Consider the following 55,612-nt stretch of genomic DNA (forward strand, 5'->3'; position numbering starts at 1 on the left):
GGGAAGGAAGAACAGGATCATCGGAACGGTCAGTTTCGGTGGCAGGGCGGCGGCCTTTTTTTCAGCCTCGTTCATGCGCTCGTCGCGGCCTTCCTGTGCGAGAACGCGTAGCGCCTGCGAAATCGGCGTGCCGTAACGGTCAGCCTGGATAAGGGCCTGTGTGACCGACTGCACAATACCGATCTGCGTGCGCGTGCCGAGGTTCTCGAGTGCCTGGCGGCGGTCGGGCAGGAAGGAGAGCTCAGCTGTCGTCAACACCATTTCTTCGGCAAGCGGCGGCGACTGCTCGCCGAGTTCTTCCGACACGCGTCGCATCGCTGCCTCAATCGAGATGCCGGATTCGACGCAAATCAGCATCAGGTCGAGTGCGTCCGGCCAGGCGCGCTTGATCGAGTGCTGGCGCTTCGACATCCGGTTCGAGATGAAGATGTTCGGTGCGTAGAAGCCGAGATAGCCCGTGCCGACCATCGCCAGCAGGCGGATGGGAAGCGGCTTGGCGGCAAGGTTTCCGAGACCGAAAATCCAAAAAAAGGCGACCGCGAGAAAGGCAAACGGCAGAAGGAAGCGAGCGACGAGAAATGTGTTCAAGGCGTTTTCGGAGCGATAGCCGGCTGCCCGCAGTTTGTTCATCGTGTTTTGGTCGACCAGCGCTTGGCGAAGATTGAAGCGTTCGACGATCTGGCGGATAGAGCGATTGTTCTGGTTGCGAATTGACGCCTTGCTTCCCGACTCCGTATTCATGCGGGCACGCTCGCGGGCACGAATCTGGTCACGCTCCGTCGAGACGGCGCGCATCCGCTTGTTGAGGTCTCCGCGCTCGAAGAAGGGAACGGCGATCGTATAGAAGGTTGCGAAGACGGCGATCGCGACGAGAAGCGCTACCAGCATGGCCGGATCGGTCAATCTCGCTGCAAGATCCGATGACATGGCGCGTCCCTTCCCGTTAGATGTCGAAGTTGACCATGTTGCGCATGACGAAGATACCGATCGACATCCAGACCGCCGAAGCGCCCATGATGAAATGCCCGCGCGGATCAGTGAACAGGATCATCATGTATTGCGGTGACGTGAGGTAAACGAGCGTAGCGACGATGAAGGGCAAGGCGCCGATGATGACGGCGGAAGCCTTGGCTTCCATCGAAAGCGCCTGCACCTTGGCCTTCATCTTCTTGCGGTCGCGCAGAACCTTCGAAAGGTTGCCGATCGCTTCGGAAAGATTGCCGCCGGCCTGCGACTGAATGGCGATGACGATCGCGAAGAAGCTGACTTCCTGCAATGGCATGTGGTTGGTCATGCGGGCGCAGGCGTCGGGAACACTGAGGCCGACCTGCTGCGATTCCACGACCCGGCGAAATTCGGTTTTCACCGGGTCGCGGCCTTCGTTTGCGATGAGGCGGATCGCATCGTTCAGCGGCAGGCCGGACTTGATCGAACGCACGATGACGTCGAGCGCGTTCGGAAATTCGTTGAGGAATTTGTTCTGGCGGCGCTTGATCAGGAATCCCAGTATCCAGCGCGGCAGGCCGAGTCCAGCAACGACTGGAAGCGCAAGAACGACCAGCATCGGCGCGCCGGCGAGCAATGCGATAAGCATCAGGAACAGCCCGAAGGCGGCGCTGAACATGTAGAATTTGGCGGGCGTGATGGCAAAGCCCGCTTGGGTCAGCCGCGATTTCAACGACAGTTTCCGTTTTGTGTTTTCCTGCTGGCGTTTTTCGAGGTCCTTGAGATTGTCCTGCACCGACTTGCGGCGTTTCGACATTTCCTGCACACGGTCCCGTGCGGCCTTGACGTTTACGCGGTCGGTCTCGTTTGAGGCGACGCGGCTGACGCGATTGGCAGCCTTCTTCTCGGCCTCCATACGGCTGAAGAGCAGGCCATAGCACACCGCGCCCGCTGCGACCGCAACCAGCGCGATGATGGCAAGCACTATCGGATCGAGGCCGAACATCATACTTCCTTCGACTTTTCTTCCATCTGATCCAATGCGGCGGCAAGGCGCTTTTCTTCGTTGTAGTAGCGCGCGCGATCCCAGAAATGCGGTTTGCCGATACCGGTCGACAGGTGGCGACCGATCAGCCGGCCGCCTGCGTCCTCGCCGTCGATCTCGTAGCGCATCAGGTCCTGGGTGATGATCACGTCGCCTTCCATGCCGATCACCTCGGTGATCGCCGTAATACGCCGCGAGCCGTCGCGCAGGCGCGCTGCCTGAATTATGACGTCGATCGAACCGGCGATGATTTCGCGAACAGTCTTTGCCGGCAGACTGTAGCCACCCATCGCGATCATGGATTCGATACGGCTCAGACATTCGCGGGGCGAGTTCGAGTGGATCGTTCCCATTGAGCCGTCGTGACCGGTGTTCATCGCCTGAAGAAGGTCGAAAACCTCCGGTCCACGCACTTCGCCGACGATAATGCGTTCCGGACGCATACGAAGGCAGTTCTTGACGAGATCGCGCATGGTGATCTCGCCTTCTCCTTCGATGTTCGGCGGACGGGTTTCCAGCCGCACCACATGCGGCTGCTGCAGCTGCAGTTCCGCCGTGTCCTCACAGGTGATAACGCGCTCGTCCCTGTCGATATAGTTCGTCAGGCAGTTCAGAAGCGTCGTCTTGCCGGAACCGGTGCCACCGGAGATCACGACGTTGCAGCGGACGCGGCCTATGATCTGCAAAAGCGTTGCGCCCTCCGACGTGATCGCGCCAAAGCGGACGAGTTGATCGAGCGTCAGCTTGTCCTTCTTGAACTTACGGATGGTAAGCGCCGGGCCATCGATCGCCAGCGGCGGAGCGATGACGTTGACACGCGAGCCGTCCGGCAGGCGAGCGTCGCAGATCGGGCTCGATTCGTCGACGCGGCGGCCGACCTGGCTGACGATACGCTGGCAGATAGAAAGGAGCTGGCCGTTGTCGCGGAAGCGGATCTCAGACTCGATCGTCTTGCCGCCGACTTCGATGAAGGTCTGGCCGGCGCCGTTGACCATGATGTCGGCGATGTCGTCGCGCGCGAGCAGCGGCTCCAGTGGGCCATAGCCGAGAACATCGTTGCAGATGTCTTCGAGCAGCTCCTCCTGCTCGGAAATCGACATCGCGAAGTTCTTGATTGTGATGATATCGTTGACGATATCGCGGATTTCCTCGCGGGCGCTTTCCCCATCCAGCTTGGCAAGCTGGGAGAGATCAATCGTATCGATCAGCGCCGAGAAGACCTGTGCCTTGGTGTCGTAATATTCGTCGGTGCGGGCTGGCCGCCGGCGCTGCGGTGTCTGCATGGGCGGCGGCGTCACCTGATACCGGCCAGGCTCTCTTGCCGGCTCGACCAGCACGGCGGGCGCGGAAGCGGGAGCCGCAGCGGCTGACGGCGGTGGCGGTGCGCTTACGCCGCCGCCCTTTCCTTGGCCTTCATTTCCGCGTTTTCCGAACATTCCACAAAATCCAATCTACTCGTTTTCGTCTTTACCTGGCGCGCTTCAGCAGTCCCATCAGGCCGCCGCGCTTTGCCTTCTTGATGGCGATACGGCCGGTGACGATGTGTGCCAGCTGGGAGAAGGTCTCCGCGGTGGGTGATTTCGGGTCCATCTCGGAGATCATGCGGCCGCTGTTGGCGGCATTGCCGAACAGACCGACGTCGAAAGGAATGATCGCGATCGGCTCGATCTCAAGCGGTTCGCAGAAATCGGATGGGGCGATTTCCGGCCGTTTCGGCATGCCGACCTGATTTAGGATCAGGTGCGGCATCTTGTCGTTCGGGCGCAGCTTGCGCAGGGCATCGAGCATGTTCTTTGCGTTGCGCAGGTTCGCAAGATCGGGAACGGCGCAGATGACAACCTCATCTGCCGAAGCCAGGACCGACCGCGTCCATTCCGACCAGGCATGCGGAACGTCGAGCACCGTCACCGGCGCACTGCGCTGCAGGACTTCAAGGACCGGCTGAAACGCCTGGCCATCGAAATCATAGGCGCGATCAAGAATCGACGGTGCTGCAAGCAGCGACAGATGTTCCGAACATTTCGTCAGCAAACGATCGAGGAAAACCTCGTCCAGCCGATCGGGAGCAAAGACCGCCTCGGCGATCCCCTGCGTCGGGTCCTGGTCGAAATCGATGTTGGCCGTGCCGTAAGGCAGGTCGAGATCGGCGAGGATCGTCTCGGTCGAGAAGAGATTGGAAATTCCGAAAGCGCAGTTGTGCGCGATCGTCGAGGCACCCGTGCCTCCCTTGGAGCCGATGAAGGCGATGCTGCGGCCAAGCGGCTCGGCATCCGGATCGACGAAGATCGATGCCATGGCCATCATGATGTCCGGCATCGCGACCGGCTGAACCATGTATTCGGAAATGCCGTTGCGGATCAGCTCGCGGTAAAGCGCGATGTCGTTGTAATAGCCGATGATGACGACTTTGGTGCTCGGATCGCAAACGGCCGCTAGCGGCGCGAGCTCCGAAAGCAGGCTTGCTGCATTGGCCTTGGTTTCGAGGATGATCAGATTGGGGGTCGGGGCACTGGCGAACATGTTCGCAGCCGCCGCGATGCCGCCGCTGGTGATCCGCAGGCTGACCTTCGACATCCGCCGGTCGTTGCCGCAACGCTCCATCACCCGCTGAAGCGCCTCGCTTTCGCAGAAGGCATGCACGGAAATACGCGGCAGTGGTCGCATGTTCTCCAACTCGCCCATACGAACGGCGTCTTCCGCGTGCTGAAGCTCCGTCGCGTTCTTGATCTCGTATTCGATGGGGCTCATCGTCTGGATCCGCTCCTCATTAGAAGGTGCCCGAATTGTTGTGCTCAAGGACGGTCCTATATTCGCGGTATTCGGTGATGGCATCATTGCGGCGCGCGGCATCGATAGGCGTCATGCCGCGCGGCGCGATGAAGTCTTCCGGATTGGCGATCTGTGCGGCCAGATTGTTCTGGGTGGCGCAGCCGAAATTGTAATAATTCTGGTTGTCGAAACCGCCGCCGATATCCTTAGGCCATTGTCCGCACTGCGTGGTCATGGCTGTCGTGCCGACGAAACTGAGGCGGATCGGCGCTGCATCGCCAGGCGCTGCTGAGTAGCTTGCATTGACGATCTTCGAGCTCGGTATCCGTCTTTTCGAGAGCTCGGCCCGTACCTGGTTCCGCACCTGGCTTGCCGCGGCCGCGTTAGGCGAGCCTTGGGGCGTCATGACATAAACCGGGCCGGAAGCCCGGGATATATAATTGGCAGCGAAGCCGCGGATCATGTCACGCTGGGCAATCGTCAAGCGCCGATCGGTCGAAGCGACCGGGATATCGACCGTCTGCTCGGCCTCCGCCACCACGATCGGATGGCGCTGCCGGTAATCGTCGGGAATGCCGCCGGTGGTCAGATTGTCGCGGGGAGCCGCGCAGCCGGATAGCGTCACGCCCGCAAGGGCCGCTGCGCCAAGCATGACGGATCGCATCGTGGCCTTCCTACTTTGAGCCATCGCCTGATCACCATATCGTTTCATCGTTTTCGATCCTGCGCCGCTCATTTGTAGATAAACCCAATGGAACCGTGGAATTGCGCGTCGGCCACCGGAACTTCGCGGCGGCCGTAAACCTTGTTGACACGGTTCATGAAGAATGCCTGGCCATCATGCTCCGGACTGAAATTGTCGTCCGGCCGGTTGAGCTCGTTGCGGGCGACGGGGCGTACCAGATAGGGGGTCGCGATGATCACGAGCTCGGTTTCGTCGCGCTGCACCGTTTTTTGGCGGAACAGCGTCCCCAGCAGCGGGATCTTGTTCGCGCCCGGTGTGCCGTTCGATGTCTGCGAGACGTTGTCCCTGATCAGGCCGGCAAGCGCGATCGAGCCGCCGGACGGAAGCTCGACGGATGTCTCGGCCGAACGGCGCTGATAGGTCGGTTGCGACCCGGAGACGGACGGCGCGGGCTCGGACACATTCGTCACGATTTCTAGGCTGATGCGTCCCGAGGAGAGAACCACCGGCTTGAAGGCCAGATTGATGCCGTAGTTATAAGGAACCACGGTCACGTTCCCGTCGTTGTCGGTGGTCGAATAGAGAACCTGACCGCCGGAATTAAAGGTTGCGGCCTGACCGGAAATCGCCGTCAGCGTAGGTTCGGCCAGGGTTCTGACGACCTTTGCCTGCTCGAGCGCGCTCAGATATGTCGATATGTCATATTTGCCGATCGAGCTCTTGAAGAGAGCTGCAAGTCCGCCGCCGAGGGTTGCAGTGGAGCCACTCGATGAAGGTGAACCGAGCTGCGCTACTGTCATTCCCGAGGAATTCGATACGAGATTGTCGAAGCCGATCTGCTTCAGGATTTCGCGGCGGACCTCGGCGATCGTCACCTTGAGCGTGACTTGGTCCTCGCCCTCAATCTGCAGCAGGTTGACGACCTGCGATTCCTGGCGGGCCTCGGCGAAAAGCGCGACATCGCCCCCCGATGCGCTGCTGGAGGCCGTTTCGGTTCGCGTCGTCGCTTCGCCACCAGTCAGGAACGCCTGGGCAAGGTCGGCGGCTTGCTTGGCGTCCTGTGGCGTGCGGACCGTGCCGGTCAGCACGATATTGTCCGACACGATCTCGACCTTGATGTTGGAGTCGACGATGAAACGCCTCAGGTTCGTCTCGAGGCCGGAGACATCGCGCTCGATTTCGATATCGAGGCTCACGACTTCCTGGCCATCGCTCCCGAAAATGAAGATGTTCGTTTGGCCGACCTTCTTACCGAAGAGATAGATGCGGCGCGAGGTACGCGTGACGGCATCGGCCATCGACGGATCGGAGACGAGGATGTCATGCGCTTCCTCGGGTAGATCGACGACCACCGCCTTGTTGAGGCCGAGCCTAACGCGGCGGTGGGCGCCGGGACCGGTCCGCGAGATCTGGATGACGCCTTCCGATTCCGCATGCGCAATGCCTGCGCCAACCAGTGGCGCGAAGGCAGGCGGCGTGAGCCCCGAAATAGCCGTCGTCAGCGTGAGGAAGCCCGCAAGGAAAGACCTGGTGCGCCGCATTGTGTTGACCATTAATTTCCCCTTACTCGGCCTTTGGCGCACTGCTGTCTGTGACGATCGAACCGGACTTGATGACCTGAACGAGCGCGCTTCCGTTGTCTCCGTTCAGGAGATAATCGGCAGCGCTCGTATCCTGCTCCTGCGCGTCGGCGACGGAACGCAGGGCAAGCGACAGCTTGTCGGCCATCTGCTGCGCGACAGTCAGAACTTTCGTTTGATCGGGCGTCAGTTCCAGGGTCGCCGTGGTGCCCACGACAGCCTTGGAACCATCGTCTTTTTCTTGAATCTGCTGATCGATGGCAAGAACGCGGACATTGCTTAGCACGGCCTCGGTCAGGAACTTTTCGCTTCCCTGCGCCCTGCGGACCATGATGACGTCGACACGGTCATTCGGCAGGATGAAGCCGCCGGCGCCGGTTGCAACTGAGATTTCCGTGGCGACAGCGCGCTTGCCGGCGGGCAGAAGCGCCGAGAGGATGCGGCTGTTGGAATCGGCGATTTTTTCGGGACGGATCGGCTCACCTTCGAAGATCGGCAGGCGGATCACCGCGCCCTCCATATCCTTGATCGCATCCGGCTTGTCGCCTTCGGTGATGAAGCCCTGAACAACGGCGCCACGCGGCCAGGGCATCCAGTGAACCGCCTTGTCGTCAATGCGGGCGCCGACCGGCAGATTGCCGCTGGAGACCAGCACGTTGACCGTGGGTTCCTTCTCGACGACCGACTGGACCTGCGTGACGACACCGCCGCGCCCGGCAAGCTTCATCGCCAGCAGACCGGCGAGGCCAGCGGCAACGACGGCCACTGAAAGTATCATCAAACGGGCGGGCTTCATTCAGGTGTCCTCGGGAGACGGTTTGTTCACCCCGAAGAATGCTCAGGAATTGGTGTAATTATAGTTAACGGAACACTTACATTTTAAGTTAATGGAGGTTTAAACCGCCGTTATTTCAGTGTTTCCAGCGCAGCGATCAGAATCGGCGAAGAGGGGAACGCCATGAAGCCGCCAATGGCGATGGCGATGCCGTAAGGAACCTTCTTTGCGAGCAGCAGCGAATTCGGAACAGGTAAGCCGATAGCAAGGATCGTATTGGATTGAGTGCGCAAGAGAAGAATGAGGAAGGTAAGCAACCCACCCAACAGGCCGACAGCGACGACGAAAAGCAGAAGCGATTGATTGAAGCCGAACCATATCGATGCCGCGCTCAAGAGCTTTGCATCGCCCCCGCCCATCACGTTAAGGGCGAAAAGCGCGAAACAAACTAGAAATACGATCATCCCTACAAGGAGGTGCATCCCAATGGCCAGAAGTGGCATGCCGGATAAAGAGGCGATGATCAGAAAGGCAACGATCAAAATCAGCGAAACGCGGTTCGGGATCGTCATAGTCAACAGATCCGAGCACGCCGCGATGGCGAGGCATAGAGGAAAGACCACGAAGATTGCCGCTGTAGCCATGGGATTACTCGCCGGATAAAGCAAAGAGGCTCACATTGAACTGAATGTGAGCCTTTATTGTCTGCAGGTTCTCCAGTTCGTCCGAATGGAGAAGCGATATTTACGGGGCCTTATACCCGTTGGACACGGTCTGAGCGGCGTTCATCTTGGTCGACAGACCCGAGAACGTGGTATTGAGCGTGTTGCCGAGGCTGGTCGCACCGGCGATGAGCGCTACGGAAATCAGCGCTGCGATCAGGCCGTATTCGATTGCGGTTGCGCCGGATTCGTCCTTCAGAAAACGGCTAAAAAGCTTGGTCATGGTTTCCTAACTCCAGTTGAGGTTCAGCACGTCCGCCAACTGTGCCGTTGATCGGATACCACAACCTAGCGAGGCGCCATTTCAATCGGCTTAAGGAAGAGGGTTACCAGATCGTAAATGCTAAAGTACAAACTGGCATGGTAAGCATTGCGTTACTCTGATATATTCAAATTTATCTATGTTACGAATCTTATAAAACACCAATCTTCGGGATGCGCCAAAACGTTACATAGGCTGCGTCATTACAGATCATCGCACTCAGGAAATTCTTCTCACATGACCCAATTCGGACAAATACGTGCCGTCACCGGGCAGTTCCAACGATTCTTAAAGCTTCATTCACCATTTTTTTCCATTCTGTTTTGAGATTTCTACCGGACTGTGATCCGGATTCCAGTAAAGAGAGCCCTATGCCACCGAGCGGCAAGACTATCCCTTTTACCGCAGCCGCCATCCTCGTGCTTTGCGGGCTTCAGGCTCCCACGCGCGCCGAGGAAGACGTGCTGCGCGTCTATATGGATCATGCGCGTGTTTTGAAGCTCGACCGGCCGGCCAGCAAGGTGATCATAGGCAATTCCAAGGTTGCCGACGCGACCGTTGCCGATCCGAAGACGATCGTGCTGACCGGCCGCAGTTTCGGGACGACCAATCTCGTGCTGCTCGATGCCGATGGCAATGCGATACTCGACGAGACAGTTCTCGTTTCCATCGACGAGGGCAATACAGTTCGCGTCTACCGCCAGACCGACCGTTCCGTGCTTTCCTGCTCGCCGAACTGCGAACAGCACACGCAGCAGAACAACGCGGCAGATGCGGGCGGCTGAGGAACCTCCATCCGTTAAATTGTTGACCCGCCCTGAAACGGAAAATCAACGAAAGCGCTCTACGATCGGCGCATGAACGTTCATTCGGATGGCGCCGTCGCGACCAGTGATCACCAGGCAGACAGAACCCGCGCGCCGTCGGCTAAGCGGAGCGGTTGGCGGGCTTTTGCGCGTTCGCGCGACGGATCGGCAGCGATAGAATTCGCGCTGCTCGCCATCCCCTATTTCATGGTGATCTTCGCAATCCTGGAGACCTTCATCGCCTTTGCCGCGGAAGAGCTGGTGTCTAACGCCGTCGACACCATGAGCCGCAAGATGCGGACCGGACAGATTACCTCTACCGTCGGTGAAGCGGCATTCCGGCAGGAGTTTTGCGACGAGGTCTCGATCCTGATCCAGTGCTCCGCAGCCGAGATCGCCACGCCGGACAAGCTCAGGCTCGATGTCCGCACGTTCAGCAAATTTTCCGAAATCCCCGCCGCTGTTCCAATGAATGCGACGGGCCTCGATACATCGGCGATGCAATATTCGCCCGGCGGCTCCGGCTCGATCAATATGGTTCGCGCCTATTACCACTGGCAGGTCATCACCGATCTTATCCGCCCCTATATCACCCCATACCGCACCACCGACGGAGCGAGGCTGAACGACTACCTCATCGTCGCCACCGCCGCCTTCCAGAACGAGCCATACTGATGACGGCGAACGGAACCCTGATGCGGCTGAAAGACAAGCTCGTCCGGTTCGGGCGTGACCGCAGCGGCGTCGGCGCAATCGAGTTCGCCATTCTCTTTCCCGTCCTGGTGATGCTCTATATCGGCGCCTTCGAGATCACCATCGGGCTGAGCGTCAGCAAACGCACCAGCCGCGCGGCCGGCTCGATCGCCGATCTGATCACGCAGCAGAAGGACGTGACCAAGAGTTCGCTGACCGAGATCAGTTCTGTTGCCGGCGCGATTTTCACTCCCTTCGATACGACCGGCATGCAGATCAAAGTGACCGGCATCAACATCGATGCCGCGGCCAACGCCAAGGTTTTCTGGTCCTGGGCGAACAACACCACGACAGCGCCCTACGCGGCCAATACCGCCGTCACCGACGTCCCGGCCGACATGAAAAAGGCAGACAGCTTTCTCGTGCGGGCCGACCTCAGCATTCCCTACAAGCTGTTCGCATTCGGCCCCGATTTTCTTCCAGGCGACATGCAGGAACTCACCATCCGCCGCACTTACTACTACCGCCAGCGGCAGGGCGATAATGTCGCCTGCGGCGATTGCTGATCGGGATCCCTTCCGCACTTTGAAATTTGCCAAGCCTGCGGCAGCATTATATGCCTGAGGGGGATTGCGGCTCTGGCCGCCAGCTTGATGGGTAAAGATGGCACGTGCATTTCTCTTCGTTCTCGATTCCTTCGGCGTCGGCGGCGGGCCGGATGCGGCTCAATATGGCGACGAAGGATCGGATACGCTTGGCCATATAGCGGAGTTTTGTGCGGCTGGCGCTGGCGACAGGGCGGGCTTGCGCTCCGGCCCGCTTTCGCTTCCCAATATGTCGGCGCTCGGCCTGATGCAGATCGCCAAGACCGCAACCGGACGCTTTCCGGCAGGCATGCCGGTTCCGGATAAAGTCTACGGCATCCATGGCTGCGCCAGCGAAATCTCCCGCGGCAAGGATACCCCGTCTGGCCATTGGGAAATTGCCGGAACGCCCGTGACCTTCGATTGGGGTTATTTCCCCACGGAAGGCGAAGCCTTTCCGCCGCAATTTATCGAGGCGCTTTGCAGCGCTGCAGAGGTTCCAGGCATCCTCGGCAATTGCCATGCCTCAGGCACGGAAATCATCGCCCGCCTCGGCGAGGAGCATATCCGCACCGGTAAGCCGATATGCTATACCTCGTCCGACTCCGTTTTCCAGGTCGCAGCGAACGAGACGCATTTCGGCCTCGACCGACTGCTCGGCTTCTGCCGCATCGCCCGGGCGCTGCTCGACAGCCATAATATAGGCCGGGTCATCGCCCGGCCTTTCGTCGGCGAGACCTCATCGACATTCGAGCGCACCGGCAATCGCCGCGATTTCTCTGTGCCGCCTCCGGAGCCAACGCTGCTCGATCGTATCGTCAAGGCGGAGCGCAACGTCCACGCCATCGGCAAGATCGGCGACATCTTCGCGCACCAGGGCATTTCAAGGGTCATCAAGGCGAATGGCAATGATGCACTGATGGACGCGTCGCTCGCCGCTATGGAAGAGGCGAAGGACGGCGACCTCGTCTTCACGAATTTCGTCGATTTCGACATGGTCTATGGCCACCGGCGCGATGTGCCTGGCTATGCCGCGGCGCTCGAAGCCTTCGATGCGCGGCTGCCGGACGTGCACCGCAAGCTTGTGCCCGGCGATCTCGTCATCCTGACGGCCGACCACGGCTGCGACCCGACCTGGCGCGGCACGGACCATACGCGCGAGCGCGTGCCGATCATCGCTTACGGTCCGGGGCTGAAGTCGCGCAATATCGGCGTCCGCAGCACATATGCCGATATCGGCGCGACGGTTGCCCGGCATCTTGGCATCGCCGCCGGACCGCACGGGAGAAGTTTTCTGTGACATCCCATTTGAAGAAGGTCGAGCTGCACTGCCATCTGGAGGGCGCGGCGCCCCCAGCGCTGACGGAAGCCCAAGCCCGCAAATACGATACCGATATCAGCGCCTATCTCCGTGACGGGGCATATGTCTGGCATGATTTTGCGAGCTTTCTCGAATGCTACGATAATATCTCCAAGGTCTACAGGACTGATGAGGATTACGCACTGCTCACCGAGACCTATCTGCAGGAGCTTGCAGAGATCGGCACGGTCTATAGCGAACTCACCGTTTCGCCGGATCACGGCGGGCGTATCGGGCTTGGCGCAGATGCCTATATCGCGGGCATCTGCGAAGGCATTCGCCAAGCGAAGGCAAAAAGCGGCATCGAAGCGCGGCTGATCGTAACCGGCGAGCGGCATTTTGGACCTGAGAGCGTGATCGCCGCTGCCGAATACGCGGCTAAAGCCAACAACCCGCTAATCACCGGCTTCAACCTCGCCGGCGAGGAGCGAATGGGGCGTGTGGCGGATTATGCCCACGCCTTCGATATCGCCCGCGACGCGGGTCTTGGCCTCACCATCCACGCCGGCGAGGTCTGCGGCGCCTTCAGCGTCTCCGATGCGCTCGACGTCGTGCGTCCGTCGCGCATCGGGCATGGCGTTCGCGCGATCGAGGATGCGGATCTCGTCAGGCGGCTTGCCGATCTCGGCACTGTTCTGGAGGTTTGTCCCGGCTCAAACATCGCGTTGAGCGTCTTTCCCGATTTCGCGTCCCATCCCTTGCGCACGCTCAAGGAAGCCGGCGTGCGCGTGACGATCAGTTCCGACGACCCGCCCTTTTTCCATACCTCGCTGAAGCGCGAGTATGAGCTGGCCGCCAATGCATTCGGCTTCAGCGACAGCGAAATCAACGAACTGACGCGGACCGGCATCGAAGCGGCTTTCGTCGACGAAGCAACCCGCATGGCGCTGCTCGCCCGGCTTTGAGCGGCCCGGGCTTGGGGATCAAGCCATGAAAATCGCCTCCACTCTTGCAGTTGGGGCGCTTTCCATGAAAGAAACGTCCGATAAGAACAAAAGGAAGGCTCGGCCATGGAAGGCGTCATCGTCATCGATCACCCGCTTGTGCAGCACAAACTCACCATCATGCGGCGCAAGGAGACATCGACGGGCAGTTTCCGCCGGCTGCTCCGCGAGATCTCGACCCTGCTCTGCTACGAGGTGACGCGCGATCTCGAACTGACAATGGAAACCATCGAAACGCCGCTGCAGACCATGGAATCGCCGATCCTGGAAGGCAAGAAGCTCGTCTTCGCCTCGATCCTGCGCGCCGGCAACGGACTGCTCGAAGGCATGCTCGATCTCGTGCCTTCGGCTCGCGTTTCCCATATCGGCGTCTATCGCGACCACGAAACGCTGCAGCCTGTGGAATATTACTTCAAGGCGCCGGAGGACGTGGCGGAGCGTCTCATCATCGTCGTCGATCCGATGCTTGCGACCGGCAATTCCTCGATTGCCGCGATCGAAAAACTGAAAGAACGCGGCGCGCGCAATATCCGCTTCCTCTGCCTGCTCGCCGCTCCAGAAGGCCTCAGGAATTTCCGCGCGGCACATCCCGATGTGACTGTCTTCACGGCAGCGGTCGACAGCCATCTGAACGAGAAGGGCTACATCATGCCCGGTCTCGGCGATGCCGGCGACCGTATGTACGGCACGAAGTAGTTCAGCTTTCCTTTACCAAATCTAAAGACAGCGAAGGCCCAGAGCACTAATCTGGGCCTTTTTAACTTCGCCATTAGAGACTTATCAGCAATTGCGGCGTAGCAGTCTTGAAGACTCAAGCCCGCATGAGGCGGGGTTTATACAGGCGGGATTTCTGTTTCATGCTCATGCGTATCGTCATTTTCGCGAGCATTATCGCCGCACTCGCCACTCAGGTGCCCTCATTCTTCGGCGGCAGCCAGCCAGTTGCCGACACGGTTTCTGCCAGCGCTGTTTCAACCCCGGCGCCTCAGCCTGGGGCGCGCCCCCCGGTTTCCGGCAACGGCCGCATGCACCTTCAGGCCGACGCGCGGGGGCACTACACGGGCGACTTCAAGATCAACGGCAAGCCCGTACAGGGTCTGATCGATACCGGTGCCACTTATGTGGCACTGAACGAAAGCCTTGCGCGCCGTCTCGGCTACGGGGGCAATCAGCTCGATTTCCGCCATGCGGTGAACACCGCCAACGGCCAGGCCAAGGCCGCGCATGTCACGCTCGATCGCGTGGAGATCGGTGGCATCCGCGTGCAAGATGTGGAAGCCTTCGTGCTTAAGGATGATGCGCTTTCGACGACCCTGGTCGGCATGAGCTTCCTGAAGAAACTCGAGTCCTACTCCGTTGCCGACGGCTCACTGAATCTGAAGCAATAATCAAATGCGGCCGGAAATCACCGGCGGCAGAGAAGGCTCGTTGCCGGAGATGCGGTAGCTTGCCATGATCGAGGCTGCCGCCTTTTGCGCCGCCGCCTCATCTGCGGCACCAACGATCGCGATCGTATCACCCTTTTCGACGCGGGTGCCGAGCGGCAGCAGGGCGGAGAAGCCGACGCGATGATCGATTTTGTCTGCCGGGTGACGCCGCCCGCCGCCGAGATCGATAACGGTCATGCCGACATCGCGCGCATCGCAGGCCGAGAGCCATCCGCTCTCTCCTGCGAGAACCGGCCTTTCGACGGGCGCTTTCACCAGATAGTTTGCGGGCTTTTCGACAAGATCCGCCGGGCCGCCCAGCATATGCACCATGCGGCCAAAGACTTCGGCCGCCTTGCCGGACGCTAGTGCCGCACGTGCTTTCGCTTCGCCATCGTTCAGAGACGCCGAAACGCCCGAACGCACCAGCATCTCGGCTGCAAAGGCCAGGACGACGGCCTCAAGCCGGGTTCCAGCTTTCTTCCCCGCCAGGAAATCCAGGCAGTTCCATATCTCCACGACGTTGCCCGCCGCGTCCGCCAGCGGCTGGTTCATGTCGGTGATCAAGGCCGATGTCTTGACCCCTGCCCCGTTTGCCACGTTGACTAGGGACTGCGCCAGAAGCTTTGCCTGCTCGTGATCGGCCATAAAGGCGCCGTTGCCGGTTTTCACATCAAGCACCAAGGTCTGAAGTCCAGCCGCGAGCTTCTTGGAAAGAATGGAGGCCGTGATCAGCGGAATGGAATCGACGGTCGCTGTGACATCGCGCACGGCGTAGAGCGTGCCGTCGGCGGGCGCCAACGAACCCGTCTGCCCGATGATGGCGCAGCCCACTTCCTTAACGACTTTGCGGAAACGAGCAGCATCCGGCGTAATTCCATAGCCGGGAATGGATTCCAGCTTGTCGAGCGTGCCGCCGGTGTGGCCGAGGCCGCGGCCGGAGATCATCGGCACCGCTAGGCCGCAAGCAGCCGCAATCGGCGCCAGCATCAGCGAAACGTTGTCACCGACCCCGCCGGTCGAATGCTTGTCGGCAATTGGGCGATCGATCCCGAGCCATGTGAGCATATCGCCTGAGCGCGCCATGGCGAGCGTCAACGCGACGGTCTCGTCACGCGACATGCCCTTGAACCAGACGGCCATCGCAAAGGCACCGATCTGCCCCTCTGATAACTCGCCGGTGGCAAGGGCCGCAACGAAGGACTGGATCTCATCCGCGGAAAGGACGCCACCATTCCGCTTCTGCCGAATGATCTCCTGCGGGATCATGCTCAATAGCTCGAGGCCTTGGCGGGCGCTGACTGGGCGCCGCTGAGGACAGCGAGGATGTCATCGAGCAGGCCGGAGGCCCCGAAACGGAAGGTGGACGGCATCGGCCAATCCGGCGTCATGATCGTTTCCGTAAGGCTGAGATAAAGGGCGGCATCCGCGACGGAGCCGATGCCACCGGCCGGCTTGAAGCCCACCTTGCGGCCGCTGTGGCGGATCGCGCGGATCATGATATCTGCAGCTTCGAGCGTCGCGTTGACGGCGACCTTGCCGGTGGATGTCTTGATGAAGTCCGCGCCCGCATCGATTGCAAGTTCAGATGCGCGGCGAATGAGGCCGGGATCCTTGATCTCGCCGGTCTCCAGGATGACTTTCAGCAGCACACCACCGGTGCATTCCGCGCGCACCGCCGTCACCATGTCGGTCACGGCCTTCTCGTTGCCATTGAGGAATCTGCGGTAGGGAATGACCAGATCTACCTCGTCCGCACCATCTGCAATAGCTTCGCGCGTTTCGGCGGCGACATCGGCCACTTCCATGTCGCCAGACGGGAAATTGACGACAGTCGCGATGCGGACGGGATGACCCTTGCCGAGAACCGTGCGGGCATGTGCCACGAAACGTGGCCAGATGCAGATCGCGGCACTATTCCCGTAGGGCGTCTGTGCGCGGGCGCAGAGCGTATCGATCTGCTCTTCGGTGCAATCGTCCTTGAGATTGGTAAGGTCAAGGAGCGACAGCGCGACGGCTGCCGTTTCCTTCTGCGAGTGACTACTCATTATCGCTTCCTCCACCCGCAATCATTTCCTTTAAGATTGCGGCGAGACGCGCGCCGCCGACGGGCGCCATGTCTTTTGTTTCTTCGTGGCTGAGTTCGGAGCCGGTCATGCCAGCCCCATAATTGGTGATAACCGAGGCTGCGGCAACCCTCAAACCCAGCATTCGGGCGATGATGACTTCCGGTACGGTCGACATGCCGACGGCATCCGCACCGAGAATCCGCGCCATACGGATTTCCGCAGGCGTTTCGAAGCTTGGTCCCGAAAACCACATATAGACGCCGTGAGAGAGCTTGATGGCGAGCTTCTCGGCCGCCTTGCGCATGGACATGGAAAGATCGCGATCATAGGCGCTCGTCATGCCGACGAAGCGGCGGTCGCTTTCTTCGCCAATCAGCGGATTCATGCCGGAATAATTGATGTGGTCGGTGATCTGCATCACCGAACCCGGCGGCATTTCCTCGAGTAGCGAGCCTGCGGAATTGGTCAGGAACAGTGACTGCACGCCAAGGCCCTTCAACACCTCAAGCGGCAATCGCATGGCGCTGGCGTCGCCTTTTTCGTAATAATGGACGCGGCCCGACAGCATGATGACCGGCACGCCGCCGAGATGGCCGGCAACGACCTCGCCGGCATGCCCGGAGACGGCGCTGACAGGAAAGCCCGGCAGGTCCCGATAGGGAATTCGCACCGCATCCGTCAGTTCGCTTACCAGCGAGCCTAGGCCGGAACCGAGCACAATGCCGTGACGCGGCGCGAGCCCACCGAGTTTGCCGACGAGCAGATCGATGGCGGCGTTCATCCGAGTTCAGTCTCGAAGCTGAAGGGAAGAAGCTCCTCCATCGTCATGGTCTTCTTCACGCCCACCTCATCGCAAAGATAGATCTTCGTATCCTTCGACGCGAATTCGGAGATCTTCTGCCGGCAGCCGCCGCAGGGCGGGCAGAGCGGCAGCTTCTCGGCGATGACCGCCATTTCAACAATCTTCTTCGCTCCGCCCATGATCATGGCGCTGATGGCCGTCGGCTCGGCGCACCAACCCTGCGGGAAGGAGAGGTTTTCGATATTGGCGCCGGTATAAACCTTGCCGTCTTCGGCGCGGATTGCCGCACCGACCGGGAATTTGGAATAGGGCGCATGGGCAAAGGCCATGGCGCCGCGAGCGGCTTCGAAAAGGTCATGCGACATGTTTCAACGCTCCTTCGTATAGGGGACGCCACCAGCCTTCGGCGGCGTTGCGACGCCAATGAATCCAGCAAGCAAGATACAGGTGAGAATATAAGGCAGCGCCTGGAATATCTGCACCGGCACTGCGCCGATCAGCGGGACCTGCTTGCCCTGCATGAAGTTCGCCAGCGCATCGAGGAAGCCGAAGAGCAGGCAGGCGAACATCACCGGCACCGGTTTCCATTTTGCGAAGACCAGGGCGGCAAGGGCGATATAACCCTTGCCTGCCGACATATCCTTGATGAAAGCGGCCGATTGCGCGATCGCCAGATAGGTGCCCGAGAAGCCGCAAAGAATGCCCGCACACATGACGGCTCGATAGCGCAGCCAACTGACCGAGATACCGGCGGTATCGACCGCACCGGGATTTTCGCCGACGGCACGAAGGCGCAGGCCGAAGCGCGTCCGAAAGAGGATCCACCAGGAGAGCGGGACTGCCAGGAATGCGAGATAGGTCAGGATGTTGTTGCCAGAGATCACGTTGGAATAAAGCGGACCGATGATCGGAACCTCCCGCATCACGTCTGCGCCCGGAAGCGCGATCGGCGAAAACCGGCTTGCCGGGGAAAGCTGCGGCGTGCGGCCGCCCTGGCCAAACCAGGCCTGCCCAAGCACAATCGTGATACCGGCGATGAAGAAGTTGATGGCAACGCCCGAGATGATCTGGTTGCCCCGATTGGTGATGGATGCAAAGCCATGCACCAAACTCAGCGCGACGGAGCAGAGGATGCCCGCGACGAGGCCGAGCCAGGCGGAGTCGGTGATGTATGCAACGCAGGCGGCGGCAAAGGCCGCGCCCAGCATCTTGCCTTCAAGGCCGATGTCGAAAACGCCGGCACGTTCGGAAAAGAGGCCTGCAAGGGCGGTAAAGATCAGCGGGATCGAGAGCCGGATCGTTGAACTCAGAACGTTGATGAGGATGTCATAGTAATCCATCGTCCGCTCCCCTCACTTAACCTTGAACTGTTGGTAGATTCGGACGAGCGCCGGGCGGAACATATATTCAAGCGCGCCTGCGAAGAGAATGACCAAGCCTTGAATCACAAGGATCATTTCGCGGGTGATGTTCGGCATCTCGAAGGAGACCCAGTCGCCACCCTGATAGAGGATGCCGAAGAGGATCGCCGAGAAGATGATGCCGACGGGATGATTGCGTCCCATCAGCGAGACGGCAATACCGACGAAACCAGCCCCGCCGACAAACTCGACCTGGAGGCGGGCGGATGAGCCCATGACCGGGTTCAGCGCCATCATGCCGGCCAGCGCGCCGGAAAGCAGCATGGCAATCATCACCGTGCGGGCATACGGAATGCCTGCATAGGAGGCGGCAGTGGGACTGACACCGAGCGTGCGCATCTCAAATCCAAGTTTCGTGCGCCAGATGAGCAGCCAGACGAAGTAGGCGGCGACTAGGGCGATGAGGAAAGAGACATTGAACGGCGCGGCCCCAAGCTTCGCACCGAAGAGGTTCATCACCCACCCGAGCTTCGGCAATTGGCCGCCTTCGAGGAACGTGCGCGTTTCCGGCGCCATCTTGCCGGGGACGATCAGCACGTGAACCAGCAGGTAAACCATCAGCGCCGCGCCGATGTAGTTGAACATGATGGTCGTAATGACGATGTGGCTGCCGCGTTTTGCCTGGAGGAAGGCCGGAATGGATGCCCAGGCGGCACCGAACAGGCCTGCACCGACGACCGCAACCGGCATGGTGACATACCAGGGCACGAAGCGGTCAAGGGCCAGCGCCGCCAATGCGCAACCGAGGCCACCGAGATAGGCCTGCCCCTCCGAGCCGATATTGAAGAGACCGGCATGAATGGCAACTGCCACAGACAGGCCAGTGAAAATGAAGCTTGTGGCGTAATACAGCGTGAAGCCGATGCCTTCGCCACTGCCGAGTGCCCCCTCGATCAGCAACGAGAGGGCGCCAAGCGGACTTTCGCCGATCAGCCAGACGACGAAGCCGGAGATCAGGAAGGCAACGATCAGGTTCAAGACCGGGATGAGGCCGTAGGTGATCCAATGTGGAAGAGGAACGGAAGCAGTGCTCATTAAGGCCTCACGCGGCAATGCCGGCCATCATCAGGCCGAGGGTCTGTTCACCGGCATCGGGCGTCTTCTCGCCGACGACATGGCCGGCAAACATGACAAGGATACGGTCTGAAAGGGCGCGGATTTCGTCGAGTTCGACGGAGACGAGCAGGATCGCCTTGCCCGCGTCGCGCATCTCGATGATGCGGCGGTGGATGAATTCGATGGCGCCGATATCGACGCCGCGCGTCGGCTGGCCAATAATGAGTGCGGCAGGATCGCGCTCGATTTCGCGGGAAACCACGATCTTCTGCTGGTTGCCGCCCGAGAAATTGGCGGTCTTCAGCCGCGGGTTCGGCGGGCGGATGTCGTATTTCTCGATCTTGTCCATGGCATCCTTGCGGATCGCATCAAGGTCGAGCAGCGGACCTCTGCTATAGGCAGGATTGCGGTGATAACCGAGAACCGAGTTCTCGTATTCCTCGAACTTCAGCACGAGGCCCATATGGTGGCGGTCCTCGGGAATATGGGCAAGGCCCAGTTCGCGCAGCCGTGCCGCGTCGGCCTTGTCGATCGTCTGGCCATCAAGGAAAATCTCGCCGGAATGCGGCTTGCGGATGCCCGCGATCGCCTCCAGCAGCTCCGATTGGCCGTTGCCTGCAACGCCTGCGATACCGACAATTTCGCCGGCCCGGACATCGAAGGAGACATTGTCGACCATTGTCACGCCGCGATTGTCCTTGACCGTCAGGTTGCGGACCGACAGCAGCACATTGCCGGGTGTCGCCTCGCCTTTCTGAACGCGCAAAAGAACACGGCGGCCGACCATGAGTTCGGCGAGTTCTTCGACCGTCGTTTCCGCGGTCTTGCGGGTCGCGACCATTTCGCCGCGGCGCATCACCGAAACGGTGTCGGTGATGGCCATGATTTCGCGAAGCTTGTGCGTGATAAGGATGACCGTCTTGCCCTGATCACGTAGCACCTTGAGGATGCGGAACAGGTGGTCGGCTTCAGCTGGCGTCAGGACGCCGGTCGGCTCGTCGAGGATCAGGATTTCGGCGCCGCGATACATGGCTTTCAGGATTTCGACGCGCTGCTGCAGGCCGACCGGTAGCTGCTCGATCAGCGCATCCGGATTGACCTCCAGGCCGTATTCCTTCTCCAGCCGTCTCAATTCGGCGCGAGCAGACGCAACACCCTTCGCCAACAGCGCCCCGCCTTCGGCGCCGAGCATGACGTTTTCCAGGACCGTGAAATTATCGACCAGCATGAAGTGCTGGTGGACCATGCCGATGCCGGTTGCAATCGCCGCCTGACTGTCGCGGATGGTCACCGGCTGACCGTTGACCCGGATTTCGCCGGCGTCGGCGTGATAAAAACCGTAGATGATCGACATCAATGTCGACTTACCAGCACCGTTTTCCCCAATAATGCCGTGGATCGTGCCCTTGGCGACGGTAAGGTTGATGTCCTTGTTTGCGTGAACGGCACCGAATTTCTTATCGATGCCCACAAGTTCGATAGCGGGCGTGTCTGTCACAGCAGGCTCCAAATACGAAAAGGGCGTATGGCGGAAAAAACTGGCCGCCATACGCCCATCTCAGTCGCGGATCACTTCGGGCAAGAGTTGTCCGTCGTGTAATCGTGAACCTTGATGGTTCCTGCGATGATGTCAGCCCGTGCCTTATCGACGGCGGCCTGCATTTCCGGCGTGATCAGCGGCTTGTTGTTGTCGTCGATCGCAGCGCCAACGCCGTCTTCCTTGACGCCGAGAGCCTGCACGCCGCCGGTGAACTTGTCGTTCTTCGTATCGGTGTAGGCGTTGTAGACGGCGAGATCGACGCGCTTGACCATCGAGGTCAGCACGGAGCCCGGATGCAGATGGTTTTGGTTGGAATCGACCCCGATCGAAAGCTTCTTGTTGTCGGCAGCCGTCTGGAGAACGCCGAGGCCGGTCGCACCTGCCGCCGCATAAATGACGTCAGCGCCCTGGTCGATCTGGTTCTTGGTGAGCTCGCCGCCGCGAACCGGGTCGTTCCAGGCAGCACCGGTCGTGCCGGTCATGTTCTGAAAGACTTCAATGTCAGCCTTGACGGAGCGGGCGCCCTGCTCATAGCCGCATTCGAACTTACGGATCAGCGGAATATCCATGCCGCCGACGAAACCGACCTTACCGGTCTTGGAAGCCATGCCGGCGAGAACGCCGACGAGGAACGAACCTTCTTCTTCCTTGTAGACGACCGAGCGGACATTCGGCTTATCGACGACGGAATCTACGATGATGAACTTGGTTTCCGGGAATTCAGCAGCGACCTTTTCAATTGCCGAGGTCCATGCGAAGGACACGGCGACCACTGGGTTGAAACCGCGGCTTGCGAAGTTGCGGATCGCCTGCTCGCCCTGTGTGTCGCCGGTCGGTTCGAAGTCGCGATAGGCAATGCCGGTTTCCGCCTTGAACTTCTCAGCGCCATTATAGGCTGCTTCGTTGAAGGACTTGTCGAACTTTCCGCCAGTGCCGTAAACGAGAGCCGGCTTGACGTCGGCAGCGAGCGCCGTCGTGGACATCGCGGCCACGGCCAGGAGAGAAAGAAGGGTTTTTTTCATAGTGCAGCCCTATTGTTGCTATTTGTTTGGGTCCTCCCGCAAGCCTTTGGCAGGCATGTCTGCGGAACCACCGGCCTCCCCCCGGAGGCCTGGCTGGGCGCATCCTTGCATGGCTCAAGGAAAAATTCACGAGAAATTTTTCGGCTGGTAAAAAATCCGCATCGATGCTGAAAATCAGCCCATATGGGCTGATTTTTGCGCAAAATGAGCTGCTAAAATGCGATTTTAGCGACCAATCGGGCAGTTCACTCCGGTTCCGCGGAGACCGCAATAACCATCCGGATTCTTCGCCAGATACTGCTGGTGGTAATTCTCGGCATAGTAGAATTCACCTACCGGAGCGATCTCCGTGGTGATCTTCGACATGCGGCCGGCAGATTTGAGCCGCCTGGAATGTGTCGCGTACGCGCTCTGTCGTCGCAAGCTGTTCAGGGGCCGTCGTATAAACGGCCGAGCGATAGGTCGTTCCGACGTCGTTGCCCTGGCGCATGCCCTGCGTCGGATCATGCTCTTCAAAGAAGGTTTTCAGCAGGCTTTCCAGCACGACAGGGCCCGATGCAGGCCTCAAAGCTGATACGTCAGGCCGCGCGTTTTGTTACGCGGTAAATCGGCCCGCCACCGGCGGTTTTTTGTAGCCGATCATCCAAAGCAGCAGCGCGATCACAAGAAAGACGGCAAAAGCGGGCTGGAGCATCAGCCATTGGAATACGAAGGCATAGAAGCGCGGGTGCACATAGTAGGAAACGGACGACTGCAGTGCCGAAAGCGACGAAGGGCTCAAATCCTGCCAGGCACCGCCCATGGGTGTCACCACGACAGCCGATGCCGCAACGGACTGAATTGAATCGATCGTCCCTGCAATCACGGCCACAACGAGCGCGACAAGGCTAGCCACACGCACCAAGAAACGCATCAATCCCTCCGACGCGCTACCGCCGGATTTTCCGGTCAGCCGCGCCATTCTCCACCTTAGCCAATAAATAATTATCTCACGATCAAAGCGCAATGGACAGCGCGGGCGGAGTTTTATCGGAAGAAGTCAAAAAACTGTTAGATTTAGGTTGATCCCCGAAAATTCATCGGTATATATCGCGCCGTTCCGACGATTTGCTCCTCTCCGGGTGCGAACGCAAATGGACAGGTGGCCGAGTGGTTTAAGGCGCACGCCTGGAACGCGTGTGTACGTGAAAGCGTACCGAGGGTTCGAATCCCTCTCTGTCCGCCATTTCTCAATAAAAATCAGGCACTTCTTGTCATGCTGAAAGCACGTCAAAGCAATTGAAGATTAGCTAATTAAACTTCTCTTCTTCCCAGCCGAAGACGCTTCTGCCGCCCCAATCGGGTGCGTTGCGGAATTCGCCGGCGACGATCTCCTTGAGGTCCGGGCCTGTAACATATCGCTCGAGTTGACGGGACTGGTCGTCGAGGCGTTTCAGCGCCTGCAGTTCCTCCTCACGGCCGAGCCTGCCCTTCTGTACGGCTGACTTCATCACCTTGATCGTCTCGTCGTAGACCTTCAGCGGGACGGGAAATGGATGCCGGTCCTTGCCGCCGTGGGCGAGCGAGAAGCGCGCGGGATCGGAAAAGCGGCAGGGCGCACCATGAACCACTTCGGCGACCATTGCCAGCGCCTGCACCGTTCGGGCTCCGACGCCGGGGACGAGCAGAAGCTGCTCAAAATCTTCCGGTCCGCGGTCGGCGGCGGCTGCAAGATTGCCATGCAGGCGCGTCATGTTGACGTCCTTTTCACGAACGTCGTGATGGGCGGGCATGATGAGATGGGGTAGCAGCGGCTGGTCCGGCTGCGGCGCAGGTTTCGCGAGATCGAACGCCAAGGCTGCCGCTTCGCGCAGAATGCGATCCGGACCGAGCGTCGCCAGAAGATCAAGCTGCCCCGTGCGCGAACGCTCGGCACGCCTGTCGGCCAAATTGATGATATTGCCCTGGCTGCGGCCTTCGATCGCCGCATGCGGCGAATTGATGAAGCTATCGAGACCTTCCGACAGCCAGTGATAACGCCGCGCCTGCCGCTTGTCGCCATTCATGCCTTGCTGCACAACAACCCATTTGCCGTCGTCGGTGACGATGAAGCCATGGAGGTAGAGAGCGAAGCCATCCTGGACGGCGGCGCTATCAACCTTCGCGACTAGCCTGCTCGCAGTCGCAAGCGAACCACCGTCGAAGCCGACACGCTCACCGATCGCAACGAGTTCGTCCGGTGTCTTGCGGGAATGGGCGCCACGGCCGCCGCAGACATGCAGGCCGAGTTCGCCCGAAAGTGGCGTCAGCCCGCGCTTGAGGGCGCCGAGGACGCTGGTTGTTATTCCGGAGGAGTGCCAATCCATGCCCATGACGGCGCCGAAGGACTGGAACCAGAAGGGATGCGCAAGGCGGCGAAGCAGTTCATCCCGGCCGTAATGTTGCACGACGGCTTCGGTGATGACTGCACCGAGCTTCGTCATCCGCTCGCCGAGCCACCGCGGAACTCTGCCGCCATGCAAGGGAAGATCGGCGCTGCCTGCTCGTTGTGCCATGCCGCAACTATAGCGCGGCCAGTGACGCGAAGGAATGTTTTCCTTGAGACGACTCGCAAAAAAACGCCGGTTGCGATGCAACCGGCGCCCTTGGGAGGAAAGCCTGGGGCTTAGGCAGCCGCCGAAGCGAAGCCGGAGGTCGAAACTTCCGAGATCGTCTTCAGAACCTGCGAAGCAATCTGATAAGGGCAGCCCTGCGAGTTCGGGCGGCGATCTTCCAGATAGCCCTTGTAGTCGTTCTTGACGAAGGAGTGTGGAACGCGGATCGACGCGCCGCGGTCGGCAACGCCATAGCTGAACTTGTTCCACGGAGCCGTTTCGTGCTTGCCGGTCAGGCGCAGGTGGTTGTCTGGGCCGTAGACGTCGATGTGGTCCTGCAGGTTCTTGTCGAACTGAGCCATGAGTGCTTCGAAATAGGCCTTGCCGCCGACTTCGCGCATGAACTTGGTCGAGAAGTTGCAGTGCATGCCCGAGCCGTTCCAGTCCGTGTCGCCGAGCGGCTTGCAGTGGAATTCGATGTCGATGCCGTACTTTTCGCAGAGGCGGAGAAGCAGGTAGCGAGCCATCCAGATCTGGTCGGCGGCGCGCTTGGAGCCCTTGCCGAAGATCTGGAATTCCCACTGGCCCTTCGCCACTTCGGCATTGATGCCTTCGTGGTTGATGCCGGCGGCCAAGCAGAGGTCGAGATGCTCTTCCACGATTTCGCGGGCAACCGAGCCGACGTTCTTGTAGCCGACGCCGGTGTAATACGGACCCTGCGGAGCCGGGTAGCCCTGCTCCGGGAAGCCGAGCGGACGGCCGTCTTCGTAGAAGAAGTATTCCTGCTCGAAGCCGAACCAGGCGTCTTCATCATCAAGGATGGTTGCGCGGCTGTTCGACGGATGCGGCGTGACACCATCGGGCATCATGACTTCGCACATAACGAGAACGCCGTTCGTGCGGGCCGGGTCCGGATAGAGGGCAACCGGCTTCAACACGCAATCGGAGCTGCGGCCTTCGGCCTGCATCGTGGAGGAACCATCGAAGCCCCAGAGCGGAAGCTGCTCGAGCGTCGGAAATTCAGCAAATTCCTTGACCTGCGTTTTGCCACGCAGGTTCGGTGTCGGTGTGTAACCGTCGAGCCAGATGTACTCGAGTTTATACTTTGTCATTGGCCAGTCTCTCAAACGTAAGGGTGTGAGCAAATCCCGAAAGCGACCGCTAAGCGCGTGCTTGATCACCACCGGATGTCAGATGCCAAGCACGTGCCGTGCCAGTTTGGAGAGGGCACACGGACTGTGACGAAACGTGTAGCGGGAATCAGCTGGGAGCAATCGTCGATTTTCAACGAAAGCGAGGGTTTAGGGGCATGGAACCGATCGGCGCACAGGACGTTTTTTTGGTCGACCCCTAACGCCTCAAAAAGGTGCAGGCAGTGCTAGTATTTTACGCGTCTTATCAAGTGCTTATGAATATCACATTTATTGGCGCTTTTTTAGGCTGTTTGCGCAAATGATGGGCACTCTGTTACTATGAAATGCCGGGCAACCGGTATGCGAAGATAATGGAAGGCAATTCGATGCCAGCAAATGTTCATCGCGAATCCGCGAAGATCTATCAGTTCCCGGTAAAATTCCGCAGGCTGGGCGAACGCTTTAGTGCCCGCCACCCGCTCGACATCGATCCCGATGTCTGCGACGCCGCCTTCGATTCCTGGTATCACGAAGACGCCATCCGCGAAGCTGAAGAAAAGCAGAAACCGCAAGCCTGAATATCTGACCGACGCGGCGGGGGAACCAGCGGCCGCGACGTCAGTTTGTCTTTCATGGCAAGGAAAGGCACGATCCGTATCGGCATATCCGGCTGGACCTATGCGCCGTGGCGCGGAGTATTCTATCCTGAGGACCTGCCGCAGAAGTGCGAACTGCATTTTGCCGCGCGCAATTTTACCTCGATTGAAATTAACGGCACATTTTACGGATTGCAGAAGCCTGACGCGTTCGCGCACTGGCGGGAGATGACGCCGGACGGCTTTGTATTCGCCGTCAAAGGTTCACGCTACATCACCCATTTGAAGCGGCTTCACGATGTCGAGACGCCGCTTGCGAATTTCATGGCGTCCGGGCTTCCGCGGCTGGGGCCAAAGCTCGTCCCCATTCTATGGCAGTTTCCGCCGACCATGAAATTCGACGATGAGCGTTTCGCGCGATTTATGGCAATGCTGCCGAAAGACACGGATGAAGCGACGAAGCTTGCAAGGTCGCACGATGACCGGTTGAACGGCCGTGACTGGCTGGAAAGTGATGTGCAGCAGCCCCTTCGTCACGCTCTTGAAATTCGCCACGACAGTTTCTGCACAAGGGAATTCATCGAGTTGCTGCGCGAACATCAGGTTGGCCTCGTCTGCGCCGACTCGGTCCAGTGGCCGCTTCTGATGGATGTCACCGCAGACTTCGTCTATTGCCGCCTTCACGGATCCGAGGAGCTTTATGTCAGCGGATACGACGATGCGGCGCTCGATGTCTGGGCCAAACGTATCGCGGCATGGGCGCGTGGACACGAGCCGGAAGATGCCAATCGCATGCTGCCGCCGCTCAAGGGGTCAGCCAAAGGGCGCGACGTTTTTGTCTATTTCGACAACGACGCGAAGGTGCAGGCGCCTGCGGATGCACGTTCGCTTGCCGAGAAGCTTGGTGTTACCTTCTTACTTGAAGACGCTGCCACATCATCAACGCCGCAAAAAAAGAGCCGGTGGAGTGGGGAGGATGCGAGAGCGAACCGGCCCTCCCCCTGACCTCAATCAGACAAGTACCGTCTGCTCGGTGCGATCTTCCGCGCCGAAGAATTTGAGGTAACGCTCGACTTCTGCCGGGTCTCCGGTTGCCTTCTGAGGATTGTCGGAGAGCTTGACCGCCGGGCGGCCGTTGGCCTCGCTGACCTTGCAGACGATTGAGATCGGATTGAGGCCGGAAATTTCGGTCGGCGCGCAGCCTGCGAAATCGTTGGTCAGGTTGGTCCCCCAGCCGAAGCTCATGCGCACGCGGCCCTCGAAATGCTTGTAGGTGTCGATGATCGCATCGACGTCGAGACCATCCGAGAAGATCAGCAGTTTCTGGCGTGGATCGCGGCCCATTTTCTTCCACCAATCGATGATCTTCTCGCCGCCCTCGATCGGCGGTGCACTGTCGGGGCGGAAGCCGGTCCAGTCGGCGACCCACTCGGGCGCGTCACGCAAAAAGGCTGCAGTGCCGAACGCATCCGGCAGGACGATCAGCAGGTTACCACCATAGAGCCTGTTCCAATCGCGCAGGATCTTGTAAGGCGCGTTGCGCAGCTCCTCGTCGGTGTCGGCAAGCGCTGCGGCCACCATCGGAAGCTCATGAGCGTTCGTGCCGACCGCTTCCAGATCGGAATCCATAGCGAGCAATACATTGCTTGTGCCCGTGAAAGCGGGGCCGATGCCCTCCTTCAACGCCTCGACACACCAGCGTTGCCACAGGAAGCTGTGGCGACGGCGCGTGCCGAAATCGGAGATACGCAGGCCCGGCAATTCACGCAGCCGCTCCACCTTCGCCCACATCTTGGCCTTGGCGCGTGCATAAAGCACATCGAGCGTGAAGGGACCGAGCGCCTTCATCGCCGAGCGCGAGCGCAGCTCGTTGATAATCGCCAGCGCCGGAATTTCCCACATCGTCGTCTCTTTCCACGAACCGTGGAAATCGAGCACATACTGGCCGTTCTTCTTCGACAACTCGTATTCCGGCAGCTGGAAATGAGAGAGCCAAGCAAGGAACTCCGGCTCAAAGATCTGCGCACGGCCATAGAAGCTGTTACCTGCGAGCCAGATTATCTCCTTCTTGGAGAGCCGCAGCGTGCGGGCATGATCGAGCTGGGCGCGCAGTTCCCCCTCATCGATCTCCTCGGCAAGACGGACGCGCTTGGTGCGGTTGATGAGCGTGAAAGTGGCGCTGACATCCGGATAAAGCTTCCAGATCATTTGCAGCATCAGAAGCTTGTAGAAGTCCGTATCGATGAGGCTGCGGACGATGGGATCAAGCTTCCAGGCGTGATTGTAAACGCGCCTTGCAATATCTGTCTTGGCCATGCTCCACCCCGTCCCAATCCGGTCGGGTGCCGCAAAAGGCCGGCACACGACGACCGGCTCGTGCGCCTTCTTATCGAAAAATCAGCTGATAATGTCCAGTACAAATAAAAACCCCGCCGCAGCAAGGCGGCAGGGCCTCTTTCGATGATCCCCTTGGGACTCAAGCCTATTGCGCAGGCTGAGGCGGCGCAGGTGTGGCAGGCGTCGCGGGTTCAGCGTTCGGTGTCGGCGGCTGCGTGTTGGGCGTTTGCGTGGGAACGGCACTGCCATTCTGCATGGATGGCGGCGCAGCGGGTGCCGGCGGCTGGGACTGCAGTTCCTGACCGGGCTGCTGTGGCGCTACTTCATCGGCTTGACGGCTGCCCCAGATTTCGACTGGAATCCAAACGATGAAGGCAAGAATGAGCGCAACGACCAGGACCATCAGGATGCGGGCGCCAGTGCGGCCCTGCTTTGCCTTCACCGCGGGGACCTGCTCTTCGGCATGCCGCTTGCTATCGGAGTTTTCCCAGCGCTTATCCATCTGATGAGCCATCTTCGTCTCCCTTCCGATGTCTCGCGGATCGTATGCCGACCCGCCCCAGGACCGTCGTTAGGAGCAACGAATATGCTGCGTCATGGTTCCGCCGGGCCTCAGTAGCCAGCCTTCCGGTCCACCACGAACTCCAGCGGCTCGCCGCGCTCGTAGCGGGCGATCTGCGCCTCGACATACCGGAAGAGCGCATTCTCTTCCGAGATTGCGGCATCATGCGGGGTGATGAAAACGTTCTCCAAACCCCAGAGGGGATCGTCCGCCGGAAGCGGCTCGACCTCGAATACATCAAGGGAAGCACCGCCGAGCACACCGCCTTCAATCGCCGCAACAATATCGTGCTGCACCTGGCTCTTGCCGCGGCCGGCATTGATGAAAACCGGCTTTCCGAGCGCACCATCCGGACGGAGCTTTGCAAACAGCATCGCATTGTAGAAGCCTGTCGTTTCCGGTGTCAGCGGGAGCAGTCCGACGAGGAAATCGGTCTTCGACAGGAAGGTATCGAGTTCGCTTGCATCGAAGGTTTCGATCCCATCAAGCCGTTTGCGGCTGCGCGACCAGCCGATGACGTTGAAGCCCACGACCTTCAGCTTGCGGAGAGCATCCTGCCCCAGCACGCCAAGCCCCATGACACCAACGGTGATTTCCGCGGCTTCCGGCGGTGCCATCGGGCTCCAGACGCGACCGCGCTGGTGCCGATCATGTTCGCGCTGCTGGCGCAGGTGCATCAGGCACTGCAGCAGCACCCATTCGCTCATGCGCACCGTCAGGCTGCTGTCAACAAAGCGGGCGATCGGCACGTCGGGCAAACCCGAAAGGTTCATGAAACTATCGACGCCGGCACCGCCTGAGAAGATGACCTTCAAGTTCGGTGCGCGTTCGAAAAGATCGGCATCAGGCTTCCACAGCAACGCATAGTCGATCGCGCTCAAGTCGCGGCTCTTGGTCGCAGGATCGGCAAGATTGATGCTGCCGCGATCCGGAAAGGCGGTTTTCAGAATGCGGGCGATGCCTTCGGGATTGAACTTCAGATCGACGAGAACGGGAGGTCTTGCGGACATGATCTTCTTTACTGCTGCACGGCAGGCGTCGGCACTGCCTCGATATTGAAAGCGGCGGCCATTAGCGCCTTGGTGTAGTCGTGTTTCGGCGCGCGGAAGATTTCTGCCGACGACCCCTGCTCAACCACCTTGCCGAAACGCATGACAATGACATCGTTGGCGAGCGCTTTGACGACCTTCAGGTCGTGGCTGATGAAGAGGTAGGCTAGATCGTGCTTCTTCTGCAGGTCGCGCAAAAGATCGACGACCTGTGCCTGGACGCTCATGTCGAGCGCCGATGTCGGCTCATCGAGCATGACGAAGCGCGGCTTCAGCACCATGGCGCGGGCAATCGCGATGCGCTGACGCTGGCCGCCGGAGAATTCGTGCGGGTAGCGCCAGCGGGTCAGCGGGTCGAGGCCGACCTCTTCCAACGCCCAGCACACGCGCTGGTCGCGGTCCTCATGCGACAGCGAGCGCTCATGGACTTTCAGCCCTTCTGCGATGATATCGCCGACCGACATGCGCGGGCTGAGAGAGCCGTAAGGATCCTGGAACACGACCTGAAGCTGGTTGCGCAGCGGCCGCATTTCGGTGAACGAATAGTCCGCTATGTCCCTCCCGACGAAACTGATGCGTCCCTTGGAGGAAATCAGGCGGGTGAGCGCTAGGCCAAGTGTCGTCTTGCCGGAGCCGGATTCACCGACGACACCGAGCGTCTGGCCAGCGCGCAGCGAAAGGTCGATGCCGTCGACGGCCTTCACGTGGTCAACGACTCTGCGCATCAAGCCAGCCTTGATGGGGAACCAGACACGGATATCGGAGCCCTCCATCACCACCGGCTTGGATGGATCGGCGAGAGGCGGATCGCCACGCGGCTCTGCGGCAAGAAGATGACGCGTATAGTCGTGCTTCGGATTGCTGAACACCTCTTCGACGGCTCCCGTCTCGACAATCTTGCCCTTCGTCATGACGCAGACGCGATCGGCGAACTTCCGGACGATGCCGAGATCATGGGTGATGAAGAGCAGCGACATGCCATGCTCGCCTTTCAGCTTGCGCAGCAGGTCCAGTATCTGCGCCTGGACCGTGACATCGAGCGCCGTCGTCGGCTCGTCGGCAATCAGCAGCTCGGGCCGGTTGGCAAGCGCCATCGCGATCATAACGCGCTGGCGCTGGCCGCCGGACAGCTCGTGCGGATAGGCTTTCAGCCGCTTTTCCGGCTCGCGGATGCCAACCTGGTTCAGGAGTTCCAGCACCCGCATGCGGGCCGCTTGGCCGGTCACGCCCTGATGCAGATCGAGGATTTCGGCAATCTGCTTTTCGATGGTGTGGAGCGGGTTGAGCGAGGTCATCGGCTCCTGGAAGATCATCGTGATATCGTTGCCGCGCACCTCGCGAAGCGCCTTCTCCGATGCCTTGAGCAAATCCTTGCCCTTGAAGAAGATTTCGCCGCTCGGGTGGCTTGCTGCAGGATACGGCAGCAACCGCAGGATGGAGTTTGCGGAAACAGACTTTCCCGACCCGGATTCGCCGACCAGCGCAACGACCTCGCCCTTTTTTATCTCGAAGGAGATGCGATCGACAGCCAGTGACGTTTCGCCGCTTTGGTGGAAGGCGACGGAAAGATCGCGGACAGAGAGAAGAGGTTCAGGCATCTGGCTCATGCGAAGGTCTTTCTCGGGTCAAACGCGTCGCGCACGGCCTCGCCAATGAAGATCAGCAGGGAAAGCATGATCGACATAGTGAAGAAGGCCGCCAGCCCTAACCATGGCGCCTGAAGATTGGCCTTGCCTTGGGCGATCATCTCACCGAGCGACGGCGAGCCGGGCGGCATGCCGAAACCCAGGAAGTCGAGCGAGGTCAGCGTCGTGATCGAGCCGGACAGGATGAAGGGCAGGAACGTCAGCGTCGCCACCATTGCGTTCGGGAGCATATGGCGCCACATGATCGTGCGATTGTTGACGCCGAGCGCTCGGGCGGCGCGGACATATTCGAAGTTGCGGGCGCGCAGGAACTCCGCGCGTACCACGCCGACGAATCCGACCCAGGAGAAGAGCAGCATGATGCCGAGCAACACGAAAAAGCCCGGCGGCAGGACCGCGGCGATGATCAGCAGAATATAAAGCACCGGCATCGATGACCAGATTTCGATCAAGCGCTGCAGAAGCAGATCGGTCCAGCCGCCAAAATAGCCCTGCACAGCGCCGGCGGTCACGCCGACAATTGCCGAGCAGACGGTCAATACCAGGCCGAAGAGCACGGATATACGGAAGCCGTAGATGATGCGCGCCAGAACGTCGCGTGCCTGATCGTCGGTGCCGAGCCAATTGAGATTGCCGTAGGTGCAATTGGGATCGTTGACGCCCTGCGGATAGCCTGCGCAGCGCTCCTCCTTGCTCATCAACCAGAACGGCGGCGTCGGCGCGGAATGCGGGATGTTGGAATTCACCGAGCGGTAGGAATAATGGACCGGGGGCCAGATCATCCAGCCATTGGCTTTGATCTCATCGGCGATGACATCCGAGCGGTAGTCCGTTTCCGCGAGAAAGCCGCCAAACTTCTCCTCCGGATAATCCACCAGCACCGGAAACAGAATCTCGCCCTTGTAGGATGCGATGATCGGCTTGTCGTTGGCGATGAATTCCGAAAATAGGCTGAGGCCGAACAACAGCATGAACAGCCAAAACGACCAGTAGCCGCGGCGGTTTGCCCTGAAATTTCGCCAGCGGCGGATGTTCGTCGGGGAAAGCAGGCCCTTGCGCGGCGGCTTGACCGGCGTAACGGGCGTCGGATTGGCAGCCGTATCCATCAGACATCCCTCCGCTCGAAATCGATGCGTGGGTCGATCCAGGTATAGATCAGGTCCGAGAGCAGGCTGACGAAAAGGCCTAGCAGCGAGAAGATATAAAGTGTTGCAAAGACGATCGGGTAATCGCGATTGACGACCGAGAGATAGCCGAGGCGACCGAGACCATCGAGCGAGAAGATATTTTCGATCAGCAGCGAGCCGGTGAAAAAGGCGGAAATAAAGGCGCCCGGAAAACTGGCGATGATGACCAGCATGGCATTACGGAAGACATGACCGTAAAGCACCTGCCGCTCGTTCAACCCCTTGGCGCGCGCCGTCGTCACATATTGCTTCTTAATCTCCTCGATGAAGGAATTCTTCGTCAACAGCGTCGTCGTCGCGAAGGCGGCAAGCGAGAGCGAGATCAGCGGCAGCGTCAGGTGCCAGAAATAATCAAGCGGTTTTTGCCACCAGGCGAGCTGGTCGAAATTATCCGACACCAGGCCGCGGAGCGGGAACCAGTCGTAAAATGAGCCGCCGGCGAAAAGCACGATCAGCAGGATACCGAACAGAAAGCTCGGCACGGCGTAACCGACGATAATGGCGCCGGATGTCCACACGTCAAAAGTCGAGCCATCCTTCACAGCCTTGCGGATGCCGAGCGGAATGGAGATGGCGTATGAGAAAATCATGATCCAGATGCCGAGCGAGACGGATACCGGCAGTTTTTCCTTGATGAGATCGAGCACCGAGGTATTGCGGAAGAAGCTCTCGCCGAAGTCGAAGCGGATGTAATTCCACATCATTTCCAGAAAGCGCGTCAGCGGCGGCTTGTCGAAGCCGAACTGCTTTTCGAGTTTGGCGATCAGTTCCGGATCGAGGCCCTGGGCACCACGGTATCTGGAACCGCTGTCATCGAACTGCTGTCCGAGATCGCCGCCGCCGGAAATCCTTTGGTCGGCACTATCGGCCTGACCGGTCAGCTGCGCGATGACCTGCTCGACAGGGCCGCCCGGTGCAAACTGGATGACGGTAAACGAAATTGCCATGATGCCGATAATTGTCGGTATCATCAGAAGCAGGCGTCGAAGAATGTAAGCTCCCATCAGCGCGCGGCCTTCCAGGTCTCGAAATTCATAAGGGTGCGCGTCCTACCAGAAGTCTTCAATCCGTCAGCCTTTCTCCGCCGGTAGCCCCGGCTTTTTCATAGTGATTCGGATGGCTCATTTGGACCCCAGCCGCAAAGCCAATGCAAGTCCGCTATTTCGCGTCTTTCGACCACCACACGTCGGGGAAGCCAAGCGAGTAAGTCGGCAACTCGGCAGGATGAGTCAGCTTATCCCAATAGGCGATGCGCGACGTATTGCTGTAGAACAAAGGGACGACATAGTGGTTTGCAAGCAGCACCCGATCCATCGCCTTGATTGCCGCCACTTGCTCCTTACGGTTCGGCGCAAAAATGATCATCCGGATCAGCGCGTCGACTGCCGGATCGGAAATGCCGGCATAGTTGCGGGATCCGGGCTGGTTCGCCGCCTGGGAGCCCCAGTAGTCGACCTGCTCGTTGCCGGGATCCATCGTCTCCGCCCAGATGCCCCATATCATATCATAATCAAAGCTTCTGACGCGGTTCGTATATTGCGAGGCATCGACGGTGCGCAACCGTGCGTCGATGCCGATCTTCTTCAGATTGTTCGCAAAGGGCAGAACCGAGCGTTCGAACGACGGGTTGGAAAGCAGGATTTCGAAGCTCATCGGCTGGTCGGTCTTCGTGTTGACCAGGCGGTTGCCCTTCAATTCCCAGCCAGCCTCCTTGAAGAGCGCGATCGCCTTGCGCAGATTGTCGCGCAGCTTTTGCGGATCGCCCGCGACCGGGTTTGTGTAGGGCGTGGTGAAGACCTCCGGCGGCACCTTGTCCTTCAGTCCTTCAAGGATTTCCAGCTCCCTTCCTTGCGGCAGACCCGAGGAGGCGAGTTCCGTACCCCAGAAATAGCTGTCGACGCGCTTGAAGGCGTTGAAGGCAAGGTTGCGGTTCATGTCCTCGAAGTCGAACGCATAGTTCAGCGCTTCACGCACCCGCGCGTCCTTGAATATCTCGCGACGCGTGTTGGGCACCAGCGCCTGCATGACGCCGACGGCCCGCAGCGCATTCGGCAATTCCTCGCGTTTCACGCGGCCGTCCTTCACGGCCGGGAAGTCGTAGCCCGTCGCCCAGCGGCTCGCCTGGGTCTCCTGTCGGTAATCGATGTTGCCGGCGCGGAAAGCCTCGAGCTCGACGTCTCTGTCGCTAAAGAAGGTGTATGTGATGTTGCGGAAATTGTTCTGTCCGACATTCACGTTGAGGTCCTTACCCCAATAGTCATCACGCAGTTCATAGCGAATGTTCGCGCCCGGCGAGAAGGAGGCTATCCTGTAGGGCCCGGAGCCCATGACGGGCTCCAGTGTCGTCTTCGAGATATCGCGCGGCTTGCCGTCCGGGCCAGGCGCCTCCCACCAGTGCTTCGGCACGACCATGAGCTGGCCGAGGATACTCGGCAGTTCGCGGTTGTTTTTTTCATCGAAGGTGAAGGTCACATCGCGCTCGCCGGTCTTCTCGGCCTTCACCACATGCCGGTAGTAGTTGGCTGTAAGCGGACTGTGTTCTTTCGTCTTGTCGAGGCTGAAAATCACGTCCTCCGGTGTGACCGGCTGGCCGTCCGCCCATTTCGCCTCTTTGCGCAGGCGGAAGGTGACGCTGGAGATATCCGATGGAAAGGAAACCCCTTCGGCAAGCAGGCCGTAAGAAACGAGAAGCTCGTCATCGGCGGATTTCATCAGCGTGTCATGGACCAGCGGCAGGCCGTCCGCTACCTCTCCCTTTGCGAGAACCGGATTGAAGGTATCGAAAGTGCCGGTCGTCGAAAGCCGCAGATCGCCGCCCTTTGGCGCGTCCGGATTGACATAGTCGAAATGCTTGAAGCCGGGCTGATATTTAAGGGCACCTATGCTCGACGTGCCGATTTGAAAGCTCTGCTCCTGCGCGAAAACTTCCAAAGGCAAGGAGATCAAGGCCACGAGAGCAACGAGCAGACTTCTTTTCGACCATGCGACCGCCATTCACCAAACCCCATATTATTTAGCTTTCTTCGAGAATACGGGAAATACAGGCAAAAAACAGGAAAGTGTGACGTTTTCGTCCATTTCGCAAAATTTTGACTGGATACAAGCCGCCAGGACACGTCTTCTTCATTCGACCGCCACCGCCGGAATGTCATCCCCGCTGCCAGAACATCGATTCACCAAAATTGCTTTTCACGGTAGACTCGATGCAAATCACTCTGGCAGACATTCAGGATACCGCATGACATTCCGCCTCGCTCCGTCTTTCCAGACAATCGGCAGACTCGCGTTGGCGGGTATTATTGGTGCAAGCCTGATTGCGGGCGACGCGGAAGCGCAACAGAAGCAGCCGAGCCCCGGCAGCGCCAAGGCGCTCTTCGGTTCGGCTTCCCTACCGGCGCAGGGACCGGCGCGACCGATCGGTTTCTATTCGAAAGGGTGCATGCTGGGCGGCGTTGCCTTGCCCGTGGATGGTCCGACGTGGCAGGCGATGCGGCTTTCGCGAAACCGCCGTTGGGGCAATCCGGCCATGATCGCGCTGCTTGAGCAATTGTCCCGCGATGCAAGGCAGCAGATCGGCTGGCCGGGGCTGCTCGTCGGCGATATATCGCAACCTCGGGGCGGACCGATGTTCAATGGCCACACCTCGCATCAGATCGGCCTTGATGCCGACATATGGCTGATGCCGATGCCCACACGCCGGATGACGGCAGAGGAGCGCGAAGACCTTCCCTTCACCACGATGCTGCAGAAGGAGAAGTTCCTGACGATTAATCCCAGGGTCTGGACGCAATCCCACGCCGAATTGCTGATGCTTGCGGCAAGCTACCCTCAGGTGGAACGCATTTTCGTCAATCCTGCAATCAAGAAAAAGATGTGCGATACTTGGAGGGGCGACCGCACGAACCTCGGCAAGCTGCGCCCGATATACGGCCACGACTCGCATTTTCACATCCGGATGAAATGCCCGCCTGGCGCCGCGGACTGCAAGCCGCAGGCGCCAATCACGGACGGCGATGGCTGCGGAAAGTCGCTGGCCTGGTGGTTCACCAAGGAGCCGTGGGCGCCGCCGAAGCCCGATGCCCGGCCGCCTAAACCACCGCGTGAAATCATGGTAGCCGATCTTCCGAAGGTATGCGCCGCCGTTCTGGATGCACCGGCCGCCGCATCGATGACGGCATCGACTGATGGCGGCTCGACCGCAACTGCCCTGACCGCGGCACCAGCAACACCTGCGGCGGCCGGAGACCTTCTTCCTGCCGTCGGCCCGGTTCCCACCGACAAGCCCCTGGTGCAATGATAGTGGAAATGCTTGTTTTTCTAATCGTGGGCTTGGTATAGAAGCGGCCAAATCGATTGAATCTATGGGATGGAGGTTCTTTTTCATGGCCGGCGGCAAATGCCTTGCATTGATTGCGCATGACCAGAAGAAGAACGAGATGGCGGAATTCGCCCGCCGCAACAGGAACCAGCTGTCCAAATGGAAGATCGTGGCGACCGGAACAACCGGCGGCCGCGTCCTCGATGCGGTCCCCGATCTCGATGTCACCCGTCTGAAAAGCGGGCCGCTCGGCGGCGACCAGCAGATCGGCGCATTGATTTCAACCGGTGAAGTCGGCGCACTCATCTTTTTTGTCGATCCATTGACGCCGATGCCGCATGATGTCGACGTGAAGGCATTGATGCGGCTTGCGATCGTTTACGATATTCCGATGGCGCTAAACGAAGCGACTGCCGAAAAACTCATCCCGACTCTGAACGCCTAGACACGGAACCGGCTATGTCCATGCTCAACACCAGCGATGCCCTGCCTTTTCCGATCCTGATCGGCGATATCGGCGGAACGAATGCGCGCTTCTCCATTCTTGCGGACGCTTCGGCCGAGGCCGTCAATTTCGCGAACGTTCGCACAGCCGATTTCGAAACCATCGACGAAGCGATCCTGAAGGGCGTCTTTGCAAGGACGGAGATGCGCCCGCGCGCGGCTATTCTCGCCGTTGCCGGCCCGATCAATGGCGATGAAATTCCGCTGACCAATTGCGACTGGGTCGTCCGTCCTCATACGATGATCGAAGGTCTCGGCATCGAGGACGTGATTGTCGTCAATGACTTCGAGGCGCAGGCACTGGCGATTTCCGCGCTCGGGGACGGCGAGCGCGAGCGCATTGGTGCTGCATCCGGAGAGATCGTCGCTTCCCGCGTCGTGCTCGGACCTGGAACCGGCCTCGGCGTTGGCGGGCTCGTCCGCGCGCAAGGTTCATGGATTCCCGTGCCGGGCGAAGGCGGCCATGTCGATCTCGGACCACGCAGCAAACGAGACCTGGAGATCTTCCCATATATCGAGACGATCGAAGGCCGTGTTTCGGCGGAGCAGATCCTTTGCGGACGCGGCATCGTCAATCTCTACCGCGCGATCTGCAAGGCGGATGGCATCGAGCCCAAATATCGCGATCCGGCCGACATCACCTCTCACGCGCTTGCCGGAACCGATACGACGGCCGTGGAGACCATCTTCCTTTTTTCAACCTACCTCGGCCGTGTTGCAGGCGATATGGCGATGATCTTCATGGCCAAAGGCGGCGTCTATCTTTCCGGCGGCATCTCGCAGAAGATATTGCCGGCATTGAGGCAGCCGGAGTTCCGAGCCGCTTTCGAGGACAAGGCGCCGCACTCTCACTGGCTGAAGGCGATTCCAACCTATGTCGTGACCCACCCGCTGGCGGCTCTTGCAGGCCTTTCGTTCTACGCCCGCCGGCCGGCAAGTTTCGGTGTCTCGACCAAGGGCCGCCGCTGGCGCGGTTAATGCCAGTCTAGCCAAAGGCGCGCCAACTCTTTATAGAGCCGCCCCAAGCGCGCGGCTGATGCCGTGCGCGTTATCCGAGACAGGAAGCACAGTTTTTGGATTCGTCCGCGAGCAAAAAGAGCACCGTCAGCAGCGATACCGTCACCGGCATCTTGAAGCGCATTATCGCAGAAAACGGCCGTGATCATATCGGTGGATATGCTTTTGCGATCAGCTGTCTGGTCGTTGTGGCCCTTTCGACGGCGTTCACTGCGTGGATCATGAAGGTGATCATTGACGAGGCCTTTGCCAATCGCCGTGCGGATATGGTGTGGATCATTTGTCTTTCGATCTTCATCGCATTCGTGCTGCGCGGTTTTGCGAGCTACGGCCAAGCGGTGGCGCTGTCCAGGATCGGAAACAACATCGTGGCACGCTATCAGCGGCGCCTTTATGCTCATCTCATGACCCTGTCCGTCGGCTTCTACAACCAAGCCCGTTCGGCACATATTGCGGCGCAAGTCAGCCAGAATGTCGGCGGCATCCGCGATGTCATGAACCTGACGATCACATCGACTGCGCGTGACCTTCTCACCTTCATCGCCTTGATCGGCGTGATGGTTTTTCAGGATCCGTTGCTAAGCCTTGCAGTCTTCATTCTAGCTCCGCCGCTCCTCTATGGCTTGCGATATCTGTCCAAGCGCCTACGTCAGGCGACCAAAGAGGCGATTTATCTCAACAGCCATGTTCTGGGTGCGATGCAGGAGACGATCCAGGGGATCGCCATCGTTAAAGCCTTCACCATGGAAGGCGAACTGGAGCGCAAGCTCAACAAGCTCGTCGCTGCGGCAGAGGGCCGCGCAAACCGCATCGCCCGCCTGTCTGAGCGGAATGCGCCGATGACGGAAACCTTCGCCGGTTTTGCCGTTGCGAGCATCCTTGCCTATGCCGCCTATCGGTCGATCTATGACAACGTGCCGCCGGGGGCGTTCTTTTCCTTCGTAACAGCACTGTTGCTCGCTTACGACCCTGCCCGCCGCCTTGCAAGACTGCAGGTTCAGCTGGAGCGAGCCGTCGTCAACGCCCGCATGATCTACGAACTGCTCGACATGGAGCCGCGTCAGCGTGATCTTCCGGATGCGAAACCGCTAAATGTCACAGATGCCCGCATCGAATTCCGCGATGTATCGTTCGCTTACGGTACAGATCCGATCCTCAACGCCGTAAAATTTGTTGCAGAAGGCGGCAAGACGACGGCGCTCGTGGGTCCATCCGGCGCCGGAAAGTCGACGGTCATCAATCTCATTCCGCGCTTCTTCGATCCGAAGAGCGGAGAGATTTTCATCGATGGCCAGGACATTGCGCACGTCACCAAACAGTCGCTTCGCCAGCAACTCGCCTATGTGTCGCAGCAGCCATATCTATTCGAAGGCACGATTCGCGAAAACATCCGCTATGGGCGTCCGGAAGCGACGGATGCCGAAGTGGAAGAGGCCGCCCGGCTTGCCTACGCCCATGAGTTCATCCTCGCGCAACCCAACGGCTACGATACGCCTGTCGGTGAAAATGGCGTGACGCTTTCCGGCGGCCAGCGCCAGCGTCTATCGATCGCCCGGGCGCTCGTCCGCAAAGCGCCGATCCTGCTTCTTGACGAGGCTACATCGGCACTCGATACGGAATCCGAAGCGGCCGTACAAAAAGCGCTCGATGAAGCGATGACCGGTCGCACCGTCGTCGTCATCGCCCACCGGCTCTCGACGGTCGTGCGCGCCGACAAGATCGTCGTGATGCAGCAGGGCCGTGTCGTCGAGGAAGGCAATCACGAGACGCTTGCGAAGCTCAACGACGGACTTTACGCTCGCCTCAACAATCTTCAGCGGCCTGCCGCCTCGGATTCTCTTTGATACGGATTGTGAGCTGACATGAGCGACGCTGCAATGAAGCTGGTGGTGGTTGGGGCAGCAGGCCGCATGGGACAGACGCTGATCCGACTTATTCATTCCATGGAGGGTGTCACGCTGCATGCGGCCGTCGCCCGGCCCGGCTCGCCGTTCGTCGGCAAGGATGCAGGCGAAATCGCAGGCCTTGGACCAAATGGCGTCACCATTGGGGACGACCCCCTCGCGGCCTTTCTTCACGCCGACGGTGTCCTGGACTTTACAACGCCCGGGACGACAAATGAGTTTGCAGCACTCGCCGCTCAGGCGCGCATCGTCCATGTCATCGGCACCACTGGGTGTTCGGATGCGGATAATGCCAAGATTGCAGCAGCATCGCGTCATGCGCGTATCGTAAAGTCCGGCAATATGAGCCTTGGCGTGAACCTTCTCAGCGTTTTCGTTGAGCAGGCCGCACGAGCGCTCGATGCTGCCGATTGGGATATCGAAATCCTCGAAATGCACCACAAACGCAAGGTTGATGCGCCTTCGGGCACCGCTCTGCTTCTGGGGGAAGCTGCTGCCAAAGGCCGCAACATCGACCTGTCATCGCAATCTGTCCGCGTCCGCGACGGCCATACCGGGGCGCGCGAAACGGGTACAATCGGCTTTGCGACGCTGCGCGGCGGTTCGGTGATCGGTGAGCATTCCGTGCTCTTCGCCGGCGAAGGCGAGATCGTGTCGATGTCGCACAGCGCCGCTGATCGCTCGATCTTCGCCCGTGGCGCCATCAAGGCGGCGCTTTGGGCCCGCGACAAGAAGCCCGGCTTTTATTCCATGCTCGACGTGCTCGGGCTCTCCTCACATTGATCTCATTACGGAGGCATATTTCATGAGCGGCACCCTCGTCCTCGTTCGCCACGGCCAGAGCGAATGGAACCTGAAAAATCTCTTCACCGGCTGGAAGGATCCAGATCTCACGGAACTCGGCATCGAAGAAGCCAAGACGGGCGGTCAGGCGCTTGCCGACTACGGTATAAAATTCGATGTCGCCTTTACGTCTGCGCTCGTACGCGCGCAACACACGCTAACGCTCATTCTCGACAAAATCGGCCAGCCGGACCTCAAGACGATCCAAGATCAGGCTCTGAACGAGCGCGATTACGGCGACCTCTCTGGCCTCAACAAGGACGATGCCCGCGCCAAATGGGGCGAGGAGCAGGTTCACATTTGGCGGCGTTCCTACGACGTCCCGCCTCCTAGCGGTGAAAGCCTGCGCGACACCGGCGCGCGCGTCTGGCCTTACTATCTCACCGAGATTCTGCCGCGCGTGCTGCGCGGTGAAAAAGTGCTCGTCGCTGCCCATGGTAACTCGCTGCGTTCGCTGGTCATGGTGCTTGACCGCCTGACCAAGGAGCAAATCCTGGCGCTCAACCTCGCAACCGGCGTTCCGATGGTCTACAAGCTCGATGCCGACTCCACCGTCGCTTCCAAGGAAGTGCTCGGCGATATGTCCGGCGCGCATTAAGCCTTCGCGATCTCCGCTCAGAAGCCGGGCTCGCTGCCCGGCTTTTTCAATTCTCTATCGTGAACTGCACCCTGTCGGCTGCAAAGCGGCTGATCGAGTATTGCACCGGCACGCCCTCAATATCCGTATTCATTGCCTTGGTGATGAGCAGGATGGCACCCGGCGTCAATTCCAGGGTTGTGATGTCGCGTGAATCGGCATGAGCGGCCGTAATCTCTGTCGTTGCGCGGACGTAATCCGGCAGGCCCAGTTCGGCGAAGGCCTTGGTGATCGATTCCGTCTTGCGATAAGCTTCGTCGATGCCGGCAAACCGGTCCGCCGGAAACCATGTCGTCGCGCAAGACACCGGCCGTTTGTCGGCCATACGCAATGTCTCGAGGCGGATCACCGCAGCCCCGGGTCTAAGTCTCAGCCAGCGTGCAACTTCCGCATCGGCTCTCTCCTCGGTATGGTCGAGCAATAGCCCGCGCATCTCGCGCGCTTGGGCACCGATACCGGCGGTGAAGCGCGTGCGACGTGTGATCGGAAAATTCAGCCGTTCCTTCCGCTCGATCAGGGTACCGCGGCCCTGCACCGCGCGCACGATGCCTTCCTGAGCCAGGGCGGCAAGCGCGCTTCTGACCGTATGACGATTGACGCCGAATTGCAGCGCCAGAACCGTTTCCGGCGGCACCATGCCGGTCTCGTCATAGGCCCCGGTATTGATTGCGTCGCGAATACGGTCCGCGATTTGGCGCCAGAGCGCCACGCCCGTCTGTCGTTGCACTTGTTCTGCCATCTTACCCCTTGATGTCACACGCTTGTCACGTCGGCGATTTAAGCGTAATCATATCTTGTATAGTTGTCTATATCAATAGACATTTAGGGATGTGGTGATGACCTTAGCGGAGAACAATGCGGCGGCGAACGGCGAGCGCAAGCGCGCTGCCGGCCTGCTCGCGCGGGCTGAACGACACGAGCTTGTCGAGGTTTTTGAAGCTCTCGCAGAAAAGCCGGTGGTTCAGCCTGTGCGCGGGCCGGAAACCGGCCTCGTGATGGTGCGTGGCCGCATCGGCGGCGGCGGCGCGCCCTTCAATCTCGGCGAAGTCACTGTCACGCGCGCAACGATACGGCTTGGTTCGGGTGCCGTTGGTCATGCGCAGGCGCTCGGCACAGACCGCGAAAAGGTAAGGCTTGCCGCGATTTTCGACGCGCTTTGGCAGGACGACGCGACGAAGGGCTTCATCGAGGAGAGACTGCTTTTGCCGATCGCGGCGCGAATTGCTGAGACCGATCGCCGCAAGGCAGACGAAACGGCGGCGACGCGGGTTGATTTCTTCACCATGGTGCGCGGAGACGACTGATGAGCCTCAAGATCGAAGCCCTGGCCGGTGGCTTTACCGAACCCGTCTTCCAGTCCCAAAGCGTCTTCAAGACTATGATGGATAGTATGGCGCGGCCCGGAACAATCCAGACCATTGCACCCGAAGTCGCGCCACCTGCGCCGCTTGGTATTGCCGCAGCCGCGATTGCGCTGACGCTATGCGACCACGATACGCCGGTCTGGCTGTCTTCCGGGCTCGCGAAATCAGCAATGCCCGATTGGCTCGGCTTTCACACCAGCGCGCCCGTGGTTCCGGAAAGGGCTGAAGCCCGCTTTGCCTTTATTGAGCACGGCGTGACGCTTTCCTCGTTAGGACTCTTTGCCTTAGGTACGCAGGAATATCCCGATCGCTCGACAACGTTGATCATCGAACTTGCAGGACTCGAAGGCGGCGGCCGGCTGGCGCTAACGGGCCCCGGCATTCAGAGCGTGACCGAGATTAGGCCCGTCGGCCTGCCGGAGACCTTCCTGCGGCTCTGGGCGGAAAACCGCGCCCTCTTTCCACGCGGCATCGACCTCGTGCTGACAGCAGGCAGCCGTTTCCTCTGCCTGCCGCGAACCACCAAGATCATCGCAACGGAGATGTGAGCCATGTATGTTGCCGTCAAAGGAGGCGAGGCCGCCATTGAGAATGCCCACCGCCTGCTTGCCGATCGCCGCCGTGGCGACCGTTCGCTCCCTGCGATCGGTATAAACCAGATCGTCGCGCAGCTTGCCCTTGCAGTCGACCGCATCATGGCCGAGGCCTCGCTCTACGACCGCACGCTCGCCGCACTTGCCGTCCGCCAGTCGCGTGGCGACATGATCGAGGCGATTTTCCTGCTGCGTGCCTATCGCACGACGCTGCCACGCTTCGGATACTCGAAACCGCTCGATACCGCGGCGATGAAGATCGAGCGCCGCGTTTCCGCCACCTACAAGGATCTGCCTGGCGGCCAGCTTCTCGGTCCCACCTTCGACTACACGCACCGACTGCTCGATCCTGCGTTGCTTTCCGACGAGGCCGTTGAAGAGCCAGCGCAACGTCCTGCCGAAACCGGCCGCGTCATGCGCGTGTCGGAAATCCTTGGCCAGGAGGGACTGATTGAGGCCGACGGCGATATGCCGGAGGATCACGAGATCGGCGACCTTACCCGCGAACCGATGGAATTTCCGATGAGCCGCGACCTTCGCCTGCAGGCGCTTGCGCGCGGGGACGAGGGCTTCCTTCTGGCGCTCGGCTATTCCACGCAGCGAGGCTATGGCCGCAACCATCCCTTCACGGGGGAAATCCGTATCGGTGACGTCGAGGTGGAATTCGACGTTCCGGAACTCGGTTTTGCCGTATCGCTCGGGACAATCCAGGTGACGGAATGCCAGATGGTCAACCAGTTCAAGGGCTCAGCCAAAGCGCCGCCGCAGTTCACGCGCGGTTACGGCCTCGTCTTCGGCCAGAGCGAACGGAAAGCGATGTCGATGTCGCTGGTCGATCGGGCGCTGCGCGCCGAGGAGTTCGGGGAAGACATCACAGCACCGGCACAGGACGAGGAATTTGTCATTTCTCATTCCGACAATGTCCAGGCCACTGGCTTCGTCGAGCATCTGAAATTGCCGCATTACGTGGATTTCCAGGCCGAACTGGACCTTGTCCGGCGCATGCGCCGCGACTTCGAGACTGCTCGAAACGGCGGCAGGGACTTGCAGGAGGCGGCAGAATGATGCGCGCCGCCAAAAGGCTTTCAGTCGCCGCCATCCCCGCTATCGCCGTCGTCCAAGTCGAAGCTGCTGTCCTTTCCGGAACCGAAGATCTGACGGTGGAGAAACGCAAGCGCAATGGCTGCCAAGAGCACGGCAGTCGAGAGCATTTCAGCGTCGAATTCCAAGCCGTTCCCTCGGTTTTGCTTGAAGGTGACCGCAAATGACGGAGCTAGCCACCTACAACTTCGCGTATCTCGACGAGCAGACGAAGCGGATGATTCGCCGCGCGATCCTGAAGGCGATCGCGATTCCCGGGTACCAGGTGCCTTTCGCCTCCCGCGAAATGCCCATGCCCTACGGCTGGGGCACGGGCGGGGTGCAGGTAACCGCCTCGATCATCGGGCCGGACGATGTACTGAAGGTCATCGACCAGGGTGCCGACGACACCACGAATGCAGTTTCCATCCGTGCTTTCTTCCAGAGGGTTGCAAACGTCGCGGTGACCACCCACACCAAAGATGCAACGGTCATCCAAACGCGTCATCGCATTCCGGAAGAAAAGCTCGGAGCCAACCAGGTGCTCGTCTACCAGGTTCCGATCCCGGAGCCACTCCGCTTCCTCGAGCCGCGCGAAACCGAAACGCGCAAGATGCATGCGCTGGAAGAATACGGCCTGATGCATGTGAAGCTTTACGAGGACATCGCGCACAACGGCCGCATCTCCAAGACCTACGCCTATCCGGTGAAGGTCGCCGGCCGCTACGTCATGGACCCGTCGCCGACGCCGAAATTCGACAATCCGAAAATGCATATGTCCGACGCGCTACAGCTCTTCGGCGCTGGCCGCGAGAAACGCATCTACGCGGTTCCGCCCTATACCGAGGTCGTCAGCCTCGATTTCGAAGACTATCCGTTCGAGATTCAGCGCTTCGGCAAACCCTGCGCACTTTGTGGCGCAGAGGAGGTCTATCTCGACGAGGTAATTCTCGACGACAAGGGCGGACGCATGTTCGTCTGCTCCGATACCGACCATTGCGAAGACCGCCGCGAGCAGGGACATGCCGGCGAGATGCTTGCGCCGAAGGAGGCTGCGGAATGAGCGACACACCTCTTCTCAAAGTCAACGACGTTTCGAAATTCTACGGAAATCGTGTCGGCTGCCGCAATGTCTCCTTCGAGCTCTGGCCGGGCGAGGTGCTGGCCGTCGTCGGCGAGTCCGGTTCCGGAAAGACGACGCTACTTAACTGTATCTCGACGCGCTTGATGCCGACGACCGGTAGCGTCGAATATCACATGCGCGATGGAAGCTATCGCGATCTCTACCGCATGAACGAGGCGGAGCGCCGCTTCCTGATGCGCACTGATTGGGGATTCGTGCACCAGAATCCGGCCGACGGCTTGCGCATGACGGTGTCGGCCGGCGCCAATGTCGGCGAACGGCTGATGGCGATCGGCGACCGGCACTATGGCAAAATCCGCTCCACCGCCATCGACTGGCTGGAGCGTGTTGAAATCGACGCCGGCCGCATCGATGATCAGCCTCGCGCTTTCTCGGGCGGCATGCGCCAGCGTCTGCAGATTGCCCGCAATCTCGTCACCAGCCCGCGGCTCGTCTTCATGGATGAGCCAACCGGCGGTCTCGACGTCTCGGTTCAGGCGCGCCTCCTCGATCTGGTTCGCGGTCTCGTCAACGATCTCGGCCTCTCGGCCATCATCGTCACCCACGATCTCGCCGTCGCGCGCCTGCTCTCGCATCGTATGATGGTGATGAAGGACGGCTATGTTATCGAACATGGCCTCACAGACCGGGTGCTCGACGACCCGCGCGAGCCCTACACACAATTGCTCGTCTCATCGATCCTGCAGGTCTGAAAGGCAACAACCATGGCAACGCCCCTCGTCGTTTCCGAAGTTTCGAAGTGCTTCACCATGCATTTGCGAGATAACATCAAACTTCCGGTCGTCTCTGACGTCGCCTTCTCCGTTGCCGCCGGCGAATGCGTCGTCCTCGGTGGTCCTTCGGGCATCGGCAAGAGTTCCCTGCTCAAGATGATTTATGGCAACTATGCCGTAGATACCGGACAGATCCTCGTCAGCCACATGGGCCGTGTCGTCGATCTCGCCGCTGCGGACCCGCGCACTGTCATCGATGTCCGCCGCCGTACTCTCGGCTATGTCAGTCAGTTCCTTCGCACCGTTCCGCGTGTTGCCGCCATCGATGTCGTTGCCGAACCGCTGCTTGCCCGCGGAGAGACCGCTGCCACCGCACGCGAAAAAGCGGCGGCCCTGCTTGAAAAGCTGAACCTTCCCCAAGCGCTATGGCGGCTGCCGCCTGCGACTTTCTCGGGTGGCGAGCAGCAGCGTGTCAACATCGCTCGCGGTTTCATCACCGACCATACGGTCCTGCTGCTCGATGAGCCAACCGCTTCTCTCGACGCAAAAAATCGCGCCGTCGTGGTCGGCATGATCGCAGAGAAGAAAGAGGCGGGCGTAGCCCTTCTCGGCATATTCCATGATGAGGAAGTAAGAGAGGCGGTAGCCGACCGCATCCTCGACGTCCAGCAGTTTTCGCCGCGAAAGGCGCTTGCAGCATGAGCCGGAAGCTGGGCGACATGCCCTATATTCACGAGACCGCCTTTGTCAGCGATGCCACGCTTGGCCGTTATACGGAGATATCCGAACGCTGCCGGATCAGCGAAGTCGAATTCGGTGATTATTCCTACATCATGCAGGATGGCTCTATCTGGTGCGCGACCATCGGCAAGTTCGTAAATATTGCCGCCGCCGTCCGTATCAACGCGACCAACCATCCGACATGGCGCGCGACGTTGCATCACTTCACCTATCGCGCCGCAGACTATTGGCCGGATGCGAATATGGAGACGGATTTCTTCGAATGGCGACGCTCCAACCGCGTCGTCATCGGTCATGACGTATGGATCGGCCATGGGGCAACCATCTTGCCCGGCGTCACCGTCGGCAACGGTGCGGTGATCGGCGCAGGTGCCGTCGTCTCAAAGGACGTCGCGCCCTACACGATCGTCGGCGGCGTTCCCGCAAAGCTTATCCGCGAGCGTTTCTCCAGGGAAATCGGCGAGCGGATGGACAGACTTGCGTGGTGGGATTGGGAGCATTCGAAGCTGCGTTCAGCACTCGAGGATTTCCGGGCGCTTTCGGCGGAAGATTTCCTTAGCCGGCATAATAGCTAAAGGCCTGTTCATAAGGCCGATTGTCACAGCACTTACACAAAACTGACATTGGAGTTTCATCGAGCCCGACTAATGCACTCCTGACGCAGGCCCTTAGAATGCGAGGTAGAGCATGATGTTCGAACTGAAGGATGTCACCCGCCGTTTTGGTGCAAAGCTGGCCGTGGATTCCGTCACGCTCGACATGCCGCAGGGCCAGATGGTCGGCATCATCGGGCGCTCGGGCGCGGGGAAATCCACGCTGCTTCGCATGATCAACCGGCTGCAGGAGCCGACTTCCGGATCCATTCGTTTCGGCGGCGTCGAAGTCTCCGCCCTTCGTGGCGAGGCCTTGCGCAACTGGCAGCGCGATTGCGCGATGATCTTTCAGCAGTTCAATCTCGTCCCGCGCCTCGACGTTCTGACCAATGTCATGCTCGGCCGCCTCAATCACCGCCCGACCATGCTGAGCCTCCTCAACATCTTTAGCCGCGACGAGCGCATTCATGCGATTGCGGCCCTAGAACGCCTCGGCATCGAGCAGACGGCGCTGCAGACCGCCGGCACGCTTTCCGGCGGCCAGCAGCAGCGGGTGGCGATCGCGCGCGCCCTGATGCAGAACCCGAAGATGGTGCTCGCCGACGAGCCGATCGCCTCGCTCGATCCGCTGAACGCCAAGATCGTCATGGATGCGCTGCGCGACATCAACGAGCGCGAGGGCATCACCGTCATCACCAACCTGCATACGCTCGATACGGCACGCAATTATTGCGAGCGCATCGTCGGCATGGCCGCTGGCCGCGTCGTTTTCGACGGCAAGCCTTCAGAGCTGACAGCGGCTGCGGTCAAGGAAATCTACGGCACCGACAAGGATGGCGCCGGCATCGACGAGACCATGACGTCCACCTCGATCAAAATTCCCGCGCCAGCCGCGGTTCAAGCATCCGCCGGCCTGCAACCGGTTGCCCTGGCAGGCCTCTGAGGGAGACGGCCGTGATCGATTGCCTGCCTCAAGGGCACACTTCTTCGTAACAGCAAGACCACCGGGGAACCGGTTAATCAGGAGAGACCCATGTTGAAGAAAGCACTCTTTGCCGCGACAGCGCTTCTGGCGCTTGCCGGCGCTGCCGCCGCCGAAGACCTCAAGGAGTTCCGCGTCGGTATTCTCGGCGGCGAAAACGAAGCTGACCGCCTGCGCAACTACCAGTGCATGGTCGACAAGCTGCCATCCGTTCTCGGCGTGGAAAAGGTTTCACTGTTCCCGGCCGCCGATTATGACGGCGTCATCCAGGGCTTGCTCGGCGGCACGCTTGACTATGCCGAACTCGGCGCATCCGGCTATGCCAAGATCTACCTTGCAAACTCGAAGGCTGTGGAGCCGATCCTGACCACGGTTCAGACCGACGGCTCCATGGGCTACTACTCGATCATGGTTGCCCGCAAGGATTCGGGCATGACGAAGGTCACCGACATCAAGGGCAAGAAGCTCGGCTTCGCCGATCCGGACTCCACTTCCGGCTACCTCATCCCCACGGTCACCCTGCCGGAAGCCCTCGGCGGCAAGCCCGTCAAGGAACTCGTGGCTTCGACGGGCTTCGGCGGCGGCCATGAGAACCTCGTTCTCGAAGTGCTGAAGGGCACCTTCGATGCCGGTACGACCTTCGGCTCCGGCATCGGCGATTTCAAGGACGGCTACACCTCCGGCAATCTTCGCAAGATGGTCGACAAGGGGGTCCTCAACATGGACGATCTGGTCGAACTCTGGAAGTCTCCGCTGATCCCGAACGGCCCGGTCGTTGTCCGCACTTCCATGAACGACGATATGAAAGCCAAGTTCAAGAAGTTCATGATGGACCTGCCGACGAGCGACGCTGCATGCTTCTCGGCTATTCAGGGCGGTGACTTCAAGGGCTTCGCTGAAGTCAATGCGGACTTCTACAAGCCGATCATCGACGCCCGCAAGGCCACGATCGGCGGCTGATCGCCCACAATTACGACAGCGCCGCCGACGGGATGCCGCCGGCGGCGCTTTCATGTTGAGTCCACCTCGTGTGCGGAAGGGGATAACGGGATGACGTCCACCACACTGCAGCCGTTTCTGAGCGAGACAGGGGCGCTTGTCGAACGCCATTGGCAGGAGCTCGCAGCTCGCCGCCGGCTTTATACCGTTTTCAGCCTCGCAATCCTGATCCTCGCTCTGAGCGGGTCCCTCTGGTTCGCCAACGAGACCAACTCGGGGAAATTCCTGGATCGGCTGCCGCACCTTTTCGATTTCGTCGGCGATCTCGTTCCGCGGGACGGCATGGAAATCTGGCGCGCCATGTTCGACCTCCCTTCGCCCTACTATGATGGCAGCCTCCAGTACGATTATCCGGACGGCCGGCACTACATCACCGGAAGTTTCTATATTCCGGAATATTTCTACAAGATGGCAGAGACGCTGAACATCGCGATCTTCTCTACTGTCATCGGCCTGTTTTTCGGCTTCATCCTGTCCTTCATCGCCGCGAAAAACATGACCCGCAATATCTGGATACGCGGCATGGCACGACGCTTCATGGAAATCCTCAGGGCTTTTCCCGAAGTTGTTCTCGCCGGCTTCTTCCTTGCAATCCTCTCTCTCGGCCCCCTTCCCGCTGTCATCGCGGTGTCGATCCATACGATCGGAGCACTTGGAAAGCTGTTTTTTGAGGTCATCGAAAATGCCGACATGAAGCCCGATGAGGGATTGAAGGCCGTGGGAGGCAACTGGATTGAGCGCGCATGGTTCGGCATGGTCCCGCAGGTGCTGCCGAACTTCATGAGTTATTTCCTGCTGCGCCTCGAAATCAATGTCCGAGCCTCCACCGTCATCGGTGCCGTCGGCGGCGGCGGCATCGGTGAGCAGTTGCGCCTGTCAATCAGCCGCGGACACGAGGCTAAGACCTTGGCGATCATCATATTGCTGCTGCTCACAGTCATCGCTGTCGACCAGTTCTCGGCCTGGCTGAGGCGCAAGCTGGTGGGCGACCATGCATTTCAGACCATTGGATAAGGACCGCGCCATGCCCTCCCTGAATGCCGCCGAAATGGAACGTATCGCCGCCGGGCATCCGGAAATCTTCAACCGCTCCGTCTGGCGGCGGTTTCAGGTTCCGCTCATCGTGGCCGCCCTCGTTCTCTACGTCCTTTATGCCTGGTGGTTTTTCGCAGTCGGAAAAGTATTCGGCGAGGCCAACTGGGGTATCGCCGGCAATTATCTGGCCGACTGGGTTTCTTACGAGATCCGTCCCGATATAGAGATCAATCCCGACGGCAGCATGCGGATCACGTATTCGCGCTTCGATCCCATCGGCCCCAATCCGAACCCTGATTGGTTGGAGGCGAAACGCGAAATCGTTAGCCGCATAATCGAAGCTCCGACGACGGCACCCGCTACGACTGCGCCGTCCGCTCCATCCTCAAGCTTCAATTTCATGGCCGGCGCCTCGCAGCAGCAGGCAGCTCCCGCAGAGGCGGCCAGAACCGACGTACGCACGGAGGAAGTCGTCACCGAAGCGCTGGTCCACATGGGCGCGTCACGAACAGCGGAGATCCGCCCGAACGAGGTTGTCCTGACACGCAACGACGAACGCGTGACCCTGACATTGGATACAACCGCGGAACGGGTGACCGCCCAAGGCAACCTTCCGGAATGGGCGGAGCAGCGCTCTCCAGGGGGGCGCGTGATCGCATACTTCGGCCTTTCCGGTTGGGCGGAGATCTCCTCCGACCGCGTGAGGGTCCACAAGCGCTTCCTGGGCTGGGCGAACTTCGTGTTCGACACCAATTCAGCTTTCTTCGGCAAGTCTGCCGGTGAAGTGGCCTCTCTGATCCTGTCGAGCGAACACCTCGATCCGCGGCAGAGCAATCTGTCGCTCGCCTGGAACGACTTCCTCTACAATCCCTCCTGGCAACATCTCGACGTGTGGACAAAACTGCTGCAGACGGTTGTCATGGCCTTTGTCGGCACGCTGTTTGCCATGCTCGTCGCCTTCCCACTATCCTTCATCGCCGCCAGGAACATTTTCCGCAACCGGCCGGCCAATCAGCTGACAAAGCGATTCTTCGACTTTCTGCGCTCGGTGGATATGCTGATCTGGGCGCTGTTCTTTACCCGGGCGTTCGGACCTGGTCCTCTCGCTGGCATTTCAGCCATCTTCTTCACAGATACGGGAAGCCTTGGCAAACTTTACTCGGAAGCGCTCGAAAACATCGATGACAAGCAGCGCGAGGGCGTGAAATCGGTAGGGGCACATCCAGTTACGGTGCAGCGATATGGTGTGGTACCGCAGGTGATGCCGATTTTTGCTTCTCAGGCGCTCTATTTCTGGGAGTCCAATACCCGTTCCGCCACCGTTATTGGTGCGGTCGGTGCCGGGGGCATCGGTCTGAAGCTCTGGGAGGCCATGCGCACCAATTCCGACTGGGAAAATGTCGCCTATATGGTCATCCTGATCCTGATCGTCGTCTTCTTGTTCGATGCCGCATCAAACGCACTCCGCCAACGGCTGATGGGCACGAAAGCGCATTAAAAGTTGATGGGGCGGCAGCCTCATCATCATTCTGTCACGGAAATCTTTTAGCCGGGAGCCTGCTTGCGGTCCGCGGCCAAATCACTGACATTGCGGCCCCTGCTTGAACATATTTTCAGGACAAGAACATTGCGCTACGCCCTTTATTTTACGCCGCCAAAGGACGATCCTCTGACCGGCGCCGCCTCGATCTGGCTTGGGCGCGACGCATTTACGGGCGAAGCTTATCCGGCTCCCGAGGAAAATGGGATGCCGGCCGCAGAACAGTTCGAACTGACAGCCGATCCGCGCCGATACGGCTTTCATGCGACGATCAAGGCACCCTTCACTCTCGCCTCATCGGTCACCGAAAGGGACCTGATGGCAGTCGTCGAGGATTTCGCCGGCCGCACGCCGGCATTCGATATCCCGGAGCTTGTCCTCGGGCAGATCGGCCGATTCTTTGCGCTGGTTCCTGGCTTTATGCATGCGCCGCTTCAGGATTTCGCGGTAAGCGTGGTAAAGTCCTTCGAGCCGTTTCGCGCAGCACTTTCCGAGGCCGATGTTACAAGGCGAAAGCCTGAACAACTGACGGAAAGCCAACGCTCCAACCTCATGCGCTGGGGCTATCCTTACGTGATGGAGGACTTCGGCTTTCACATGACCCTGACCGGCCAGGTGCCCGAAGAGCGCTCGGCACTGATGAAATCGATCCTGGAGAAGCGTTTTGCCGATTTCATCGGCCGGCCGCTTTCCATTTCTGGCCTCGCAGTCTTCATTGAAGAAGAGCGAGGCGCGCTGTTCAAGATTCATTCATGGCTGCCGCTTGCTGGCGCCAAACGCTGAGAGATCGACAGATGACCAAAGAGTTAGTCCTTTCCAACGCCCGCATCGTTCTTGAAGACGAGATCGTTGATGGCTCGCTTTTGATCCGCGACGGGAAAATTAATGATATCTCGAAAGGCAATTCGGCAAATGGAGAGGATTTCGAGGGCGATTACCTGATCCCTGGTCTCGTCGAACTGCATACCGATCATCTCGAAGGCCACTATTCGCCGCGTCCAGGCCTTCGCTGGCATAAGACGGCGGCCATTCAGGCCCATGACGCGCAGATCGTCACCTCCGGCATCACCACCGTCTTCGACTGCCTGCGCATGGGTGCGGACGAAGACGGCGGCTTTGAACATGGCGAAATGCGCGAGATGGCCGATGCCATCCAGAAGGCAGAGCGGGAAGGCCGGCTTCGAGCGGAACACCTGATCCACCTGCGCTGCGAGGTCTCGGCCGACAATGTGCTGGAGCATTTCGCGGATTTCGAGAACGATCCCTATGTCCGCCTCGTTTCGCTCATGGACCACGCGCCGGGCCAGCGTCAGTTCCAGACGATGGATCAATACGTCTTCTATTATCAGAAGAAGCGCGGCCTTTCGGACGAGGAGTTCGCGCGCTTCATCGAAAAGCGCCTCAACGAATCCGCCTGCAATTCGACGCCGCACCGCAACGCAATCGCCGAGGTCTGCAAGGCGCGTGGTATCACCGTTGCGAGCCACGATGATGCGACGCTTGCCCATGTCGACGAGGCGATGGAGAACGGCGTGCGCCTTGCGGAGTTTCCGACGAGCTTCGATGCCGCCAAGGCATCGCATACGCACGGCATGAGCGTGCTGATGGGCGCTCCCAACGTCGTGCGCGGCAAGTCCCACTCAGGCAATATCGCTGCTCGCGACCTTGCCGAACGTGGCGTGCTCGACGTGCTTTCTTCCGACTATGTGCCGCTCAGCCTGCTCTACGCACCCTTCATTCTTGCCGACGAGCTAGAAACGATCTCATTGCCGAAGGCGATCGCGATGGTGACGGCGACGCCGGCACGTACCGTCAGCCTCAACGATCGCGGCAGAATCGAAACCGGCCTTCGCGCCGATCTTGTGCGCGTCTTCCGCGACGAAGGCGTACCGGTGACCCGCTCCGTCTGGCGTGAAGGGCGCCGGGTCGCATGATTCCGTCGCACGAACCGCACCTAGTACCTGGCACCGAGCGCGGTATCATGGTCGTTGTCGTCGGCCCAAGCGGCGCCGGCA

At 59.7% G+C, this 55,612-nt stretch carries 58 protein-coding genes, 1 tRNA gene and 1 pseudogene (2 of these 60 running past the window's edge); 31 read left to right on the plus strand and 29 right to left on the minus strand.

Annotated features, from left to right (window positions below; translation table 11 throughout):
• The 9 genes from BN1800_RS00900 to BN1800_RS00940 form a co-directional block, all read right to left on the minus strand.
• Window positions 1–927, minus strand: the 5' portion of a protein-coding gene (locus BN1800_RS00900) for a type II secretion system F family protein (protein WP_086993559.1). The gene continues 57 nt to the left of window position 1, outside the view; 927 of the gene's 984 nt are visible here — the first part of the coding sequence; the start codon lies at window positions 925–927; its stop codon lies off the left edge, out of view.
• Window positions 928–943: 16 nt separating this feature from the next.
• Window positions 944–1,951 carry a type II secretion system F family protein gene (locus BN1800_RS00905; RefSeq protein WP_086993887.1) on the minus strand — a complete coding sequence of 336 codons (1,008 nt, stop codon included), beginning with the start codon at window positions 1,949–1,951 and terminating at the stop codon, window positions 944–946.
• A complete protein-coding gene (locus tag BN1800_RS00910; RefSeq protein ID WP_086993560.1) occupies window positions 1,951–3,426 on the minus strand; it encodes a TadA family conjugal transfer-associated ATPase in 1,476 nt (491 codons plus the stop codon). Before BN1800_RS00910 ends, BN1800_RS00905 begins: the two co-directional genes overlap by 1 nt.
• 31 nt (window positions 3,427–3,457) lie before the next feature.
• A complete protein-coding gene (locus tag BN1800_RS00915; RefSeq protein WP_086993563.1) occupies window positions 3,458–4,738 on the minus strand; it encodes a CpaE/TadZ family protein in 1,281 nt (426 codons plus the stop codon).
• Window positions 4,739–4,757: 19 nt separating this feature from the next.
• Window positions 4,758–5,495, minus strand: coding sequence for a CpaD family pilus assembly protein (locus BN1800_RS00920; RefSeq protein ID WP_086993565.1), 738 nt, complete (start codon window positions 5,493–5,495; stop codon window positions 4,758–4,760).
• Window positions 5,492–6,997 carry a type II and III secretion system protein family protein gene (locus BN1800_RS00925; RefSeq protein ID WP_086993567.1) on the minus strand — a complete coding sequence of 502 codons (1,506 nt, stop codon included), beginning with the start codon at window positions 6,995–6,997 and terminating at the stop codon, window positions 5,492–5,494. The genes BN1800_RS00920 and BN1800_RS00925 overlap by 4 nt, the downstream gene beginning before the upstream one ends.
• A 10-nt stretch (window positions 6,998–7,007) precedes the next feature.
• Window positions 7,008–7,820, minus strand: a complete 813-nt coding sequence (gene cpaB / locus BN1800_RS00930; RefSeq protein WP_086993569.1) for a Flp pilus assembly protein CpaB — start codon at window positions 7,818–7,820, stop codon at window positions 7,008–7,010.
• Window positions 7,821–7,930: 110 nt separating this feature from the next.
• Window positions 7,931–8,443, minus strand: coding sequence for an A24 family peptidase (locus BN1800_RS00935; protein WP_086993571.1), 513 nt, complete (start codon window positions 8,441–8,443; stop codon window positions 7,931–7,933).
• 100 nt (window positions 8,444–8,543) lie between these two features.
• Complete coding sequence (locus tag BN1800_RS00940) at window positions 8,544–8,744, minus strand: Flp family type IVb pilin (protein ID WP_086993573.1); 201 nt, start codon at window positions 8,742–8,744, stop codon at window positions 8,544–8,546.
• A 410-nt stretch (window positions 8,745–9,154) separates the two neighbouring features.
• Here BN1800_RS00940 and BN1800_RS00945 point away from each other — a divergent pair, with 410 nt between their 5' ends.
• From BN1800_RS00945 to BN1800_RS00975, 7 genes are all read left to right on the plus strand, one after another.
• Window positions 9,155–9,568: a pilus assembly protein N-terminal domain-containing protein gene (locus BN1800_RS00945; protein WP_086993575.1), complete on the plus strand. Its 414-nt coding sequence runs from the start codon at window positions 9,155–9,157 to the stop codon at window positions 9,566–9,568.
• Between the two features lie 72 nt (window positions 9,569–9,640).
• Complete coding sequence (locus BN1800_RS00950) at window positions 9,641–10,264, plus strand: TadE/TadG family type IV pilus assembly protein (protein WP_086993577.1); 624 nt, start codon at window positions 9,641–9,643, stop codon at window positions 10,262–10,264.
• Entirely contained in the window at window positions 10,264–10,848 is a 585-nt protein-coding gene (locus tag BN1800_RS00955; protein WP_086993579.1) for a TadE/TadG family type IV pilus assembly protein, read from the plus strand. The genes BN1800_RS00950 and BN1800_RS00955 overlap by 1 nt, the downstream gene beginning before the upstream one ends.
• A gap of 97 nt (window positions 10,849–10,945) precedes the next feature.
• Window positions 10,946–12,166, plus strand: a complete 1,221-nt coding sequence (locus BN1800_RS00960; RefSeq protein WP_086993581.1) for a phosphopentomutase — start codon at window positions 10,946–10,948, stop codon at window positions 12,164–12,166.
• On the plus strand, window positions 12,163–13,131 hold the full coding sequence (locus tag BN1800_RS00965) for an adenosine deaminase (protein WP_086993583.1): 969 nt from the start codon (window positions 12,163–12,165) through the stop codon (window positions 13,129–13,131). Before BN1800_RS00960 ends, BN1800_RS00965 begins: the two co-directional genes overlap by 4 nt.
• A gap of 105 nt (window positions 13,132–13,236) precedes the next feature.
• Window positions 13,237–13,866 carry a uracil phosphoribosyltransferase gene (gene upp / locus BN1800_RS00970; RefSeq protein ID WP_086993585.1) on the plus strand — a complete coding sequence of 210 codons (630 nt, stop codon included), beginning with the start codon at window positions 13,237–13,239 and terminating at the stop codon, window positions 13,864–13,866.
• A 125-nt stretch (window positions 13,867–13,991) separates the two neighbouring features.
• A complete protein-coding gene (locus BN1800_RS00975) occupies window positions 13,992–14,558 on the plus strand; it encodes a TIGR02281 family clan AA aspartic protease (RefSeq protein ID WP_086993587.1) in 567 nt (188 codons plus the stop codon).
• Here BN1800_RS00975 and deoA read toward each other — a convergent pair whose 3' ends face one another.
• The 10 genes and pseudogenes from deoA to BN1800_RS01025 form a co-directional block, all read right to left on the minus strand.
• Entirely contained in the window at window positions 14,559–15,866 is a 1,308-nt protein-coding gene (deoA, locus tag BN1800_RS00980; protein ID WP_086993589.1) for a thymidine phosphorylase, read from the minus strand.
• 2 nt (window positions 15,867–15,868) lie between these two features.
• The gene (gene deoC / locus BN1800_RS00985) at window positions 15,869–16,645 is read right to left on the minus strand and encodes a deoxyribose-phosphate aldolase (RefSeq protein WP_086993591.1); all 777 of its coding nucleotides are present in this window, start codon (window positions 16,643–16,645) and stop codon (window positions 15,869–15,871) included.
• Window positions 16,638–17,447, minus strand: a complete 810-nt coding sequence (locus tag BN1800_RS00990) for a purine-nucleoside phosphorylase (protein WP_086993593.1) — start codon at window positions 17,445–17,447, stop codon at window positions 16,638–16,640. Before BN1800_RS00990 ends, deoC begins: the two co-directional genes overlap by 8 nt.
• Window positions 17,444–17,833 carry a cytidine deaminase gene (locus BN1800_RS00995; protein ID WP_037130908.1) on the minus strand — a complete coding sequence of 130 codons (390 nt, stop codon included), beginning with the start codon at window positions 17,831–17,833 and terminating at the stop codon, window positions 17,444–17,446. Before BN1800_RS00995 ends, BN1800_RS00990 begins: the two co-directional genes overlap by 4 nt.
• Window positions 17,834–17,836: 3 nt before the next feature.
• Window positions 17,837–18,808, minus strand: a complete 972-nt coding sequence (locus BN1800_RS01000; protein ID WP_027510520.1) for an ABC transporter permease — start codon at window positions 18,806–18,808, stop codon at window positions 17,837–17,839.
• Between the two features lie 12 nt (window positions 18,809–18,820).
• Window positions 18,821–19,924 (minus strand): ABC transporter permease, encoded by a 1,104-nt coding sequence (locus BN1800_RS01005; RefSeq protein ID WP_027510519.1) that lies wholly within the window; start codon window positions 19,922–19,924, stop codon window positions 18,821–18,823.
• A gap of 7 nt (window positions 19,925–19,931) precedes the next feature.
• Complete coding sequence (locus tag BN1800_RS01010; protein WP_027510518.1) at window positions 19,932–21,443, minus strand: ABC transporter ATP-binding protein; 1,512 nt, start codon at window positions 21,441–21,443, stop codon at window positions 19,932–19,934.
• Between the two features lie 71 nt (window positions 21,444–21,514).
• Window positions 21,515–22,507, minus strand: coding sequence for a BMP family lipoprotein (locus BN1800_RS01015; RefSeq protein WP_086993595.1), 993 nt, complete (start codon window positions 22,505–22,507; stop codon window positions 21,515–21,517).
• A 225-nt stretch (window positions 22,508–22,732) separates the two neighbouring features.
• A pseudogene (gene msrA, locus BN1800_RS01020) lies at window positions 22,733–23,054 on the minus strand (peptide-methionine (S)-S-oxide reductase MsrA); the annotation flags it as partial.
• A 48-nt stretch (window positions 23,055–23,102) separates the two neighbouring features.
• Window positions 23,103–23,420, minus strand: coding sequence for a hypothetical protein (locus BN1800_RS01025; protein ID WP_086993890.1), 318 nt, complete (start codon window positions 23,418–23,420; stop codon window positions 23,103–23,105).
• A gap of 222 nt (window positions 23,421–23,642) precedes the next feature.
• On the opposite strand from BN1800_RS01025, the gene BN1800_RS01030 reads away from it, so the two are divergent.
• Window positions 23,643–23,732 (plus strand) — tRNA-Ser (locus BN1800_RS01030).
• A gap of 64 nt (window positions 23,733–23,796) precedes the next feature.
• Here BN1800_RS01030 and BN1800_RS01035 read toward each other — a convergent pair.
• Together BN1800_RS01035 and BN1800_RS01040 are read right to left on the minus strand one after the other, a co-directional pair.
• Window positions 23,797–25,041: a DUF763 domain-containing protein gene (locus BN1800_RS01035; RefSeq protein WP_086993597.1), complete on the minus strand. Its 1,245-nt coding sequence runs from the start codon at window positions 25,039–25,041 to the stop codon at window positions 23,797–23,799.
• 110 nt (window positions 25,042–25,151) lie between these two features.
• Window positions 25,152–26,192, minus strand: coding sequence for a glutamine synthetase beta-grasp domain-containing protein (locus tag BN1800_RS01040; protein ID WP_027510514.1), 1,041 nt, complete (start codon window positions 26,190–26,192; stop codon window positions 25,152–25,154).
• A gap of 407 nt (window positions 26,193–26,599) precedes the next feature.
• Here BN1800_RS01040 and BN1800_RS01045 point away from each other — a divergent pair, with 407 nt between their 5' ends.
• Both BN1800_RS01045 and BN1800_RS01050 read left to right on the plus strand, forming a co-directional pair.
• On the plus strand, window positions 26,600–26,791 hold the full coding sequence (locus BN1800_RS01045; RefSeq protein ID WP_086993893.1) for a DUF2735 domain-containing protein: 192 nt from the start codon (window positions 26,600–26,602) through the stop codon (window positions 26,789–26,791).
• Between the two features lie 54 nt (window positions 26,792–26,845).
• Window positions 26,846–27,814: a DUF72 domain-containing protein gene (locus BN1800_RS01050; protein ID WP_086993599.1), complete on the plus strand. Its 969-nt coding sequence runs from the start codon at window positions 26,846–26,848 to the stop codon at window positions 27,812–27,814.
• Window positions 27,815–27,820: 6 nt separating this feature from the next.
• Here BN1800_RS01050 and pncB read toward each other — a convergent pair whose 3' ends face one another.
• From pncB to BN1800_RS01085, 7 genes are all read right to left on the minus strand, one after another.
• Window positions 27,821–29,125, minus strand: a complete 1,305-nt coding sequence (gene pncB / locus BN1800_RS01055) for a nicotinate phosphoribosyltransferase (protein ID WP_086993601.1) — start codon at window positions 29,123–29,125, stop codon at window positions 27,821–27,823.
• A 166-nt stretch (window positions 29,126–29,291) separates the two neighbouring features.
• Window positions 29,292–29,660, minus strand: coding sequence for a membrane protein (locus BN1800_RS01060; RefSeq protein WP_027510510.1), 369 nt, complete (start codon window positions 29,658–29,660; stop codon window positions 29,292–29,294).
• Between the two features lie 98 nt (window positions 29,661–29,758).
• Window positions 29,759–30,718: a 2-hydroxyacid dehydrogenase gene (locus BN1800_RS01065; protein WP_086993603.1), complete on the minus strand. Its 960-nt coding sequence runs from the start codon at window positions 30,716–30,718 to the stop codon at window positions 29,759–29,761.
• 8 nt (window positions 30,719–30,726) lie between these two features.
• The gene (locus tag BN1800_RS01070; RefSeq protein WP_086993605.1) at window positions 30,727–32,364 is read right to left on the minus strand and encodes an ABC transporter ATP-binding protein; all 1,638 of its coding nucleotides are present in this window, start codon (window positions 32,362–32,364) and stop codon (window positions 30,727–30,729) included.
• Window positions 32,361–33,509, minus strand: a complete 1,149-nt coding sequence (locus BN1800_RS01075; RefSeq protein WP_086993608.1) for an ABC transporter permease — start codon at window positions 33,507–33,509, stop codon at window positions 32,361–32,363. Before BN1800_RS01075 ends, BN1800_RS01070 begins: the two co-directional genes overlap by 4 nt.
• On the minus strand, window positions 33,509–34,594 hold the full coding sequence (locus BN1800_RS01080; protein WP_027510506.1) for a microcin C ABC transporter permease YejB: 1,086 nt from the start codon (window positions 34,592–34,594) through the stop codon (window positions 33,509–33,511). Before BN1800_RS01080 ends, BN1800_RS01075 begins: the two co-directional genes overlap by 1 nt.
• A gap of 154 nt (window positions 34,595–34,748) precedes the next feature.
• Window positions 34,749–36,584, minus strand: a complete 1,836-nt coding sequence (locus tag BN1800_RS01085) for an extracellular solute-binding protein (protein ID WP_086993611.1) — start codon at window positions 36,582–36,584, stop codon at window positions 34,749–34,751.
• 244 nt (window positions 36,585–36,828) lie between these two features.
• On the opposite strand from BN1800_RS01085, the gene mepA reads away from it, so the two are divergent.
• From mepA to BN1800_RS01115, 6 genes are all read left to right on the plus strand, one after another.
• The gene (gene mepA, locus BN1800_RS01090) at window positions 36,829–37,887 is read left to right on the plus strand and encodes a penicillin-insensitive murein endopeptidase (protein ID WP_027510504.1); all 1,059 of its coding nucleotides are present in this window, start codon (window positions 36,829–36,831) and stop codon (window positions 37,885–37,887) included.
• An 85-nt stretch (window positions 37,888–37,972) separates the two neighbouring features.
• Complete coding sequence (locus tag BN1800_RS01095; protein ID WP_027510503.1) at window positions 37,973–38,353, plus strand: methylglyoxal synthase; 381 nt, start codon at window positions 37,973–37,975, stop codon at window positions 38,351–38,353.
• Window positions 38,354–38,367: 14 nt separating this feature from the next.
• Window positions 38,368–39,390, plus strand: coding sequence for a glucokinase (locus tag BN1800_RS01100; RefSeq protein ID WP_086993614.1), 1,023 nt, complete (start codon window positions 38,368–38,370; stop codon window positions 39,388–39,390).
• A gap of 95 nt (window positions 39,391–39,485) precedes the next feature.
• Window positions 39,486–41,273, plus strand: coding sequence for an ABC transporter ATP-binding protein (locus BN1800_RS01105; protein WP_027510501.1), 1,788 nt, complete (start codon window positions 39,486–39,488; stop codon window positions 41,271–41,273).
• Between the two features lie 18 nt (window positions 41,274–41,291).
• The gene (gene dapB, locus BN1800_RS01110) at window positions 41,292–42,116 is read left to right on the plus strand and encodes a 4-hydroxy-tetrahydrodipicolinate reductase (RefSeq protein WP_086993617.1); all 825 of its coding nucleotides are present in this window, start codon (window positions 41,292–41,294) and stop codon (window positions 42,114–42,116) included.
• 22 nt (window positions 42,117–42,138) lie between these two features.
• The gene (locus tag BN1800_RS01115; protein ID WP_086993619.1) at window positions 42,139–42,774 is read left to right on the plus strand and encodes a 2,3-bisphosphoglycerate-dependent phosphoglycerate mutase; all 636 of its coding nucleotides are present in this window, start codon (window positions 42,139–42,141) and stop codon (window positions 42,772–42,774) included.
• Window positions 42,775–42,820: 46 nt separating this feature from the next.
• On the opposite strand, the gene phnF is transcribed toward BN1800_RS01115, so the two are convergent.
• On the minus strand, window positions 42,821–43,552 hold the full coding sequence (gene phnF, locus BN1800_RS01120) for a phosphonate metabolism transcriptional regulator PhnF (protein WP_086993622.1): 732 nt from the start codon (window positions 43,550–43,552) through the stop codon (window positions 42,821–42,823).
• A 97-nt stretch (window positions 43,553–43,649) separates the two neighbouring features.
• Here phnF and phnG point away from each other — a divergent pair, with 97 nt between their 5' ends.
• The 15 genes from phnG to phnN form a co-directional block, all read left to right on the plus strand.
• Window positions 43,650–44,117: a phosphonate C-P lyase system protein PhnG gene (gene phnG, locus BN1800_RS01125; RefSeq protein WP_086993625.1), complete on the plus strand. Its 468-nt coding sequence runs from the start codon at window positions 43,650–43,652 to the stop codon at window positions 44,115–44,117.
• A complete protein-coding gene (gene phnH, locus BN1800_RS01130) occupies window positions 44,117–44,725 on the plus strand; it encodes a phosphonate C-P lyase system protein PhnH (protein ID WP_086993628.1) in 609 nt (202 codons plus the stop codon). Before phnG ends, phnH begins: the two co-directional genes overlap by 1 nt.
• Before the next feature lie 3 nt (window positions 44,726–44,728).
• Window positions 44,729–45,835 (plus strand): carbon-phosphorus lyase complex subunit, encoded by a 1,107-nt coding sequence (locus BN1800_RS01135; RefSeq protein ID WP_086993632.1) that lies wholly within the window; start codon window positions 44,729–44,731, stop codon window positions 45,833–45,835.
• Window positions 45,832–46,038: a hypothetical protein gene (locus BN1800_RS01140; protein WP_086993635.1), complete on the plus strand. Its 207-nt coding sequence runs from the start codon at window positions 45,832–45,834 to the stop codon at window positions 46,036–46,038. Before BN1800_RS01135 ends, BN1800_RS01140 begins: the two co-directional genes overlap by 4 nt.
• Window positions 46,035–46,913, plus strand: coding sequence for an alpha-D-ribose 1-methylphosphonate 5-phosphate C-P-lyase PhnJ (locus BN1800_RS01145; protein ID WP_027510493.1), 879 nt, complete (start codon window positions 46,035–46,037; stop codon window positions 46,911–46,913). Before BN1800_RS01140 ends, BN1800_RS01145 begins: the two co-directional genes overlap by 4 nt.
• Complete coding sequence (phnK, locus tag BN1800_RS01150; RefSeq protein ID WP_027510492.1) at window positions 46,910–47,686, plus strand: phosphonate C-P lyase system protein PhnK; 777 nt, start codon at window positions 46,910–46,912, stop codon at window positions 47,684–47,686. Before BN1800_RS01145 ends, phnK begins: the two co-directional genes overlap by 4 nt.
• A 12-nt stretch (window positions 47,687–47,698) precedes the next feature.
• Window positions 47,699–48,409 carry a phosphonate C-P lyase system protein PhnL gene (phnL, locus tag BN1800_RS01155; protein ID WP_086993639.1) on the plus strand — a complete coding sequence of 237 codons (711 nt, stop codon included), beginning with the start codon at window positions 47,699–47,701 and terminating at the stop codon, window positions 48,407–48,409.
• Window positions 48,406–49,023: a DapH/DapD/GlmU-related protein gene (locus BN1800_RS01160; protein WP_086993642.1), complete on the plus strand. Its 618-nt coding sequence runs from the start codon at window positions 48,406–48,408 to the stop codon at window positions 49,021–49,023. Before phnL ends, BN1800_RS01160 begins: the two co-directional genes overlap by 4 nt.
• Window positions 49,024–49,138: 115 nt before the next feature.
• Window positions 49,139–49,984, plus strand: coding sequence for a phosphonate ABC transporter ATP-binding protein (phnC, locus tag BN1800_RS01165; RefSeq protein ID WP_037142168.1), 846 nt, complete (start codon window positions 49,139–49,141; stop codon window positions 49,982–49,984).
• A 90-nt stretch (window positions 49,985–50,074) separates the two neighbouring features.
• Complete coding sequence (gene phnD / locus BN1800_RS01170) at window positions 50,075–50,983, plus strand: phosphonate ABC transporter substrate-binding protein (RefSeq protein ID WP_086993645.1); 909 nt, start codon at window positions 50,075–50,077, stop codon at window positions 50,981–50,983.
• Window positions 50,984–51,073: 90 nt separating this feature from the next.
• Window positions 51,074–52,036, plus strand: a complete 963-nt coding sequence (phnE, locus tag BN1800_RS01175; RefSeq protein ID WP_027510487.1) for a phosphonate ABC transporter, permease protein PhnE — start codon at window positions 51,074–51,076, stop codon at window positions 52,034–52,036.
• 10 nt (window positions 52,037–52,046) lie between these two features.
• Entirely contained in the window at window positions 52,047–53,555 is a 1,509-nt protein-coding gene (phnE, locus tag BN1800_RS01180) for a phosphonate ABC transporter, permease protein PhnE (protein ID WP_086993648.1), read from the plus strand.
• Between the two features lie 129 nt (window positions 53,556–53,684).
• Window positions 53,685–54,380 (plus strand): DUF1045 domain-containing protein, encoded by a 696-nt coding sequence (locus BN1800_RS01185; protein WP_086993651.1) that lies wholly within the window; start codon window positions 53,685–53,687, stop codon window positions 54,378–54,380.
• A gap of 11 nt (window positions 54,381–54,391) precedes the next feature.
• Window positions 54,392–55,531 (plus strand): alpha-D-ribose 1-methylphosphonate 5-triphosphate diphosphatase, encoded by a 1,140-nt coding sequence (locus BN1800_RS01190; RefSeq protein WP_086993653.1) that lies wholly within the window; start codon window positions 54,392–54,394, stop codon window positions 55,529–55,531.
• A protein-coding gene (phnN, locus tag BN1800_RS01195; protein WP_086993656.1) for a phosphonate metabolism protein/1,5-bisphosphokinase (PRPP-forming) PhnN crosses the window boundary here: on the plus strand, window positions 55,528–55,612 show its beginning. It continues 515 nt past the right edge of the window; the window shows 85 of its 600 coding nt (coding positions 1–85); it begins with the start codon at window positions 55,528–55,530; its stop codon lies off the right edge, out of view. Before BN1800_RS01190 ends, phnN begins: the two co-directional genes overlap by 4 nt.

The sequence above is a fragment of the Rhizobium sullae genome, assembly GCF_900169785.1.
GTDB lineage: Bacteria > Pseudomonadota > Alphaproteobacteria > Rhizobiales > Rhizobiaceae > Rhizobium > Rhizobium sullae.

Excerpts from the sequence above, each read along its gene's own strand:
- BN1800_RS00905 (WP_086993887.1), bottom strand. The coding sequence starts at position 1,951 with ATGTTCGGCCTCGATCCGATAGTGCTTGCCATCATCGCGCTGGTTGCG.
- BN1800_RS00910 (WP_086993560.1), bottom strand. The coding sequence starts at position 3,426 with ATGTTCGGAAAACGCGGAAATGAAGGCCAAGGAAAGGGCGGCGGCGTA.
- BN1800_RS00915 (WP_086993563.1), bottom strand. The coding sequence starts at position 4,738 with ATGAGCCCCATCGAATACGAGATCAAGAACGCGACGGAGCTTCAGCAC.
- BN1800_RS00920 (WP_086993565.1), bottom strand. The coding sequence starts at position 5,495 with ATGAGCGGCGCAGGATCGAAAACGATGAAACGATATGGTGATCAGGCG.
- BN1800_RS00925 (WP_086993567.1), bottom strand. The coding sequence starts at position 6,997 with ATGGTCAACACAATGCGGCGCACCAGGTCTTTCCTTGCGGGCTTCCTC.
- cpaB (WP_086993569.1), bottom strand. The coding sequence starts at position 7,820 with ATGAAGCCCGCCCGTTTGATGATACTTTCAGTGGCCGTCGTTGCCGCT.
- BN1800_RS00935 (WP_086993571.1), bottom strand. The coding sequence starts at position 8,443 with ATGGCTACAGCGGCAATCTTCGTGGTCTTTCCTCTATGCCTCGCCATC.
- BN1800_RS00940 (WP_086993573.1), bottom strand. The coding sequence starts at position 8,744 with ATGACCAAGCTTTTTAGCCGTTTTCTGAAGGACGAATCCGGCGCAACC.
- BN1800_RS00945 (WP_086993575.1), top strand. The coding sequence starts at position 9,155 with ATGCCACCGAGCGGCAAGACTATCCCTTTTACCGCAGCCGCCATCCTC.
- BN1800_RS00950 (WP_086993577.1), top strand. The coding sequence starts at position 9,641 with ATGAACGTTCATTCGGATGGCGCCGTCGCGACCAGTGATCACCAGGCA.
- BN1800_RS00955 (WP_086993579.1), top strand. The coding sequence starts at position 10,264 with ATGACGGCGAACGGAACCCTGATGCGGCTGAAAGACAAGCTCGTCCGG.
- BN1800_RS00960 (WP_086993581.1), top strand. The coding sequence starts at position 10,946 with ATGGCACGTGCATTTCTCTTCGTTCTCGATTCCTTCGGCGTCGGCGGC.
- upp (WP_086993585.1), top strand. The coding sequence starts at position 13,237 with ATGGAAGGCGTCATCGTCATCGATCACCCGCTTGTGCAGCACAAACTC.
- BN1800_RS00975 (WP_086993587.1), top strand. The coding sequence starts at position 13,992 with ATGAGGCGGGGTTTATACAGGCGGGATTTCTGTTTCATGCTCATGCGT.
- deoA (WP_086993589.1), bottom strand. The coding sequence starts at position 15,866 with ATGATCCCGCAGGAGATCATTCGGCAGAAGCGGAATGGTGGCGTCCTT.
- deoC (WP_086993591.1), bottom strand. The coding sequence starts at position 16,645 with ATGAGTAGTCACTCGCAGAAGGAAACGGCAGCCGTCGCGCTGTCGCTC.
- BN1800_RS00990 (WP_086993593.1), bottom strand. The coding sequence starts at position 17,447 with ATGAACGCCGCCATCGATCTGCTCGTCGGCAAACTCGGTGGGCTCGCG.
- BN1800_RS00995 (WP_037130908.1), bottom strand. The coding sequence starts at position 17,833 with ATGTCGCATGACCTTTTCGAAGCCGCTCGCGGCGCCATGGCCTTTGCC.
- BN1800_RS01000 (WP_027510520.1), bottom strand. The coding sequence starts at position 18,808 with ATGGATTACTATGACATCCTCATCAACGTTCTGAGTTCAACGATCCGG.
- BN1800_RS01005 (WP_027510519.1), bottom strand. The coding sequence starts at position 19,924 with ATGAGCACTGCTTCCGTTCCTCTTCCACATTGGATCACCTACGGCCTC.
- BN1800_RS01015 (WP_086993595.1), bottom strand. The coding sequence starts at position 22,507 with ATGAAAAAAACCCTTCTTTCTCTCCTGGCCGTGGCCGCGATGTCCACG.
- BN1800_RS01025 (WP_086993890.1), bottom strand. The coding sequence starts at position 23,420 with ATGCGTTTCTTGGTGCGTGTGGCTAGCCTTGTCGCGCTCGTTGTGGCC.
- BN1800_RS01035 (WP_086993597.1), bottom strand. The coding sequence starts at position 25,041 with ATGGCACAACGAGCAGGCAGCGCCGATCTTCCCTTGCATGGCGGCAGA.
- BN1800_RS01040 (WP_027510514.1), bottom strand. The coding sequence starts at position 26,192 with ATGACAAAGTATAAACTCGAGTACATCTGGCTCGACGGTTACACACCG.
- BN1800_RS01045 (WP_086993893.1), top strand. The coding sequence starts at position 26,600 with ATGCCAGCAAATGTTCATCGCGAATCCGCGAAGATCTATCAGTTCCCG.
- BN1800_RS01050 (WP_086993599.1), top strand. The coding sequence starts at position 26,846 with ATGGCAAGGAAAGGCACGATCCGTATCGGCATATCCGGCTGGACCTAT.
- pncB (WP_086993601.1), bottom strand. The coding sequence starts at position 29,125 with ATGGCCAAGACAGATATTGCAAGGCGCGTTTACAATCACGCCTGGAAG.
- BN1800_RS01060 (WP_027510510.1), bottom strand. The coding sequence starts at position 29,660 with ATGGCTCATCAGATGGATAAGCGCTGGGAAAACTCCGATAGCAAGCGG.
- BN1800_RS01065 (WP_086993603.1), bottom strand. The coding sequence starts at position 30,718 with ATGTCCGCAAGACCTCCCGTTCTCGTCGATCTGAAGTTCAATCCCGAA.
- BN1800_RS01070 (WP_086993605.1), bottom strand. The coding sequence starts at position 32,364 with ATGAGCCAGATGCCTGAACCTCTTCTCTCTGTCCGCGATCTTTCCGTC.
- BN1800_RS01075 (WP_086993608.1), bottom strand. The coding sequence starts at position 33,509 with ATGGATACGGCTGCCAATCCGACGCCCGTTACGCCGGTCAAGCCGCCG.
- BN1800_RS01080 (WP_027510506.1), bottom strand. The coding sequence starts at position 34,594 with ATGGGAGCTTACATTCTTCGACGCCTGCTTCTGATGATACCGACAATT.
- BN1800_RS01085 (WP_086993611.1), bottom strand. The coding sequence starts at position 36,584 with ATGGCGGTCGCATGGTCGAAAAGAAGTCTGCTCGTTGCTCTCGTGGCC.
- mepA (WP_027510504.1), top strand. The coding sequence starts at position 36,829 with ATGACATTCCGCCTCGCTCCGTCTTTCCAGACAATCGGCAGACTCGCG.
- BN1800_RS01095 (WP_027510503.1), top strand. The coding sequence starts at position 37,973 with ATGGCCGGCGGCAAATGCCTTGCATTGATTGCGCATGACCAGAAGAAG.
- BN1800_RS01100 (WP_086993614.1), top strand. The coding sequence starts at position 38,368 with ATGTCCATGCTCAACACCAGCGATGCCCTGCCTTTTCCGATCCTGATC.
- dapB (WP_086993617.1), top strand. The coding sequence starts at position 41,292 with ATGAGCGACGCTGCAATGAAGCTGGTGGTGGTTGGGGCAGCAGGCCGC.
- BN1800_RS01115 (WP_086993619.1), top strand. The coding sequence starts at position 42,139 with ATGAGCGGCACCCTCGTCCTCGTTCGCCACGGCCAGAGCGAATGGAAC.
- phnF (WP_086993622.1), bottom strand. The coding sequence starts at position 43,552 with ATGGCAGAACAAGTGCAACGACAGACGGGCGTGGCGCTCTGGCGCCAA.
- phnG (WP_086993625.1), top strand. The coding sequence starts at position 43,650 with ATGACCTTAGCGGAGAACAATGCGGCGGCGAACGGCGAGCGCAAGCGC.
- phnH (WP_086993628.1), top strand. The coding sequence starts at position 44,117 with ATGAGCCTCAAGATCGAAGCCCTGGCCGGTGGCTTTACCGAACCCGTC.
- BN1800_RS01135 (WP_086993632.1), top strand. The coding sequence starts at position 44,729 with ATGTATGTTGCCGTCAAAGGAGGCGAGGCCGCCATTGAGAATGCCCAC.
- BN1800_RS01140 (WP_086993635.1), top strand. The coding sequence starts at position 45,832 with ATGATGCGCGCCGCCAAAAGGCTTTCAGTCGCCGCCATCCCCGCTATC.
- BN1800_RS01145 (WP_027510493.1), top strand. The coding sequence starts at position 46,035 with ATGACGGAGCTAGCCACCTACAACTTCGCGTATCTCGACGAGCAGACG.
- phnK (WP_027510492.1), top strand. The coding sequence starts at position 46,910 with ATGAGCGACACACCTCTTCTCAAAGTCAACGACGTTTCGAAATTCTAC.
- phnL (WP_086993639.1), top strand. The coding sequence starts at position 47,699 with ATGGCAACGCCCCTCGTCGTTTCCGAAGTTTCGAAGTGCTTCACCATG.
- BN1800_RS01160 (WP_086993642.1), top strand. The coding sequence starts at position 48,406 with ATGAGCCGGAAGCTGGGCGACATGCCCTATATTCACGAGACCGCCTTT.
- phnC (WP_037142168.1), top strand. The coding sequence starts at position 49,139 with ATGTTCGAACTGAAGGATGTCACCCGCCGTTTTGGTGCAAAGCTGGCC.
- phnD (WP_086993645.1), top strand. The coding sequence starts at position 50,075 with ATGTTGAAGAAAGCACTCTTTGCCGCGACAGCGCTTCTGGCGCTTGCC.
- phnE (WP_027510487.1), top strand. The coding sequence starts at position 51,074 with ATGACGTCCACCACACTGCAGCCGTTTCTGAGCGAGACAGGGGCGCTT.
- phnE (WP_086993648.1), top strand. The coding sequence starts at position 52,047 with ATGCCCTCCCTGAATGCCGCCGAAATGGAACGTATCGCCGCCGGGCAT.
- BN1800_RS01190 (WP_086993653.1), top strand. The coding sequence starts at position 54,392 with ATGACCAAAGAGTTAGTCCTTTCCAACGCCCGCATCGTTCTTGAAGAC.